Raw genomic sequence first — 52,698 nt, 5'->3', positions numbered from 1 at the left:
TGTGTGAGAGGCCCCCAGCCAGACCACTGGGTTGATAGGCCGGATGTGGAAGCGAGGACTAACGACTCGTGAAGCTGACCGGTACTAATAGGCCGATAACTTACACCACACACCAATGCGTGAACGGATTTCAAAAGACGTTCACACCAAAGCACTGGTAAAAAGAAACAAGACTGCTTGCGTCCACTATGTGGTTCCCAAACAACAAACCCACGTTTGTTGCACAGGAACCGAACAACTGAATAACAACACCACAATGTTGTAACCACAGATTTCCCACACACACCCCAGGGGTGTGTGACGGGTAGAAGGGTTACGGCGGTCATAGCGTGGGGGAAACGCCCGGTCCCATTCCGAACCCGGAAGCTAAGACCCACAGCGCCGATGGTACTGCACCCGGGAGGGTGTGGGAGAGTAGGTCACCGCCGGAACATCATTAGGTCGAGAGCCTCCAGACACAGTCTGGAGGCTCTCCCACTTTAACCACGCACCCACAAACACCACCCCACCCAGGACCCCCTCGCACATCCCGCAGGCTTCCGGCGGATCCTCTCTCACCACCCGCAACAAGCCCACCCGCCGTCGTAAGTGACAGAGCAACCACCCAAAACCCGCAACAACTGCGAGAGCGTCCGTGAAAAACCCGCAACAACTGCGAGAGCGTCCTGGGGGAGAACGCATGAGACGCCGGGGAGCGTCCGCTGTGGGCGCAATTCCCCGAAAAATCCCCTAATATCTGGTGATTTTAGTCAAAAAGTCGCGGAAACACGCGGAATTTGCGGTCCTCGTCGGCCCAAGCTGGTAAGTTTTCGAACAGTGGCTTGTACGCATGCCGCGTGCAGGCTCCAGAAATCATGACCGTCCAGGAGGACATCAATGGCTAAGAACCGTAGTGAACTTGTTTCAGAGGTAGCAGGCAAGGCCGGCACCAGCCAGGCAGCCGTCAACTCCGTCCTCGACGCACTGTTCGAGGTCTTCGAGACCTCTGTCGCCGCCGGCGAGAAGATCACCATCCCGGGCTGGCTCGCAGTCGAGCGCACCGACCGTGCAGCACGCACCGGCCGCAACCCGCAGACGGGCGAGACCATCCAGATCGCAGCCGGCCACAGCGTCAAGCTGACCGCTGGTTCCAAGCTGAAGGCTGCAGTCGCCAAGAAGAAGTAATCTTCTTCAACAGCAGCAGTGGAGCGGCAACCTGAGGGTTGCCGCTCCACTGCTTTAAGCCGATTCGCCGCCTCGGCACGCGTAGCGGACAATGGATAGGTGCCTTCCGCAGCAAAATCCCGTTCCACCGCACCCCAGCCAGCACCCGACAAGGGAGCGTCTGGACGGCTGGCCGGTGCCATGGGGATTTCCCGGCCGTGGCAGCTCGCCGGTCTCGCGGCGCTGCTCCTGGGGCTGACCGCGGCACTCCTCTTTTCAGGGGCGGCTGCGGCGCGTGAAGTCTCCGACCCCGGTGCGCTGGTCCGCTGGGGGCTCCCCATCAGCAAAGCCATCCACAACGTCGCCCTGGCGACGGTGGTGGGCGGCCTGATCTTCGCCGTCGGCATCCTGCCCCGGAGCGCCACCCGGCGTTCCAAAGACGACGACGGCCCGGAACACCCTGCCTTCTCCCGCGCTTTGGCCGTGGCAGCTGCAGCCGGCGCGGCGTGGACCCTGTCAGCCATCGCCGTCCTGGTGCTTACCTACTCAGACGTCGCCGGGCAGGGCATCTCCGGGGACGCAGAGTTCACCCAGGCGCTCGTCTACTTCATGACGGACATCGAGACCGGGCGGGCCTGGCTAGCCGTCACCATCATCGCGGCCGTTGTCACCACCGCCCTCTTCGGGGTGCGGTCGCTTGGGGGGCTCGCGCTCACCCTGGTCCTGGCGCTTGCCGGACTGGTGCCCGCCGCGCTGATCGGCCACTCCTCCAGCTCCTCCGACCACGAAGGCGCCATCAACTCCCTGGGCCTCCACCTCGTAGGCGTCAGTGCCTGGGTGGGCGGGATCATCCTGCTGGCCCTCCTTTCGGGGATCCTGACCGCCTCCAAGCCCGGCACGGCAGCAGACATCACCGAAGCCACCCTGCGAAGGTTCTCCGCACTCGCGGGCTTCGCGTTCGTCCTGGTCTTTGCCTCCGGCGTCATCAACGCCAGCATCCGCATCACCAACTGGGCTGACCTCGTCGGCTCCGCCTACGGCCAGCTGATCCTGGTGAAGACCGCCGCCACCCTGGTCCTGGGCGGCATCGGCTTTATGCACCGGCAATGGGTGATCCCGCAGCTGGGCCGCAAGGGCTCAGCGTTCTCCTCCCGCCGGGTCCTGTGGCAGCTGGTGGTGGTGGAGCTCCTCATCATGGGTGCCACGTCCGGCGTGGCCGTCGCGCTGAGCCGTTCCGCCCCGCCGCAGCCCACCACGTTCGCGCCGGACGCATCTCCGGCCTTCATCCTCTCCGGTTACGAGCTGCCGCCGGAGCTGACTCCCGAGCGCTGGCTGACGGAGTGGCGGCTGGACTGGCTGTGGATCGCTGTCGCCGTCTTTGGGCTGGTCTCATACTTCCTCGGCGTCACCAAGGTGCTGCGCCGGGGAGATAAGTGGCAGTGGTTCCGCACCGTGAACTGGGTCATCGGCTTGCTGGTGCTGACCTTCATCACGTCCGGGCCGCCGTCGGTCTACGGCCGTGTCCTGTTCTCCGCGCACATGGTGGACCACATGGCCCTGACCATGGTGGCGCCCATCTTCCTGGTGCTCGGCGCCCCCGTGACCCTGGCGCTCCGTGCCCTGCCGGCCCGCGGTGACGGATCCCGCGGCCTGCGTGAGTGGCTGCTGGTGTTTGTGCACTCCAAGTTCTCGCAGCTGGTGACCCACCCCATTTTCGCGGCCGGCAACTTCGCCGGTTCGATCGTGCTGTTCTACTACTCGGATGCGTTCGGGTTTGCGATGCGCGAGCACGTGGGGCACGAGCTGATGAACCTGCACTTCGCCCTGACGGGTTACATCTTTGTGTTGAGCATGATCGGCACGGACCCGCTGCCCCGCCGCGCGCCGTACCCCATGCGGCTGGTGCTCCTCCTGGCCACCATGGGCTTCCACGCGTTCTTCGGCGTGGCCATCATGGGCGGCACCAACCTCCTGGCCGCCGACTACTTCGGCAACCTCGGCCGGGCCTGGGGGCCGTCGGCACTGCTGGACCAGCAGATGGGCGGCGCGGTGGCCTGGGGCATCGGCGAAGTGCCCACGCTCCTGGTGGCGATCGGCGTCGCCGTGATGTGGTCCCGCTCCGATGCGCGCGAGTCCAAGCGCACGGACCGCGCGGCGGACAGGAATAACGACGCCGATCTGACCGCTTACAACGATATGTTTGCCAAATTGGCCGAACGCGACGCCAAGCTGGCTGAACGCAACAAGCTGGAAGGACGCTGATGAGCGAAACAGTACGCACCCAACTCCGGGTCCGCGCCTCCGAACTGGTGGGCCGCAACTGGTTGAATACCGGCGGCAAATCGCTGGACCTGGAAGCGCTGCGCGGCAAGATCGTGCTTCTGGACTTCTGGACGTTCTGCTGCATCAACTGCCTCCACGTCCTGGACGAGCTGCGCCCGCTGGAGGAACAGTACTCCGACGTCCTGGTCACCGTGGGCGTCCACTCGCCCAAGTTCGAGCACGAAGCCGACCCCGTGGCCCTGGCCGCCGCCGTGGAACGCTACGAGATCCACCACCCGGTCCTGGACGATCCCGAGCTTGAGACCTGGAAGGCGTACACCGCGCGCGCCTGGCCCACGCTGGTGGTCATCGACCCCGAGGGCTACATCGTGGCGCACCTGTCCGGTGAAGGGCACGCCGACGGCCTGGCCGTGCTCATCCCCGAACTGATCGCCGAGCACGAGGCCAAGGGCACCCTGCACCGCGGCTCCGGCCCCTACGTTGCTCCGGAGGCCACGTCGGGCACGCTGCGGTTCCCCGGCAAGGCGCTGTTCCTTCCTGCCGGACGCGGGTCGGCTCCCAGCGGCGGAGCGGATGCAGGAGCGTCCGACGGCGGCACTTCACCGGGTGCCGCGGCCCGCGGTTCCTGGCTGGTCACCGACACCGGCCACCACCGCCTGGTGGAGCTGGGTACCGACTTCGAAACCGTCCTGGCGACCTTCGGCACGGGCACCAAGGGCCATGTTGATGGCCCCGCCGGCGCCTCCGCCGATCACATACAGGCAACCGCACAGTTCAACGAGCCGCAGGGCCTGGTGCTGCTCCCGGAAGATGTGGCAGCCAAGGTGGGTTACGACGTCGTCATTGCCGACTCCGTCAACCACCGCCTCCGCGGGCTGTCGCTGCGCGACGGAAATTCCACCACCCTCGTCGGCAATGGCGTCCAGCGGCTGCTGGAAACGGGGCCTGCCCGCGTTGACGAGGACGCCGCCGGCTTCACGGGCCTCCTGAGCGAGCACCCGCTTGAGGTCTCCCTGAGCTCCCCGTGGGACGTGGTCTGGTCCCGCAAGCTCAACGCCGTGGTGATCGCCATGGCCGGCACGCACCAGATCTTCAGCTTCGACCCGCTGACCGGTGCTGTTTCCATCGCAGCCGGCAACGGCCTCGAAGGGCTGCTGGACGGCAACGCACACGAGGCCTGGTTCGCCCAGCCCTCCGGCCTCGCCGAAGACGCGGACGGCAACATCTGGGTGGCTGACTCCGAGACGTCCGCCCTCCGGAAGCTGGTGATTGACGACGGCGGCACGGTCACCGTGGAGTCGGCCGTCGGCAAGGGGCTGTTCGACTTCGGCTTCCGTGACGGCGCCGCGTCCGAGGCACGCCTGCAGCACCCGCTGGGCGTCACGGTCCTGCCAGACGGCTCGGTGGCTATCGCCGACACCTACAACGGTGCCGTCCGCCGCTACGACCCTGCCACGAAGACCGTGTCCACGCTGGCGCGGGGACTCTCTGAACCCTCCGACGTCATTGTGGACCACACCCAGGCCGCGGGCTCTGAGCCGCTGCTGGTGGTGGTGGAGGCCAACAAGCACCAGCTGGTCTACGTGCCGATCCCCAAGGAAGCCCAGCAGGTGGACGAGGGCGCGGTGCAGACCCACCGGCCCAAGAGCCCGGTTGCGCCCGGCCTCCTGGAGCTCAAGGTCCGCTTCACCGCACCCACCGGCCAGAAGCTCGACGACCGCTGGGGAGACCCCACCCAGCTGAAGATCTCCTCCACCCCGCCCGAGCTGCTCGTGGCCGGCGGCGGGACATCCGTGGGGCTGCTCCGGACGCTGGAGCTCTCGGCTGACATTCCCGAGGGCATCCTGCACATTACGGCGCGCGCTGCGGCCTGCGACGGACCCGAGACCGAGGACGGCGAAATCCCCGACCACGCCGCCTGCCACCTGTACCAGCAGGACTGGGGCATTCCCGTGCTGCTGCAGGCCGACGGCGACACCGAGCTGGTCCTGGACCTCCGCGGCATGGACTGAGCGCCGCCGTCGTGCTTTAGCGCTTTAGACAAAAGGCTGCCTCCCGGGACTTTGCGTCACGGGAGGCAGCCTTTTGAGTTCCCGGCCGCCGCCGGGCGCGGATTTCCGGGGTCCACGCCGCGGTCCGGCACCGAAACCGTGCCTGGCGTGACGCCGAGTAGGGCCGGTGCGGCAGGCGCAGGCGCAGCCTAGTAGCTCAGGAGCGGGGTGACTTTTATGGTGTCGCCGGCAACGTCCAGGCGGGTGGTGAAGCTGAAGTCCACCTCTTCATTGAGCGGGAAGTTCGTGCCCGTGAAGGAGTTCTGCTGGACCGCTTCCACCCGGGCTTTGCCGTCAAGCGGCGCCACCACCCAGCGGCCGCCGAAGGGCTCGATGGAGATTTCCGGGTATTCGGTGATGCTCCACTTGATGGTGCCGTCGTACACGGTGTTGTTGCTTGCGTAGTAGAACGGGCAGTCCGGCTGGAGTTTCTGCTGTTTCTGGGCCTCGGCGGCACAGGTGTCCAGGAACTCCTTGACCTTCGCCCCCACGTCTTTCCGGAGATCCTGGGTGGCCTGGGTCAGCAGGTTCAGCGGCGCGACAGGGATGCTGCTGGTGGTGACCGTGGCACGCGTGGAGGGCGCGGCAAAGTACTCGCCGTTCAGGGACGCCTCGTACTCGCCGGGGTAGAAGACGGCGAAGGAGTTGCGGCCGTTGGGCATGTTGACCGGCACACCGTTCACGGTCGCCTCGCTGGCGTTCACCACGGTGATGTCCACGGTGGGCAGCCGAGAGGGCACAAAGGCCCAGGTATTGAAGAAAAGCCACTCGGTGCCGGTCTTCTCCAGGATGAATTCGGAGCGCAGCCGGCTGCCGTCGATGGTGTATTCCATCGGCACCATGACCTGGTTGCGGGGACGTTCTTCGGCGTCGCCGATCTTGACGTTGGCAAACCGCGAGGCTGCTGTCTGCAGGGCTGTTCCGTCCAGCATGGCGGCGTTGGCCTGCGGCACTGAGGCGCGCAGCAGGCCCAGTGCCTTGCCGCCGTCGCCGCTGTGCAGGGCGTCCAGATACTCGCGTACAGGCTGCTGCGGACTGGCCACCGTGTTGTTCACGAGGTTCACCGCCACGATGGCCCCGGCCACGGCGAGCATGAGGCCCAACAGCCACCCGGCCGCGATCCTCACCAACGCTTGACTCATCTGCACGTCCCCCACGTTACCTGCAAGCCCGCAGATTCCCGGTGCCGGGGCCCCCCGGCGTGACGCGGAGTTGCCGCTTTTCCAGCGCCCGACGGCGGCACCCGGGCCCCTGGAACATCGTCAGTTTGTGCCTAGCGGCGGCGCCGGGACGACGTGCCGAACACGCCTCGGAGGAGTTCCCTGCCGAGCTGGGTGCCCATGGAGCGGACCATGCTTTTCAGTCCGCCGCCGAGTGCCCCGCCGAGGGCTCCGGCGAGGTCGCCCACCATGTCGCCGCCCGCCGGGGCGGACCGTTCCGGGGCACGCGGGGCGCGCCGTGCATCGACGCTCTCCGGAGCAGGAAACGGGGCCGGTGCCGGACGGCTGCTGGGCCGGCCCAGGATTTCCTCCTCGATCCTGCGCGCCTCGGCGTCGAGATCGGCCTGGCTGGAAGTCCCGGCCGAGGTGGAGCCGCCGGGAACAGGCGGTTCGCCCGGAGCGGCCTGCCCGGTGGGCGCCGCAGCCTTCCCGGTGAGCTTTTCGTAGGCGGAGACGTTGTCCACGGCGGTTCCGTATTTGGCCAGCAACGCCGAGCCGGCCACCGTGCTTTTGACCAGCTCATCCGAGCTGGGACCCATCACGGACTCGGGCGCGCGGAGCCGGGTGTGCGCCACGGGAGTGGGGGCACCCTTCTCGTTCATAACCGTAATGACAGCTTCGCCGATCCCCGCGGAGGTCAGGGTTTCCTCGAGGTCGTAGTCGCTGACCGGGAACGTGGAGACTGTGGCCTTGAGTGCCTTTGCGTCCTCCGGGGTGAAGGCACGCAAGGCATGCTGGACGCGGTTGGCCAGCTGGCCGAGGACGTCCGACGGAACATCCTTGGGCGTCTGGGTGACGAAGAAGATGCCCACGCCCTTGGACCGGATGAGCCGGACCGTGGTGGTGATGGCGTCCAGGAATGCCTTGGACGCGCCGTTGAACAGCAGGTGGGCCTCGTCCAGGAAGAACACCAGTTTGGGCTTGTCCAGGTCGCCGGCCTCGGGCAGGTCCTCGAAGAGGTCGGCCAGCAGCCACATCAGGAACGTGGAGAACAGCATGGGCTTGGTCTGCAGGGTGGGCAGTTCCAGGCAGGTGATCACGCCGCGGCCGTCCGGCGCCGTGCGGAGCAGTTCGGCGGTGTCGAATTCGGGCTCGCCGAAGAACCGTTCGAGCCCTTGCGCTTCCAGGTTCACGAGCTCCCGCAGGATGACGCCGGCGGTGGCCTTGGACAGGCCGCCCAGTTCGGCGAGTTCGTCCTTGCCCTCGGCCGAGGTCAGGAACTGGATGACCGAGCGGAGGTCCTTCAGGTCGATGAGTTCCAGGTTGTTCTTGTCCGCGAAGTGGAAGACCAGCTGCAGGCTGGACTCCTGGGTGTCGTTGAGCTCCATCACCCTGGACAGCAGGATAGGGCCAAACGAGGTGATGGTGGCGCGGACGGGTACGCCATTGCCGTCGCCGCCCAGGGCCAGGAACTCCACCGGGAACGTCTTGCCGGACCACGCCTGGCCGATGCTCTCGGTGCGCGCCGTGAGCTTCTCGCTGCCGGCAGCAGCCGTGGCCAGGCCGGAGAGGTCGCCCTTGATGTCGGCAAGGAACACGGGAACGCCTGCGGTGGACAGCTGCTCTGCCATCATGTGCAGGGTCACGGTCTTGCCCGTGCCGGTGGCGCCGGCCACCAGGCCGTGCCGGTTCATCATGGCCAGCGGCAGCCGGACCTGGGCTTCCTTGTGGAGTTCGCCGTCAATGATGGCGGCACCGAGCTCGATGGTGGCACCTTCCAGGGTGTAGCCCTTCTGGATGGTGGCGAGTTTCTCTGCGGTGGTTTTGATGGCCATGCCGCTAGCTTAGCGGCGGACCCGGGAGATTCTTGGTGAATGCCAGCGACTTTATGGTCTCCGGATCGGCCTCCACGTCGAACTGCGGCTCATACCCGGTGGTGAGGTACAGGTGCTTGGCTTCTGGCTGCCGCGGACCGGTGGTGAGGTAGATCCGCCGGTAGCCGCGGAGGGCGGCAAGCCGCTCCAGCTCGGTGAGGACCACGCGGGCCAGCCCCCGGCGGCGGTGTGCCGAGTGCGTCCAGATGCGCTTGAACTCCGCGGTGTCCGCGTCGTACCGGCGGAAAGCGCCGCCGGCCACGGATTCGCCGTTTTCCTGGATCATCAGCAGCGCCCCGCCCGGGCCCTCGAATTCCGCCGCCGGGTACCGGTTGAGTTCCTCGGCGGCGGCACCGCGGCCAAAGAGGTCGCCGTACCGGGAGTCGTATTCCGCCGCCAGCTCGTCCAGGAGCGGGCGCACCCGCGGATCGTGCATGGGCAGGTTCAGCACGGTCAGCGCCGCGCGGTTGAGGGGCGTTTTGGTTTCCACTTCAGGCCTTTCCGACGGCGGCTGGCTGGGCGGTTGCGGCGGCTCCGGATGGGCGGGTGGCAGCATGGGCGGGCTGGGATGCGACGGCGGCGTCAGCAGAAGGGGCGGCCGGATGCAGCCCGGCGGCGACGGTGAGGATGTGCCTGGCCAGTGCGTCGTTCTCGCGGAACGGTGCGGCGTTGGTGCCCGGCCGGGCGAAGGCTCCGGCTCCCCAGCCCGAGGTGCCCGGGCCGATGCCGAAGATCCGGTCCTGGGCCCGGCCCTGGGCGTCCACCAGCTGGTGCTTCCCGGACACCAGGAGCTTGCCGGTGGAGTGGATGCCGTCAGCGGTGAGGAGCTGCTGCTCGGTTCCGAGCCCCGCGGTGTGCACCGACTGGAGTGCCGGGTTCAGCGACCGGGCCACTGACGTTGCCGGCAGCCGGGCCTCGATGAAGGCCTTGGCCCGGACAGCCACGCCCGACTGCGCCGACGTTGCCACGAACTCGCCGGTGGAATCGTCCGTGTCCACGGAGACCTCCGGGCCCAGGAAGTCCAGGAGCCCGGCACGGTGGAGGGCCAGCATCTCCCGCAGCCGCCGCGGGGGCGGTCCGGAGTCCACGAAGCTGAAGAATCCGTGCCACCAGCCGTGCACGGTCTGCTGCGAGCGGGCATTGAGCCGTTCCGCCGGAACAAGCCGGCCCAGGTCCATGTACACCTTCAGGAGCGCCACGAACAGGGCCATCGTTTCGGGGTGGTCGGGCCCGTCGCGCAGGACGAGGTCATCTTCGATGTACTCCGCCACCGCGTCCTGCACCGCGGCATGGCCTGCGAAGGACTGGCCGGCGAAGGGCCGGTCCAGGCGCTCCAGGTCCAGGTGCAGGCGGGTGTCCGGGACGAAGGCGGCCACCAGGTCCTCGCGGGCCGCGCTGTACCAGTCGAGCGCCGCGAACCGTCCGGAAAATTCGTCCCAGCCGGTGCTGACCCGCTCCGGGCTGCCGGTGAAGAGTTCACGGTAGTAGCCGTAGCCGGCTTCCTTGGCGATCAGCGGCCAGAGGTGGCTGCGGAAGTCGAGTTCGGCGTTCAGGTCCAGGAGGCTGTCCACGGCGTCGCGGGTGAAGAACCGGAGCTCACCCGGGGCCTCGCCGCGCAGGGCAGAGGACACTTTGGAGTGGTAGGGCACACCGCGCCGCGACCCGGCCAGCAGCCTCGGTTCCCGGCCCGACGCAACGTACTGCAGGCCGCCGTCGTGAGTTTCCTCAAAACGGCCGCCGCGCCCTTCCGTGAGGAGGACCAGCAGGTCAACGAACGCCAGCCCCATGCCGGCGACGATCACGTCCTGGCCGGGGGCGAGGGGTGAATAGTCGACGTCGGTGGTGTAGCTGGGTGCCGCGTGGAAGCCGCCGTGCCGGGCGGCGAAGCCGGACCAGGCCTCCGAGGCGGCGTCCGGCCGCGAGTCCGTGTGGCCCAGCGCGGTGACCACGACGTCGGCCCGCACCTCGCCGCCGTTGGCCAGCCGCACGAGGTGCGTGCCGGCGTCGGACGCGGTATGGGAGGAACCGGCGGCGCGCCCGACGGCGACGGCGGTGGTGCGGTGGACGGTGACATTCCCGCCGAGTGCCGTCACGGCCCGGCGGAAGAACCACTCGAGGTACTGGCTTTGCAGCTGCCGGGTGGGGAAGGTGCCGCCGGTGAGGGTGCGCAGCTGCTCCCGGATGGCGAGCGGGAAGTCCGGAACGTCCGTGATGGATCCGTCGAGGACGCCGGCGGCCCACCCGGCGAGACCGGGCCCGTCCGCGGCAGGTCCTTTGCAGGCCACCGAGGAGTCGGTGAACATGGTCACGTCCGCCGCTGCCGAGTTGAGCATCAGGCCCGGGTGCTGGTCGTAGCGCCAGATCCTGCCGGAGCCCGGCTCGTACGGCTCCACCACATGGATATCCAGGGGGCCGGAGAAAAGAGCGCACCGGTTTGCTGCCAGCCGCTCCAGGACGCCCGCAGCCCGCGGACCGCCGCCGATAAAGGCGACGGAAGTGGCGTTGGCTGGCATGGGGGCTCCTGACGGGACGCTGATACGGCGGGTGGCTGTTGAGGCTGGACGGGTGGTTGAGTGCCCATGCTAGGCAGCCTTGACGGCGCCGGTCGACGGGCCGGTAATGCCCGTTAACTCCGCGTCACAAGGCGTCAAGGGGCGCAAAAAACCGACTCATGACGCCGTGCGAACTCCAGTGAAGTTATGCAACTTGGCGCCTTGCTGCCCCTTTCCCGGCCCGCCTAGATTTGCAGCCAGCGGCCCTGAGTGTTCCGGTCCTGCGACGAAAGTCCGACGCATAACAACCAGTGAAGAAGCGAGGTGGCGCATGAGTTCAGCAGTAACCAAAGTGACCCAGCCGGCAGAGTCAGAAGCAGCACGGCAGGCCCCCGAACCGGCGTCCACCGAACCGGCGACCACCGGGCCGGCGACCACCGGAAACGGCCAGGGTACGGATGGCCCGTCCGGCGCCACCCCGGGACCACGCGGTCCCGCCACCGACTACTCCGGCTACCCGCTGGTGGCCGCGAAGCATCCGTGGCGCTGGGTGGGAACGGCGGCTGTAGCGCTCGGCGTGGCCGCGGTGGCCTGGTCCCTGGCCACCAACCCGCGCTGGGAATGGGGCGTGGTGGCGCAGTGGTTCACCGCCCAGTCCGTCATCAACGGGCTCCTGGAGACGCTGAAGCTGACCGCCATTTCCGGGCTGCTGGGGTTTGTGCTGGGCTTCATCCTGGCGCTGATGCGGCTGTCCGCGTCGCCGCTGCTGGTTTCGGTGTCCTGGACGTTCTCCTGGATCTTCCGCTCCACCCCGTTGCTGGTCCAGATGCTGCTTTGGTACAACCTGGGTTACCTCTACGAGAAAGTCAGCCTGGGCATCCCGTTCACCGACGTCCGCTTCTTCGAGGTGCAGACCACCACACTGATCAGCCAGTTCGCGGCAGCAGTGCTTGGCCTGACCCTGAACCAGGCCGCCTACTCCGCCGAGATCATCCGCGGCGGGATCCTCTCGGTGGACCAGGGCCAGCTCGAGGCGGCTGCGGCGCTGGGCATCCCGGCCTGGCGGCGGTCCACCCGGATTGTCCTGCCCCAGGCCATGCGGGCCATCCTGCCCACCGCGTTCAACGAGATCATCGGCCTGGTGAAGGGCACCTCGATCGTCTACGTCCTGGCCTACTCCGAGCTGTTCTACACCGTGCAGGTCATCTACAACCGCACGCAGCAGGTACTTCCGCTGCTCCTGGTGGCCACCCTTTGGTACGTGGTGATCACCTCGGTCCTCAGCGTGTTCCAGTACTACATCGAAAGGCACTACTCCAAGGGCGCCGTGCGGACATTGCCGCTGACGCCGCTGCAGAAGGCCCGGAAATTCTTCGCCACCCACGCCGTGGCACCCAACCGCGCAAGGAGCCACCGATGAGCACTGCCACTGCTGCCCAGCCGTCCACGGAAACGTCCACCGCTGCCGCTGCCGCCGTTTCGGGGCCAACCCGAGGCCTGGTGGAAATCACCAAGGTCCGGAAATCCTTCGGAGCCACGGAAGTCCTGAAGGGCATCACCCTCACGGTTGAACCGGGCGGCGTGGCCGTCATCGTGGGACCGTCTGGCTCCGGCAAATCGACCCTGCTGCGCACCATCAACCACCTGGAAAAGGTCGACGGCGGCCACATCGCCATCGACGGGACGCTGGTGGGCTACGAGGTCCGGGGCAAGCGGCTGCATGAGCTGCGCGAAAAAGAGATCCTGAAGCAGCGCACCGGGATCGGCATGGTCTTCCAGAACTTCAACCTGTTCCCGCACCTGACCGCCCTGGAAAACGTGGTCGAAGCGCCGGTGGTCGCGCAGGGCCGCTCCAAGGAGGAAGCCCGGCGCCGCGGCCTGGAACTGCTGGACCGCGTCGGCCTGAAGGACCGTGCCGGCGCCTACCCCCGGCAGCTGTCCGGCGGCCAGCAGCAGCGTGTGGCGATCGCCCGCGCGCTGGCCCTGGACCCCAAGATCCTGCTGTTCGACGAGCCCACGTCCGCCCTTGACCCGGAACTGGTTAACGAGGTGCTGGACGTCATCCGCGAACTGGCAAAGTCCGGCACCACGCTGATCATCGTGACCCACGAAATGGGGTTCGCCCGCGACGTGGCGGACACCGTGGTCTTTATGGACGAGGGCCAGATCGTGGAACAGGGCAGCCCCCAGGAAATTTTCACCAACCCGCAGGAACCCCGCACCCGGAGCTTCTTCTCCAAGGTGCTCGAACCGGCTTTCAATATCTAAGGAACCCCCCGAATGGCATTTTTCACAGCCCGCAAGCCCGGCGCAGGCCGCGTCCGCTCCCTGGCCGCCCTGCCCGCCGTCGTCCTGCTGGGAACAGCGGCGCTGTCCGCCTGCTCGGACCCGGGCGCATCCGCTTCCGGAGCATCCGGCGAAGCCCAGACGACGGCGGCACGCAACGGCGTGGTCTACAACACCTCCCCGGACCAGCAGCGCATCCGCGCCGAAAAGGATGACGCGCTCGCGGCCAAGGTTCCGGAGCTGATCGGCAAGGACGGCAAGCTGACCATTGCCACCACGGCTGGCTCCATCCCGCTGACCTTCCACGCCACCGATGACAAAACGCCGATCGGTGTGGAGCTGGACATCGCCCAGCTGGTCGCCGACAAGCTGGGCCTCGAGCTCGACGTCCAGGTGACGTCCTGGGAGAACTGGCCGCTGAAGACCCAGTCCGGCGACTTTGAAGCGGTCTTCTCCAACGTGGGTGTCAACAAGGACCGCGTGAAGCTGTTCGACTTCGCCAGCTACCGGGCGGCGTACATGGGCTTCGAAGCCAAGAAGTCCGCCAACTATGACATCAAGGGTGCGGATGACATCTCCGGCCTGAAGGTGTCCGTGGGGTCCGGAACCAACCAGGAAAAGATCCTGCTGGCTTGGAACAAGGAGCTTGAAGGCAAGGGCAAGGCCCCGGCCGTCCTGCAGTACTACTCTTCCGACGCGGACACCATCCTGGCGCTTTCCTCCGGCCGGACCGACCTGAACATCGCCCCCTACCCGTCCACGGTGTACCGCGAAAACACCCGCGATGACCTGAAGGTCGTGGGCAAGGTCAACGCCGGCTGGCCGTCCGAAACCCTGGTGGCAGCCACAACGCTGCGGGGCAACGGCCTGGCACCCGCGATCACGGACGCGCTGAACTCCGCCATCAAGGACGGCTCCTACGGCGAGGTGCTGGAACGCTGGGGCCTGTCCGAGGAAGCCCTGCCGGAGTCCAAGACCATCACCGAGGAGAGCTTCGCCGCAGCCCAGGCCGGAGCAACCCCCACCGGAGCAGCAAAGTGAAGTTCCAGGTCCTGGACATCATCCCGCACCTGAAGAATCCGCTGACCGGGGAGATCGTCTCCACGGCCGACCGGCTGAACCAGGTGGTGGAAACGGCCCGCCGGGCCGAAGAACTCGGCTTCGACAGCTTCTCGGTGGGGGAGCGGCATGCCGGGGAGTTCATCTCTTCCTCGCCCACCACGGTGCTCGCGGCGATCGCCGCCGTGACGGACCGGATCCGCCTGCAGACCGGTGTCACCGTGCTGTCCGTGCTGGATCCCGTCCGGGTGGCCGAGGACTACGCCACCATCGACCAGCTGAGCCGCGGCCGGCTGGAGCTGGTGATCGGCAAGGGCAACGAAGTGCTGCAGTACCCGCTCTTTGGCCTGGACCTCGCTGACCAGTGGGACCTGCTGGCCGAGAAGTACGGGCTGCTGCGACGGCTCTGGCGGGAAGAAAACGTGACCTGGTCCGGCCGCTTCCGGGCCGCGCTGACCGAGCCCACCACCACAACGCCCCGGCCGTTCGATGGCCCGCTCCGGATTTGGCACGGGTCTGCCACAACCCTGACGTCAGCCGCGCTGGCAGCCCAGTGGGGCGACCCGCTGTTCACCGCCAACGCCATTCAGCCGCGGGAAAACTACCACGTGCTGATCCGGCACTACCGGGAAGAATACGAACGCCACGGCCATGATCCGAAGCAGCAGTACGTTGGTTCGGGCAGCGGCGCCGGCGGCGTGTTCATAGCCGACACCACCCAGGAAGCCATCCGCCAGTTCGGGCCGGTCTACGAGGCGCTGACGGCAAACCGCAACGTGCCGGGCAACAACTCTCCGTTCCGCGACATCCAGCACGCCGTCGCCGAAGGTCCGGCCCTGGTGGGCAGCGCGGAACAGGTGATCGACAAGATCCTCAGCTACCACTCGCTGTACGGCCACGACCTGCAGTCCATCTCCCTGCCCACCACGCTGCCGTTCGGACAGCAGCTCGACATCCTGGAACGGTTCGCCCTCGAAGTGATTCCCGCCGTCCGGGCAGCAGCGCCCACCACCCTCTGGGAGGACGCCGATCCGTACGGCAACCGGCCCGGATTTACCCGCACCGGCGCCACCGACAACACGAGCAGGAGTGAAAATGCCTACGCACACTGACACCGCCCTTGAAGCCTTTGACGCTGACTGGCAGGACTGGCACGCCGCCCATGAGCGCCACCGCGCGCATCCGCATGGCTTCCTGGCGGTGACCCACTTGCACTGGCTGGGCAGCGAAGCCACCCGGCTGGAAGGCGCCCCGGGCACCTGGAGCGCGGATGCCGACGTCGTCCGCGTGGTCCTGGAGCCGGGCGAAAGCCTGGAGCGGGACGGCAAGGAACTGAACGGCGCGTCGGGGGCCACCCTGGGGCTCGGGCCCATCGAGGAGCGCGGCGGCATCAACCTGGCCTCCGGAGACACGGTCATCGAGGTGGCCAAGCGCGGCGGAGAGTACATTGTCCGGCCGCGGAACCCGGAGAACGGGCTCCTGCGCGAGTACCAGGGCACGCCTGCCTATACACCCAATGCGGCGTATGCCGTCCGCGGAACCTATGTGCCGTTCGAGGAGCCGCGGCCCACCACGGTGGGCGCCGCCGTCGAAGGAATCCAGCATGTCTACGAGGCACCGGGCGAGATCCGCTTCAAGCTGGCCGGCCAGGAGCTGGCGCTGACCGCGTTCAACGGCCACGCCCCGGGGTCACTGTCCGTGCTGTTCACCGACCAGACCTCCGGCGCAACCACCTATGCGGCCAACCGCTCGCTGTCCGTGGTGCCGGCCGCAGACGGGTCCGTGGAGCTGGACTTCAACCGCGCCGTGAACCTGCCCTGCGCCTACACCGACCTCGCCACCTGCCCGCTGCCGCCCGCCGAAAACCGGCTGCCGGTGGCGATCGAGGCCGGCGAGAAGATTCCCTACGAACGTCAGGACCAGCTGTGAGCACAACAGAGCACACCACCGAAGAGGGCCGCGCCGGATTCCTGGCAATTGAGCTTGACGGAGCCGGGTGGGACGGCGGGGACTTCGCGAGCCTCGCCGAAGCCGTCCTCGCCGCCGAATCCGCAGGTTTCCACGCTGCCACCTTCGCTGACGCGCCCGTTCCGGGCCGGACCAACGCCCTGCAGCGCGCAGCCTACGCCGGGCCGGTCACCCGGAGCATCGCCCTGGTTCCCGAGGTGGACACGGTGCACACCGAGCCGTTCCACGTCTCCACCCAGCTCGCGAGCCTTGACTACGTCTCCGGCGGCCGTGCCGGGTGGATCGCCACCGCAGCGGAATCATCGGAGGCGGCAGCCGCCGTCGGACGCAGCAGCGTCACCGGCGCCGCGCTGGCACAGGAAGCCGCCGCGTCGATTGAGGTGTCCCGCCGGCTCTGGGACTCCTGGGAGGACGACGCCGTCATCCGCGACGTCGCCACCGGCCGGTACATCGACGTGGACAAGCTGCACTACGCCGACTTTGAAACACCGGCGGATTTTGCCGGGGCCGGCTACTCGGTCAAGGGCCCGTCCATCATTCCCCGGCCTCTGCAGGGACAGCTTCCGGTGCTTGCCGCCGCGTCGCTGGTGGGCGAGGGACAGGTTCCTGCGGACGGTGTTGACGCCGTGTTGGTCACCGCGCCGACGCCCGAACTGCTTGCCGCCGAAATCAGGGATGTCCGACGCCGGCTGGGAGCGTCCGTGGCGGTCATCGCCGAGCTCGAGGTGGTCCTGGACTCCCGCGGGCAGGCCGCCGTTGAGCGTTTGGCCGGTTCCGGTTCGGCTGCCGACGGCGGCCGCGCGCGGTACGCCGGGACGGCCGCCGGCCTGGCGGACCTGCTGGAGTCCCTCCTGGTGGAGGCCGACGGCGTCCGCCTGCACCCGGCGTCGCTCGCCCTGGAACTGGACGAACTTTCACGGCTGGTCCTGCCGGAACTGCGGCGCCGCGGCGCACTGCGTGCCCCGGTCCTTGACGGCACGTTCCGCGACCTGCTGGGACTGACGCGTCCGGCCAGCCGCTATGCAGACTCGTCCGCGGCCATTGCCGCCGGAAACTAAGGGGAAGACCATGACACAGCACAATCGTGCTAAATCCGACGTTTTTGTGCCGACGGGCAAGCTGCAGTTCGGCGTCTTTTTCCAGGGCGTCAACTCCGGAACCATCTGGAAGGCAGCCGAATCCGGTTCGCAGACCGACTTCGAATCGTTCCGCCGGATTGCACAGACGGCCGAGCGCGGGCTGTTTGCGGCGTTCTTCCTGGGTGAAGGCCTCCGCCTGCGGGAACACCTCGGCAGGCCGCACGCCCTGGACGTGGTGGGCCGGCCGGACGCGCAGACCATGCTGGCGGCGCTGGCTTCCGTGACCACCAACATCGGCCTGGTGGCCACCCAGAACACCACGTACAACGACCCCGCCGACCTGGCACACCGGCTCGCGTCACTGGACCTGATCTCAGGTGGCCGCGCGGCGTGGAACATCGTCACCACGGACAATGCCTGGACCGGGGCCAACTTCCGCCGCGGCGGGTACCTGGACCATGCAGACCGTTACAGGCACGCCGAAGCATTCGTGGAGACGGCCAAGCGCATCTGGGATTCCTGGGAAACCGCGGAGGGTCCCGCGCGCCGGGTGCTCCATGAAGGGCAGCACTACACGGTGGACGTGACCCCGCGGCTGCCTCGGAGTGCGCAGTACCGGCCCGTGCTCTTCCAGGCCGGCGACTCCCCGGAAGGCCGCGACTTCGCTGCCCGCCAGGCGGATGTCATCTTCTCGGCCCACCCGAAGTTCGATGCCGCCGTCGAGTTCCGCAAGGACCTCGTGGCTCGCTCGCTTGCGGCCGGGCGTGGAGCAAACGCGGTGCAGATCATGCCGGCCAGCGAATTCATCCTGGCACCCACGGCTGAGGAGGCGGCGGCGAAGAAGGAGTGGGTGCGCGGCCTGCAGATCGGTCCGCAGCAGGCCGTGGCGTACCTGGAGCAGTTCTGGGGCCGCGAACTGTCCGAATACGATCCGGACGGGCCGCTTCCGGAGATTGATCCCGTGGTGGAGGAAACCTCCGAGACCCGCGGCAGCGGCTTCCACGGTGCCAAAGCCCGGCAGCTGGCGGACCAGTGGCGGGCGGAGGCCAAGGACAAGGGCCTCTCCATCCGCCAGTTCGTCACCTCCCGCACAGCCCGCGTGGACGCCACCTTCACAGGTTCGTACTCAGCTGTGGCGGACCAGCTGGCAGAGTTCGCACGGGTTGGCGCGGTGGACGGCTTCAACATCTCGCCGTGGCTGGTCCCTTCCGGCCTGGATGACATCGTGAACCACCTGGTGCCGGAACTGCAGGAGCGCGGCGTCTACCCGACGGAGTACCGGGGGAGCACCCTGCGGGAAAACCTGGGCCTGGAAACTCCCGTTCGCACTGCTGACGAAACTGCCGAAGCCGTCCGCGCATCATGAGTGTGGACCGCCCCGGCGGGTGGCTGCGGCGCTGGTTCCTTACCTCCCGCCGCAGCTTCCTTGGGGTGTTCGACGGCGGCGGCGCGGGGGACGCTGCCGCCGTCCCTTCCCGGGGGAGTGTGCAGCTGCAGCTGACGGTGTGGGAGCATCGGCTGTAAGAGTTGCTGTGTGGATCCCAGCGGGTCGCCCTTGAGCCCCGCCATATGCGCACCCTAGGAGACTGTGGACCTCCTTGTTTATGGGTGTTTTGGGATCGGTTTTGGTGTCGGATCGCCGCATCCGCATGACTCTCGGAGAACCAGTTCGCCCTGGAAGACGGTGTGCAGTGCTCTCTGGGGTGTGTAGTCGATGATGGTGTCGATAGCCGACCGTGCCATCTCCTGGATGGGCTGCTGGAGGGTGGTCAGACGTGGCACGGTGAAAGCTGTCTCCAAGGTGCCGTCGTAGGATATGACTTTGACGTCCTCGGGGACACGGAGTCCCAAATCGGCAACACCTCGGATAAGGCCAATCCCTATTTGGTCGGAGGCTGCGAAGATGGCGTCCGGGCGGGAGGGGCCTGTGAGAAGGCGTTTCGCTGCTTGCCGGCCGTCTTCTCTCGTCCAGCCCAAGGCCGAGACTTGCCCCATCGGGAGGCCGGCTGCGGTAAGCGCCTCGGCCCAGCCGATTTTTCGTGGGTCTGCCGGGTCTGTGGGTCCTGAGCTGGGCCCCATTGCCAGTGCGATCGAGACGCAGCGGTGCACCTCGGCGAGGTGTTGGACTATGGTCTTTGCGCTTTCAGTAGCATTCAGGCCGATGGTTGGCAGCCCGTCGGCCGGCTGGAACGCGTCGATCAGGAGTGTCGGGATTTCTCCGTATTCCGGAGGCCGCGGCTGGTTGCCGTGGAAAACGCTCGCGATGATGATCCCGTCGACATTTCGTGAGCCCATCTCTCTGAGCAGCCGGAGCTCCACTTCAGGGTCATCATGTGTGTTGGCGGTGATGAGCACATGGCCGCGTTCGGAGGCTGCGATCTCGATTTGAAGTGCGAATTCAGCGTAGTAAGGGTTGCTGACGTCAGGGATGAGCAGTGCGAGCACTTCGGTGCGGCCGGTGCGGAGCGCCCGGGCATTCTTGTTGGGGCGGTATCCGAGCTCGTCGATGGCGGCCAGGACACGACGGGTGTACTCGGGTGAAACGCGTTTGGCGCCCGTTACCACGTGGCTGACGATGGCAGTACTGACCTTGGCGCGTTCCGCAACGTCATTGCGGGTAGGTTGCTTCCGGGCAGGGGATTCGTCAGGCAAGTGGTTCCTCTCCTTTGCGGTGAGGGGGCCCGGATACCTCGGCCCCCCATCCGTTATTTGAACAGCGCGTTCACTTGGGCGTTGGCCGCCGTGAGCGATGACGGGTCCGCTTAGCCTTCCAGCACGGCATCGACGGCAGGCGGCATAATGGTCGCGATTTCGCAGCGTTGTCCGAAATCGGGTACAGGACTCTTGTCTTCGACGTGCTGAGTGAATGATTTCACGTCGATGTCGCGCCCGGCAAAAGTTGCCTGGGCATTCCTCGTGCCACTGGCTATCGCCGGGAACACCACTCCTTGCTGCCCCACCACATCCTGGCATGCCGGGGAGGTAAGGTACTCGACCCACTTGGCCGCCGCGTTCTTGTTTTTTGAACCTGACCAGATCGAGTCGGCGAGGCCGTTGAAGATCGAGGCCCTCGAGCCATCCGGCCCCGTCGGGATAGGTGCCAGGCCAACATTGACGTTCACAGTGACTCCTTTGTCAGTATTCGGGCCCGGGCCATTTCGGCTCCAAGCTATTGATACGAAGATTGTTACACGTGTAACATTTGTGATGCAAGGTTTGATTTATTGTCAGTACAAATTGATCGGTGAGGTCTTTGGTTTTTGAAATCCGGCCACCTCCAGACACAGTAAGGAATCCCATGACAGAGTTGTCAGTACCCACCCCGACAAGCGTTCGCGTCCAAACTTCCAGTGGCGGGCCATTTGCTCAAGCCGCACGCTCCGGCATCGAAGTGAACCTGACAGCGGATGGGATGGGGCTTCGTGTCGAAGTGGCATCTACCGGCACCGTTGCCCGCGTCGCGATGCGGTGGCGTCATGCGACTTCAGCTACTGCGCTTGTCCTGGGCGATGCATGGGAGCGCACCTATGGCGACCTTGAATGGTGCTCCGTGCGGCCCGAGCGCGTTCTGCCGTGGACGGCCCTTGTCCACGACCCTCAGTCCGGAGGCACCAAGGGGTACGGGGTCGAGGTCCGGGGCGGCGCTTTCGCCTTCTGGCAGGTTGATTCCCAGGGTGTGACCTTGACGCTGGACGTTCGCAGCGGTGGCGCGGCCGTGCGACCCGGAGACCGGGCGATCCATGCGGCCACTGTCCGGTGGGTTGAGGGTGCGTCCGGACCATTCGCCGTCCAGTGCGAACTCATGCGCACGCTTTGCTCGGACCCGCTTGTCCCGTCCGGGCCGCTCGTTGGGGCCAACAACTGGTACTACGCTTACGGCCGGGATTTTGGTCTGGACGCCGTAGTCCGTGACGCGAGAATGATTTCCGACCTTGCCGGGGACCACCACGTGCGGCCCTTTGGTGTTATCGATGACGGCTGGAGCCCCGAGGGCACCGCCGACGGACTGGCCGCCTCGCCTGGGCCGTGGACCCGAGGCAGGCAGGTTGAGTTTCCGGACATGCCAGCAGCAGCCGCCGCGATCCGGGAACAAGGGGCACGACCCGGCATTTGGTACCGCCCCCTCCTCACGCGCGACCCCGCAGTACGAGGCGCGCGAGGGCCGCGTGACGGAGCGATCGCGCTGGATCCCACATCACCTCAGGTGCTCGATCTTGTCGCGAGCGACATCAGCCGCCTGAGCGAGTGGGGCTATGAGCTGATCAAGCATGACTTCTCCACGTACGACCTTCTCGGGCAGTGGGGCCCGGACATGGGCGCAAACCCCACGGCCGGTCCAGCCCTTTACGACCCGAGCCGAACAAGCGCCGAAGCGCTTGTCGGCTTCTATGAGACCGTCCGAAACGCTGCAGGCCATTCCCTGATCCTCGGATGCGACGTCGTCGGCCACCTTGCCGCCGGCCTTGTCCACGCGCAGCGCATCGGTGACGACACCTCGGGCATTGATTGGAACCGGACACGACGTGTAGGAGTCAACACCTTAGCCTTCCGGCTCGCCCAGCACGGATCCTTCTTTACTGCTGATGCCGACTGCGTCGCAAGCACACCCACGACAGACTGGGCATTGAACCGGCAGTTCCTTGACCTGATCGCACGCAGCGGCACGGCACTCTTTGTCTCCGTTGATCCAGCTACGCGAACTTCCGCGGTGGACGAAGACCTCGCCGCGGGCATTCGCTTGGCACTCGATGGCGGAACACCTGGCGGCATCGAACCCCTCGACTGGTTGAACTCCGCGACGCCCTCCCGCTGGAGGGCCGCCGACGAAGTCATCCAGTATCAGTGGCTGGAGGAAAACGGAGCCGACGCATTCGAACCCATGCACGGTGCCAGCCCGGACCCTAGCCTCGACGTTCCGGTGGACGCTCTCCGGAAGGCCTGATCATTTAAGTGTGCCCCTGCCAACACGGCAGGGGCACACTTACACCGACCCACCTGGTGCCGTGGGGCGCGTCGACCCTTCCTGGGAACTGCCGGCTCTCATCCGCCAGGTTCCATCTGCTCTAAGGCACTTTGGCGCCCTCCACTGCGGGTTCAGTCGACGCTAACTCCGCGGCGGGGCCCGACGACGGATGTGCCGCGACGGCCGCGGCGTGCTCGGCCAGCACGCCCGTCTGGTGCCGGATCTTCAGGCGGTACAGCAGGGCCCCGCCCACCGTAACGGCGGCAACGAACAGCACCCCGCCCCACTGCAGGTACCACTCGAACGGCGGCACCGAGTTGTAGATCTCCGGGCGCGGCCAGATCAGGTTCACCGTCATGGCGCCGCCCCACAGGACCGCGAGGATGTTCACCGGAAGCCCCCACTTGCCCATGCTGAAACCGGCGTCGGAATCATCGCCCGGCCACCTCCCCAGGAGCCGGTTGCGCAGCATGGGTGCTGTGACCAGGAGGTAGGACAGGTAAATCAGCACGATGCTGATGCTGGACAGAATCGTGAAGATCGCCGGCTGCATAACGTTGATGAGCAGTGGCATGATGGCCAGGACGCCGATGACGATGGCCGCAACAGTAGGGGTTCGCCGGACCGGATCCACTTTGCTCAGCTGCCGGCTGAACGGCAGGTTGTTGTCCCGGGCCATGGCGAACATCATCCGGATGGCGGCCGCGTGGACCGACAGGGTGCAGACCACCACGGCCACCACGATGCACGAGAGGAAGGCCTTGCCGAAGGGTCCGCCCAGGACGGAAAGCACGATGTACTGCAGGCCGCCGTCGGCCGAGCCCACTTTGGGATCGGTGAGGTCCGGCGCGGCAAGGATGCCAAAAAGCAGGATCAGGCCACCGAGCAGGAACGAGGCCGTGACCGCCCGGAGGATGGCCTTGGGTGCCGTGCGTTTGGGGTCCTTGGTTTCCTCCCCGAGGGAGCTGGCCGTGTCAAAGCCATACATGACATAGCCCGAGGCCATGGCACCGATCAGGAAGACGCCAAAGAAGCCCAGGTCATGGCCTTCCCCGTAACCGGCGGTGTCGAAGAAGACCTCAGGCCCGCGCACCACGTGCCAGCCCAGGGCGAGGATCAGCAGGACGGCTGCGACCAGTTCCACGAAAACGCCGACGCTGTTGATCCTGGTCATGAGCTTTACGCCGAACGCGTTGATGAGGGCGGAGATGGTAATCATGATGGTGGCCAGCACAACGCCGTTCATGGCGAAGTCGTACGGGCCGGTGCCGTCACCGACGAACTGGAAGCCGGACCAGAGCTGCGGCAATGTGAGCTGCAGCGCCAGTGCCACGGCCCCCAGCGCCATGATGGAGGACAGCAGCAGCAGCCAGCCCGCCAGCCATGCCGAGGTTCCGGTCGCCAGCCGTTTAGCCCAGTTGTAGACCGATCCCGCAACGGGGTAGCGGCCGGCCAGCTCGGCGAAACACAGAGCCACCATCAGCTGGCCGACGAAGACAATGGGCCAGGACCAGGCATATGCCGGGCCGGCCATGGAAAAACCAAAATAGAACAGTTGGAAAACGCCGGTGAGGATGGAGATGTAGCTGACGCCGGCGGCAAAGCTGGCAAACTTGCCGATGCTCCGGTCCAGGGTCTGGGTATAGCCGAATTCGTCCATGCCGCTTGAATCAATACTCTTGCTGGGTTCCATCAGTTGGACTCCTCAATCAAAAAAGCACGATAGTGATGACCGGCCGCCCTGGGGTGCGGCGGAATTACGAGTGTGGGGGGCCGTCGCTGTTGGGGAAATACGGCCCCCTTAAGACCTGCCGCTCAGGCGAGGGATGTGGTGAGCTCCTTCTCTTCCAAGGCGTCTGCAACGGCGTGATCCGCGCGGATGAGATCGGCGCAGCGCTCGCCGATCATCATGACGGTGATGTTGGGGTTTACGGTGACGTGTTCAGGCATGACGGAGGCGTCCGCGACGCGCAGCCCGGTGACGCCCTTGACCCGCAGCTCGGGATCCAGCGGCGACATCCCGTCGTCGGCCGCGCCCATGCGGACGGTGCCGACCGGGTGGTACACGGTGTTGTGCGTCTTGCGGATGTAATCCCGCAGTTCCTCGTCCGTCTGGGCTTCGACGCCCGGCGAAAGCTCCCGCCCGGTCCATTCGGCCATGGCCGGCTGGGCGGCGATTTCGCGGGCTTTGCGGATGCCGGCCACCATGACCCGCATGTCGTGGCCGTCCGGGTCCGTGAAGTAGCGCGGGTCCACCATCGGCTTGTCGCGGAAGTCGCGGCTGCGCAGCCGCACGGTGCCGCGGGAGCGGGCGTGCGTGACGTTCGGGGTGAGGCTGAAGCCGTTCTCCGTGGTGGGGTAGCCGTGCCGCAGGGTGTTCATGTCGAACGGGACGGAGCCGTAGTGCATCATCAGGTCCGGGCGGTCCAGGCCCTCCTCGGTGGGGGTGAAGATGCCGATTTCCCACCACTGCGTTGACGTCTGGACCATCGGCTGCCTGGCCTCGAACTGCACCACGCCCTCGGGGTGGTCCTGCAGGTGCTCGCCCACGCCGGGGGAGTCAACCAGGACCTCGATCCCGTGCTGGGCGAGGTGCGCTGCCGGGCCGATGCCGGAGAGCATCAGCAGCTTGGGTGAGTCGATGGCGCCGGTGGACAGGATGGCCTCGCGGTGCGCGGAGAGCCGGTGGGTCCGGCCGAACGCCGAGTCCACCACGTCCACGCCCGTGCAGCGCTTGTCCGCGTCGAACACCAGCTGGCGGGCGCGGAGGCCGGTCAGCAGCGTGAAGTTTCCGCGCTCCATGATGGGGTGGATGTAGGAGACCGAGCTGGAGGACCGGGTGCCGTCCGCGCGGCGGTTGATCTGGAAGAAGTTGGCGCCGTTGACCACCGTGGTTCCGGTGTTGAACTTTGCCCGCGGGATGCCGGTCTGTTCGCAGGCGTCCAGGAGCGCGACGCCGGCAGGATCCACCGGGGGCACGTTCATCAGGTGCACGGGGCCTGAGTCGCCGTGGTGCGGTGCGTCCGGGCCGGCGTCCTCGTTGGTTTCCAGCCGCTGGTAGAGCGGCCAGGCGGTTTCAGCGTTCCAGCCCGTGGCGCCGTACTTGGATTCCCACTCGTCCAGGTCCTCGCGCGGGGCCCAGAAGGCGATGCACGAGTTGTGGCTGGAGCAGCCGCCCATGACCTTCGCGCGGGCGTGGCGCATAAAGGAGTTGCCGTTCTCCTGCGGTTCCACCGGGTAGTCCCAGTCGTAGCCGGATTCCAGCAGCTCCATCCAGCGGTCCAGCTGCAGGATCTCTGGCAGGCCGCGGTCATCCGGGCCGGCCTCCACGAGGGCCACGGACACCTCCGGATCCTCGCTCAGCCGGGCAGCGACGGCGGCCCCCGCGGATCCGCCGCCGACGATGATGTAGTCGAATCCGCGCTCGCTGAGGTCCTCGATGTTGTCGACGTGCATCTAGTTCTCCTTGCCGTGGTCAGCGAACCAGCCGGTCACCTGCGGGCTGGTGTTCTGGTAGATGTGCTTGGCTTCCTGGTATTCGGCCAGGCCGGTCGGGCCAAGCTCGCGGCCGACGCCGGACTGGCCGAAGCCGCCCCACTCGGCCTGGGGCAGGTAGGGGTGGTAGTCGTTGATCCAGACGGTGCCGTGCCGCAGCCGGGATGCCACGCGCTGCGCCTTGCCGGCGTCCTGGGTCCAGACTGCGCCGGCAAGTCCGTAGATGGTGTCGTTGGCAGTTTCCACGGCCTCGTCCTCGGTGCGGAAGGTCTCGACCGTCACCACCGGGCCGAAGGCCTCATCCACCACCACGGACATTCCCCTTTGGACGCGGTCCAGGATGGTCGGCTGGTAGTAGAAGCCGCCGTCGAACTTTTCCCCAACGGGCGCCGCGCCGCCGCACCGCAGCCGCGCGCCCTCCTGGATGCCGCGCTGGACGTAGGCGTCGACTTTCTCGCGGTGGGCCGCGGAAATCAGCGGCCCTGTTTCGGCGGCCTCGTCGAACGGGCCGCCCAGACGGATTTCCTGCGCACGGCGGACCAACTCGTCGACGAAGCGTTCGGCGATGGATTCCTCCACCACCAGCCGGGCTCCGGCGGAGCAGACCTGTCCGGAGTGGACGAACGCGCCGTTCAGGGCGTTGTCGACGGCGGCATCGAAGTCCGCGTCGGCAAAAACGACGTTGGGGTTCTTGCCGCCGAGCTCCAGCGCCACCTTTTTCACGGTGCCGGCGGCGGCCGCGGCGATGCGCTTGCCGGTTTCCAGTCCGCCGGTGAAGGAGACCAGGTCGACGTCGGGGTGTTCGGAGAGCGGTGCCCCCGCCTCTGCACCGGCTCCGGTCACCAGGTTGGCGACGCCGTCCGGCAGGCCGAGGTCCTGCAGCAGCTGCATGGCCAGGATGGCGGTGGACGGGGTGAGCTCGGAGGGCTTAAGGACGAAGGTGCAGCCGGCGGCCAGCGCGGGTGCGATCTTCCAGGCGGCCTGGAGCAGGGGGTAGTTCCACGGCGTGATCAGGCCGCAGACGCCCACGGGCTCGTAGACGATTTTGCTCACGACGGCGGGGTCCCCGGCGTCGACCATGCGGCCGGCCTGCTGCCCGGCCAGTCGTCCGAAATATTCGAAGCAGGCGGCGATGTCGTCCATGTCGATGCGGCTTTCGGCGATCCGCTTCCCGGTGTCCAGTGATTCAGCGCGGGCGAATTTTTCCCGGCGTTGGCGCAGTTCGGCGGCGACCTTGAGCAGGAATGTGCCGCGCTCCGGGGCCGGGACATTCGACCAGATTCCGGAATCGAAGGCTGCCCGGGCTGCGGCGATGGCCCGCTCGGCATCTTCCCTGCCGGCCTCTGACACTGTGGCGGCCAGCTCGCCGTCGGCGGGGTTGTGGATGTGGCGCACCGCGCCGGAGGCGGCCGGCTCCCACGAGCCGTTGATGAAGAGGGTGGATGCTGTCACGTCATGCGACGTTGTGGCGTAAGTCATACGGAGGACAGTAACGGAAGTTGAACGAGTGTTCAATACTTTTTTGAACACTCGTTCAAGTGTGACGTGCGCTACTGCACCGCCGTACGGCGTGTTCTTTAGAGTTCCCTGAGTGCTGCGTCCCCGCTGGTACTCCTGCGGCTCGGGGCGAAGGCGATCTCCTCCGTGCGGGCGATGCTGCGCTGGATGGAGGCGTTGTCCACGCCCAGAAGCGACGTCAGCCACATGCCGTTCTGTATAACGACGATGTCCGCTGCCCGCTCCCGGCATTCCTCCCAGGAGAGTTCGGGTTTGGCGTTGGATACGAGTGCGGCAACGCCGTCGAGGTACCGGTCGAAGGCCGCAGCGTTGATCTCGGCATAGCCTTCGTCGGCCTGGGCGAGAGCCCACAGGTGCAGGCGCAGGGACAGGTACCGGGTGGTCAGCAGCTCGGCGCCGGCAACCCGCCGCAGGGCCTTGCGGAGCTGTTCGTCCGGCGTCAACGATGGGTCCGGGGCCACCAGTTGGAGGTCCTGCTCGTCCACCTGGTGCAGGGCCGCCCGGATGAGGCTCGTTTTATCGTCGTAGTAGTAGTTCACCAGGCCCAGTGCGACGCCGGCTTCGCGCGCCACGGCACGCATGCTCACGCCTGAGATGCCGTGGCGAGACAGCAGATCGAGCGCCGCCTCGAGAATGCGCGACTGCCTGTCGATCTGTTCGCCGGAGTTCACGGTCTTTGTCCCCATCTGGCCAGACTATTGCCAAACCCGCCAAGAACGCACTTTCCGGGTGGACAGGGCCCCTTACTTATTGGGCAGTCCCGGCGGGTTCAGTTCGGACTTCTTGATGGCCTCCGATGACAGGCCCCAGCGGTCCAGGATCTCGGCGTAGGCGCCATTCTCGATCAGCTGGTTGAGGGCAGCCTGGGCGGCGACCGCCAGGCCGTTGCCCTTCTGCGTGGTGAAGGCAATTTCGGCGGTCAGCGGCCAGCCGCCGTTGAGCGTGCCCACTTCCTTGGTTTTGCCGTCCTTCGCTGCCTTGTAGGCCGAGCCGGCGTTCGGGGCGAATGTCAGGTCCGCCCGGCCGGACTGGAGGGCCAGCGTGGAGGCGGAGTCGTCGTCGTAATACTGGAACTCAACCGGGGCGAGGCCCTTGGCCTTGTTTTCTTCGTCCCAGCGCACCAGGATCGCTTCCTGGTTGGTGCCCGAGCCGACGATGATGCGCTTGCCGGCAACATCCTTGGCTTCCTTGATCTCGCCGATGCTGGAATCGGTCTTGGCGTAGAAGCCCAGGAGGTCGTTGCGGTAGCTTGCGAAGTCGAACTTCTCCTTGCGCGCCTCGGTGACGGTCACGTTGGAAAGGACTGCCTCGTACTTGCCTGATTCGACGCCCAGCGGCCAGTCGGCCCAGGCCACGGGAAGCACCTCGACGGTCAGCCCGAGGGTCTCACCGACCGCAAAGGCGATGTCCACCTCGCTGCCGATGAGCGTCTTGTTGTCGGTGGCGAAGAGGCTCAGCGGGGCCGTGCCGCCGGTGCTCACCACGGTGAGCTTGCCGTCCGCCTTGATGGCGTCCGGGACCAGCGCCGCGGCCTCGGCATCCACCGTCACCTTGACGCGGTTCTGCTCAGGGGCCAGGTTGAACGTCTTGCCCGCTGCGGTCACGGTGGATCCCGACGACGGTGCTGACGCCGCCGTTGCGCCCGGGTCCGAGCATGCCGCCAGCGCCAGCAGTGTGGTGATTACGACTGCTGCCCCGGCAGCCTGCCTTGCCCTGAATTTCGCCATGATTACCCCTCGGGAATTGCTGAATTTGCGGAACGGAACGGTGTTCTTGGCTGCAACTATCCGGCAGCCCCGGACCGGGAATCAAAGCTGCCGAAACCCGGAGATACAGGGCGTAACGGCGGTTAACCGGACGACCGCGGCGGTCATATTTGGCGGTTTACGGAGTACTCAGCGTGGGTTTTGGCGGCCCCGCCCGGGCAAACCAAGTAGCGCACTGTTCGGGCTCCGGGAAAACGAGTACCCGGGCCGGAAAGACGGGTGGGGATTACGCGTGTGCCAGCAGAACGTGGTCCATACGGTGGGACTACGGTGCGTCCGGGACTGGCCGCACGGCGATGAGGGAGGGCATTCCATGAAGTATTCAGCGGTAATCCACGACACGGGACCTGGGAAGAAATTGCTTCGGCATGCAGGGTCTAAGGCGGCAGCTGCGATAGCCGCGGGTAGCCTCCTGCTCGCGAGTGCGGGGGTGGTTTACGCGGACGATATTTACAACTCGCTCGACGGAAACATCGACGCAACGGCCGAGGTCATGCCCCTGAATGTAGGCGGCAGTAGCGGTAATACGGTGCTGGCAGTAGATCCGACCGGTGGGGATATCAAGCCCGGCTGCAACCTGACGGGATCGACCCTCCTCACCCTGAATATCGCATCCAGCAACACGGCGGTGGCGACGGTTTCTCCCAGCATCGTCACGTTCAACTCGTGCGGTGCCACGCAGGCTTTGACCATCACCCCGGTCGGTCCGGGTTCTGCCAGTGTGAGCGCAAGCCCACGCAGCAACACTACCGGCGGCACTTTCAACTTGGCGCCGGCCACGTTCACGGTGAATGTCGCGGCCCCCGCGCCGTCCAACACCGCCCCGGTCCTGAACATCACCGGCACGGCCACCGGCGCCTCGTACAACAAGGGGTTAGTTCCGACAACAGTCTGCAACGTAACCGACGCCGAAGACGGACTTAGGTCTCCGGCTGCCACCCTTAGCGCCATCACCGGCCCCGCCGCTGCCGACGGCATCGGATCCCAGACCGCCAGCTGCACCTACACCGACGGCGGCGGCCTGACGGCCTCAAGCTCGGTGACCTACAGCATCGTTGATGCCTCCGCCCCCGTGGTCAGCTACATGCTCAGCCCCGCGACGCCGGACGGACTTGAAGGCTGGTACCGGAGCTCTGTCCAGCTGACCTGGACCGTGACCGAGCCCGATTCGCCCAGCACGCTGTCCAAGGCCGGCTGCGTGGACGGAACCATCGCAGTTGACCAGCTGCCCGCTGACTACTCATGCTCTGCCAGCAGCAGTGGTGGCAGCGCCGGCCCGGTGACCGTGTCCATCAAGAAGGATGGAACCGCCCCCAGCGTCGGCTACGCCGGTGCAACCGGCACCCTGGGCCATGACGGCTGGTACCTTTCGGATGTCCTGGCGCAGTTCACCGCCACGGATGCAACGTCCGGCCCGGCGTCGGCCGATGGTTACGGCTACTCCAGCGGTGAGGGCGACGCCGTCGTCGTTGGGAGCCCCGAATTTACGGACGTCGCCGGCAACACCACCGCCGCGGGTACCGCAAGCCACTCGTTCAAGATCGACAAGACGGCACCTGAGGTTTCCTACACCTCGGCGTCGCCCGCACCCAACGCCAATGGGTGGTACAAGACCGACGTTGAGGCCACGTTCACGGCAACGGACGCGCTGTCCGGGCCATTGGAGGCAGCCAAGAAGGTGACGTCCTCCGGCGAGGGCGAGGCCGTCGAAGTGTCGAGCCCCGCCTTCGAAGACGTCGCCGGCAATGTCAGGTCTGCCGGCGCTGCCTCGGCCAGCTTCAAGGTCGACAAGACCGCTCCGGAAGTTGGTTTCAGCTCCATCCTGGGTGAGAGCTACTTCGGTTCCACCCCCGCCGCGCCGGGCTGCACAGCCTCTGACTCCCTGTCCGGCCTTGCCGCCGACTGCACTGTCAGCGGCTACTCCACGGCAGTCGGTTCCCGCACCCTGACGGCCACAGCCACCGACAAAGCGGGCAACACGACCAGCGTCACGCAGCCCTATACGGTGAAGGCCTGGACCCTCAAGGGCTTCTACCAGCCGGTGGACATGAACGGCGTGCTGAACACCGTCAAGGGCGGCAGCACAGTGCCGGCAAAGTTCGAAGTGTTTGCCGGCGCCACCGAGATCACTGATCCCAGCCAAATGTCGTTCACGATGGCCAAGATCTCGTGCTCGCCGGTGGTCCCGACCGACGAAATCGAGACAACCGCAACCGGCAGCACGTCGCTCCGCTACGACGCCACTGGCGGCCAGTTCATCTACAACTGGAAGACGCCTACCGGTGCCGGTACCTGCTACCGCCTCACCATGACAGCGAACGACGGCAGCTCCATCAGCGCCAACTTCAAGCTGAAGTAGGCGCAGGAGCTAGACAAGCCGCAGGGGTCCGGCCGCGAGGCCGGGCCCCTGCTGCGCGCCCACCGCCCCGCTGCCCGTTCCCGGCCTGCCGGATCAACGGTGTGGGCCACCCCACCGCCGCCCGCAGAAATAACCCGGGCGCCGCCGTCGTTGTCCACAGTGTGCCCGCCGCGACCCGGCCGGCCCACCCTACACAACGCATTGAAAGGCCGGCACCGACGTGACTCTTCCGCTCTCCATTCTTGACCTGGCAACCATTGGCAGAGGCCAGACGGCGGCGGAGAGTTTCGCGGGCAGCGTGGCCATGGCGCAGCGGGCCGAGGAATTGGGATACCGCCGGATCTGGTACGCCGAGCACCACAACATGTCCTCCATCGCTTCCTCTGCCACGAGCGTACTGATCGCCCACGTGGCCGCGCATACGAACACGATCAGGCTGGGCGCCGGCGGCATCATGCTGCCCAACCACTCGCCACTGACCATCGCCGAGCAGTTCGGCACCCTGGAGACGCTGCACCCCGGCCGGATCGACCTCGGCCTGGGCCGCGCCCCCGGCAGCGACCAGAACACCATGCGCGCCCTGCGCCGGGACCCGATGTCCGCCGACAGCTTCCCGCAGGACGTCCTGGAACTTCAGGGCTACCTCACCGGCCCCACCCGGATCCAGGGCGTGGAGGCCACTCCGGGCAAGGGGACCAACGTTCCGCTCTACATTCTCGGGTCCTCGCTGTTCGGCGCCCGCCTGGCTGCCCAGTTGGGCCTGCCTTATGCGTTCGCGTCGCACTTCGCGCCGAACGCCCTGCAGGATGCCGTGGCCGTGTACCGCCGCGAATTCAAGCCGTCCGCGCAGCTGGACGCACCCCACGTGATCGCCGGCGTCAACGTCATTGCCGCGGACACCACCGCCGAGGCGCAGGCAACGTTCCAGGCCACCAAGCGTGCCCGGGTGTCCCTCTTCTTCGGCGGCGGCCGCGAGTTCACCGACGACGAGGCCGACATGATCCTGGATTCCCCGCAGGGCCAGCACGTGTCGCAGATGATGACCTACTCCGCCGTCGGCACCCCGGATGCGGTGATCGAATACCTGGACGAGTTCGGCAGGCACGCTGACGCCGACGAACTCATCGTCGCGCACCAGAGCACCGGGACCGAAGCAAGGATCCGCTCCGTGGAGCTGCTGGCCCAGGCCGCCGGGCTCGCCCGGGTCTAAGCGGCCTTAGGTCGGCCGCCGGCGTCACGCCCGGCACGCTTTTGGGCAAGCACGACGGCGGGCTCCCCGGAAACGCGCGGCCGGTGCCGCCGTCGTGGTCCAAAAGGATGCCCGGCGTGACGCGGAAAGTAAGCAAACTGACGATAAAAACCTTGACAATTAACAACTGAACCGGTTTAGTAGATATCACTGAACCGGTTCAGGTGATGCAAATCACCGGACCCCGAACATCAAAGGGCCCACACAACATGGCAGTTACCATCAGCGACGTCGCCCAGGCGGCCGGCGTCAGCAAAGGTGCCGTGTCGTATGCCCTGAACGGCCAGCCCGGCGTCAGCGATGCCACCCGCGACCGTATCCTCCAGGTCGCCAAGGAACTGGGCTGGAAGCCGAGCCTGCGCGCCAAGGGCCTGTCCTCAGCGAAGGCCTACGCGCTGGGGCTGGTGGTGGCCCGGGACCCTAAGCTCCTCGGCACGGATCCGTTCTTCCCGGCGTTTATTGCCGGCATCGAAACCACGCTGGCCGAGCACGATTACACCCTCGTCCTCAGCGTCGCGACGGCCCCCGGAGCGGAGGAGCGGGCCTACCGCAAGCTGGCCGACGGCGGCCGCGTGGACGGCGTCATCCTCACCGACGTGCGGCACAACGATTCCCGGATCGGGCTGCTGCGCGAACTCAAACTCCCTGCCGTCACCCTCAACCGGCCCGACGCGGAGTCCCCGTTCCCGGCAGTCTCCATGGACGACACCGACGGCATCACCGCAGCCGTGGATCACCTGGTGGCGCTGGGCCACGTCCGCATCGGCCACGTCGGCGGGGCCCAGGAGTACATCCACGGCCGCAGCAGGCGCGAGGCCTGGGCGGCCGCCATGGCCAAGGCCGGCCTGGCAACGGACCTCTTCGCCGAGGCTGACTTCACGGCCCCCGGAGGAGTGGCTGCAACGGCGGAGCTGCTCCGCCGGGCCGATCGCCCCACGGCGATTGTCTACGCGAACGACCTGATGGCCACCTCCGGCCAGTCCTACGCCCAGACCCAGGGGTTGTCCGTCCCCGGAGACCTCTCCGTGACCGGCTATGACAACGCCGAGTTCACCCAATACCTGAATCCTCCACTCACTACTATTTCCACCGACCCCATGCTCTGGGGCCGCGCGGCTGCACAGGCCCTCCTGAACCAGCTCAACGGCACCCACTCCGGTGAAGACACCCAGTTGCAGGCCCCCGTGCTGCTGGTCCGTGCTTCCACCGGCCCTGCCCCGGTCCCCGCCGCCGGCAGGTCCAGCCCGCCCCGCCCGTCCGGCCAACCACGGGCATCCTCCCCCGCCACCTCTTAACCCACGCACCAGGACGCGCGCTCAGCCGCGCCCACTTTCAGACAGCCCACGCCTGTCAAAAACTGTTCCCGCAAACACAAAAACCCAGAAAAAATCCCCACAAGGATCCAAGGAGTCGCAATGAAGCGCTTTACAAAAGCCACGCGTGTATTGTCAGTGGCCGCCCTCACCGTGATGGGAGCCGGCCTGGCAGCCTGCGGTGGCGGCGGCGGAGAAAGCGGGGGCGGCGACTCCGTGACCTCCGCCAAGGGCCCCATCAAGATCTGGTACTCCAACAACGAGTTCGAGGTGAAATGGGGCAAGGCGATGGTTGAATCGTGGAACTCCGCCCACCCGGACGAAAAGATCGAGGCGCAGGAGATCCCTGCCGGCAAGAGCTCCGAGGAGGTCATCGGCGCCGCCATCACCGCCGGCAACGCACCCTGCCTGGTCTTCAACACCGCGCCGGTGGCCGTGCCGGGCTTCCAGAAGCAGGGCGGACTCGTGGCCCTGGACGAATTCCCCGACGGCGCGCAGTACATCAAGGACCGCACCGGGGACCTGGCAGACCAATACAAGTCCTCCGACGGCAAGATGTACCAGCTGCCGTGGAAGTCCAACCCCGTAGTCCTCTTCTACAACAAGGACATGTTCACCAAAGCTGGCCTTGATCCGGAGAAGCCCAAACTGGGCACGCACAAGGAACTGCTGGAGACCGCCAGGGCCCTGGTGTCCGCTGGAGTTGCCCCCAACGCCATGTGGCCCTCACCGGCCAGTGACTTCTTCCAGGCCTGGTTCGACTTCTACTCCTTCTATGCCGCCAACTCCGATGGCACGCCGCTCGTGAAGGACGGCAAAGCCACCTTCGACAGCGAGCAGGGCAAGCAGGTGGCCACCATGTTCGAGACCCTTTACAAGGAGAACCTCGCGTCCAAGGAGGTCTACCAGGGCGACTCGTTCCTCGAGGGCAAGGCAGCCATGTCCCTCGCCGGCCCCTGGGCCATCGCCGCTTACAAGGACAAGATCAACTGGGGCACGGTGCCGGTTCCGGCCGCCGAAGCCAACCCTGAGACCTCAACATTCTCCGACGCCAAGAACGTGGCCATGTACTCCGCCTGCGAGAACCAGGGCACGGCGTGGGAGGTCATGAAGTTTGCCACCAGCAAGGAGCAGGACGGCAAGCTGCTGACCGACACCGGCCAGATGCCGATGCGCAAGGATCTCCCCACGGCCTATGCGGACTACTTCGCCAAGAACCCGGCCTACACCCAGTTCGCCGAGCAGGCGGCACGGACCGTTGAGGTCCCGAACGTGGCCAACTCGGTGGAGGTCTGGCAGACCTTCCGCACCGCCTATGCGAAGTCAGTGATTTTCGGCAACGAAAGCATAGACACCGCGTTCAAGGGCGCTGCGGACAAGATCAACCAACTGGCAGCCCAGAAGTAGCGGTGACCCCCAATGTCACTCCGCTCTTCTAGTGGGAGCCCCGTCACGGGGAAACCGGTTGGCGGGACGGCGGACCAGCGGCTGGTGCCCAGGAAGCGTAAAGGTTTCCTGGGTCCCCAGCCGCTGGGCCTGCTGTTCAGCGCCCCCTACGTCATCTACGTACTGGCTGTCCTGGCGTTTCCGCTCGGGTACGCCGTCTACATTTCCTTCCACGACTTCTTCTTCACCGCCCCTCGGGTCAAAGTGGACCGGCCGTTTGTGGGGTTCGACAACTACATCACCGTCCTCTCCGACCCCGCCGTCCAGCGGTCCTTCCTGAACATCGGTGTCTTCCTCATCATCAACGTCCCGCTCACCGTGGGCCTGTCCCTTCTGCTGGCCAACGCCTTGAACCGGGTCACCCGGCTCAAGACGTTCTTCCGGCTCAGCTATTACGTTCCCTACGTGACGGCGAGCGTCGCCGTCGTTGGGGTGTGGCTGTTCCTCTTCCAGCAAAACGGGCTGGTCAACACCCTGCTCGGACCGCTGGCTCCCGGACCGTCGTGGCTGGTCAATTCGTGGCTGGCCATGCCCACCGTGGCGCTGTACGTGACCTGGAAGCAGTTGGGGTTCTTCATCCTGCTCTACCTGGCGGCCCTGCAGAACATCCCCGATGAACTGTACGAATCCGCGTCCGTGGACGGCGGCAACAAGTGGGTCCAGTTCTGGAACATCACCGTTCCCGGCGTCCGGCCGGCGAGTGTCCTTGTGACACTTCTGGCCACGATTACCGGAGCGAACCTCTTCACCGAGCCGTACCTGCTGACCGGCGGCGGCGGCCCGGACGGGGCATCGGCCTCTCCGGTGTTCATCATGTACCAGCGGGGGCTCCTGCAGGGGAACCCCGATGTTGCGGCCGCGCTCGGCGTGGTGCTGGTGATCGGCGTGCTGCTGATCGCCCTGATCCAGAAACGCCTTGTGGGCGGGAAGGAGGACTGACATGTCCGTCACCAACGCACAAAACGCCAAAAACGACGACGACGCCGGCCAGCAACCGGAGCTGCCGGAACCTGTCCTGCGTCCCGACTCCGGCGTCGAAAAGCGCCGCAACCTGGGAGTGGGCAGCTTCATCCTGCTGGCCCTGGGCGCCTTCGTTTTCCTCTTCCCCTTCTACTACATGCTCATCGGTTCGCTGCAGACTGCTCCGGACACGTCGATTTTCGGCGCGTTTCCCAATCCGGCCAACATCACCGGCGCGAACTATGTGCAGATCAACGAGTCCATCAACCTGTTCCGCGGCCTGCTCAATTCGGGCATCTTCACCGGGGGTGTCATCCTCTTCACCGTAATTTTCGGGCTGCTGGTGGGCTATGCCCTGGCACAGATGCAGTTCCGGGGGCGCGGCGTGGTGTTCGGCATGATGCTTCTGGTCCAGATGATCCCGTTCCAGCTGCTGCTTATCCCGCTTTATGTCATGATCGTCCGCGATTACGGCCTGGCGGACAGCTACCTGGGTATGATCCTGCCGTTCGCCATCAACTCCACTGCCGTGTTTGTGTTCCGCCAGTACTTCCTCCAGTTGCCCTCAACCCTGTTTGAGGCGGCCCGGATCGACGGCGCCTCGGAGTTGCGGATCCTGTGGCAGATCGCCATCCCGTTGGTCAGGCCCGCGATTGTCACAGCCGTGCTGCTGACCTTCATCGGCCCGTGGAACGAATTCCTGTGGCCGTTCCTGGTCACCAAGGAGCAGTCCATCCAGCCGCTCGCAGTTTCCCTGGCCAACTTCATCTCCAACATCGCCGGCCAGGCCGGCAACCCGTTTGGCGCCATCCTTGCCGGTGCCTGCGTCCTGGCGGCACCCGCCGTCGCACTCTTCATCTTTTTCCAGCGACAGTTCATCTCGACCAATATCGGTTCCAGCGTAAAGGGCTAATCTATGACTTCCCCCCAGACTCCAGCACTGCCCACTGTCCCCTACACCCTCACCCGCGCGGGCGTCGTCATGACCCCCGAGCCCGGCAACGACTTCGAGGCCGAGGGCGTCCTCAACCCCGCCAGCGGCCGCGGCCCGGACGGCGAGCTGTACCTGCTGCCGCGGCTCGTGGCCACGGGCAACGTCTCCCGCGTGGGGCTCGCCAAGGTGATCATCAACGACGACGGCGTCCCCACCGGTGTGGAACGCGAAGGCGTGGTCCTGGCCCCGGACGAGGGCTGGGAACGCGGCCTGAACAACGCCGGCACCGAGGATCCGCGCACCACCTGGGTGCCCGCCCTTGGCAAGCACCTGATGACGTACGTGGCGTACGGGCCCCTGGGTCCCCGCCTCGCCTTCGCGCACTCCGAGGACCTCCGGAACTGGGAACGCCTTGGCCCGTGCTTCTTTGAGTACCAGGCCGATCTCTCCATGGACCTGAACCTGTTCCCGAACAAGGATGCGGTGTTCTTCCCGGAACCGGTGAACGACCCCGACGGCGTGCCCTCCTACGCCATGCTGCACCGCCCCATGTGGGACCTTGGCTGGATCCGCCCCGGCGAAGGCGAGCACCTGCCCGCGGGAGTCACGGACAACCGGCCCGGCATCTGGATCTCCTACGTGGCCGTGGCCGACGTCGAGCGCGACCTCCGCAACCTGGTCCACATGGGCAAGCACCGCCTCGTCGCCCTCAGCGAGTTCCCTTTCGAGGAACTGAAAATCGGCGGCGGCCCGCCCCCCATCCGCGTGGACGAAGGCTGGCTCCTGATCCACCACGGCGTGGCCGGAAAGATGGCCGCGTCCGCGTTCGAGCAGCAGCAGAACGTCAACTACACCGCGGCGGCGATGATCCTGGACGCCAACGATCCGTGCAAGGTCATCGCCCGCAGCGACAAGCCTTTGTTGGCACCGGAAACCGAGGACGAAATCTCCGGCATCGTGCCGAACGTGGTGTTCCCCACCGCGATCGAAAAAATCGGCGACCAGCTGTTTGTCTTCTACGGCATGGCGGACTCCAAAATCGGCGTCGCCAAACTGGACCGGGTCTGAGCCCGGTGACGCATTCACCGAAAGCAACGCGGCCGGTGGTGGCAGCGGTGGCCGTTTCCATGCTGGCTGTCTCGCTGCAGGCCGGTGCCGCCACAGCGGCACCCGCCGCGCCGCCGTCGTCCGTCCCTGCACTCACCGCACCGCAGGCACCTGGTTTGGCACCTGTGCTGGCCGGCGGCGGCAGCCTGACCAACCTGGACCACCTGGACTTCCTGCTGGACACCGTTCCGCTGGCTCCGGTGCCCGGGCACACCACCTACCAGCTGGAGCAGGACCCCGCGGCCGAGGCGCCGTGGACCTACGCCGACAGGAACGACGACGGCAGCTATGACCGGGTTGGCGGCGGAAACCTTGACCCGGCCACCGGCGATTGGACCCAAGGCGCCTACAACGCGGATGACATTGCCCGCACCGCCGTGGTGTACCTCCGGCACTGGAAGCAGACAGGGGACCCGGCGAGCAAGGAGCACGCCTTCCAGAACCTTCGTGCGCTCACCTACCTCCAGACGGTGGACGGCCCCAATGCCGGCAACGTGGTCCTCTGGCAGCAGACGGACGGCAGCCTGAACCCCAGCGCCATCCCGGTGGAACTGCCGGATCCCTCCGATTCCGCGGAATCCTATTGGCTGGCCCGCACCGTGTGGGCCCTGGGTGAGGGCTTCGCAGGGTTCGCCGAGTCCGATCCTGAGTTTGCCGCCTTCCTGCAGGACAGGCTGCACCTTTCCCTGGCTGCCCTGAACCGGCAGTCCCTGGCCAAGTACGGCACGTTCGATGTTGCCGACGGGGTCCAGGTTCCGGCCTGGCTCATCGCCGGCGGCGCGGATGCCTCCGCCGAGGCCGTGCTGGGCCTGGCCGCGTATGTGGAGACGGTTCCGTCCGACGCCGTGGCCACCACCGCGCTGTCGCAGCTAAGCGAGGGCGTGGCCGCGATGTCTTCCGACTCGGCCACGCAATGGCCGTTTGGTGCGATCATGCCGTGGAACAAGTCCCAGAGCCTCTGGCATGCGTGGGGCGGCATGGCCCCGGCCGCCGTCGCCACCGCGTCCACCGTCCTGGACCGGCCGGACCTGCTAACGGCAGCAGTTAAGGACACCGCCCAGTTCACCCCGCAGCTGCTCGCAGCGGGCGGACCGGACAACGCCTGGAGCCCCGCTCCCGGTGAGGCGCAGATTGCCTATGGCGTGGACTCCCGCGTCCAGAGCCTGGTGGCGACGGCGGAAGCCGCTCACGCCCCGGGACTTCTCGATGTTGCTGCCATTGCTGCCGGCTGGTTCTTCGGCGCCAACCCCAACGGCGCGCCCGCCTACAACCCGGCCACCGGCACCGCCATCGACGGGATCGAAACGGACGGCCGGATCAACCCCAACTCCGGCGCCGAATCCACCATCCACGCGCTGCTCACCATGCTGGCCCTCGACTCCAACCCGGAACTCCGGGCCAAGGCCTTGGGCATCAGCGTGACCGAAGGGACCAACGGACTCAGCGTCGTGGAAGCCGAAGCAGGCACCCTCACGGGCAACGGCACCGTGGTGCGGCCGCCGTCGTCCTGGACCGGGGAAGCGAACATCTCCGGCGGCGCCTACGTGGACCTGGGCGCTGGCGGCAGCCTTTCCATCCCGCTGCCCGCAGCGGACCAGCCCAGCAACATCTTCCCCATCGTGAACCAGGGGATCGCGCCGTCCGGCACCACCACCTGGACCTCGGCCAAGGGCCCGCTGGGAACCACAGCCAACGGCGGGGCGGGAGCGCAGGGCATCACCGACGCGCCCGGCATCCTCTTCCCGTTCACGCTGCAGCGCGCCCTCGCCGCCGGACTGACCTCGGTCACCGCCCGCACCGACGGGCAGGCGGCATTGGACGCACTGCTGGTCCAGCCGCTGATTTCCACGGTGTCCGTCTCCGGCTCCGGCGGCGACACCACGCTGTACGTCAGCGCGGCCAAGGCCATCACGGTCCAGGAGCTGACTGTGCCGGAAGGCTTTGTGCGGGTCCAGCGCCAGTACGATTCCACCGGCCAGCCGGTCAAGGGCTCCAGGGACACCGCCGGCACCACGTCCGGACGCGTCACGATAGCCCCGGGCGGCTTCACATTGGTGACGCTGACGGCCGGCTGACCGCCGGACGGACCGGCTGGCCGGCGTCACGCCGGGCACGGTTTTTGGCAAGCACGACGGCGGGTTCCCCGGAATCACGCGGGAGGAACCGCCGTCGTGGTCCAAAAAGGTGCGCCGCGTGACGGCTGGACCGTCAGCCGCAGCCGCGACTTTTACACAGCTGCAATCAGGGGGACTTTCGGGGGAAACCACACGGGCGGAGAATGACAATTGCCCCCTCCGGAACTCCGCATGGAGTTCCGGGGAGGGGCACCACCCGGAAGTCCGCCAGGTAATCCAGCGGCTGCCTTTCCGGGCCGGGCTCTGCTCTAAAGGGGTTACACATGCCTACTCCGTTGAACCAGAGCGTGGCGGATTCTGCGCTGCTGACCAGGTCGCTTCCGCTGGGCCTGCTCCGGACGTTTGTGCAGTCGGATGGCGCGGACGAAGGCTTCACCCCCAACCTGCTGGCGGAACTCAAGGTCCTGGCCCGTGTGCCCGGGCTGCTGGTGGCCTGCAACTACGGCGGCACTCTCTGCGACGCAGAGGGCATCTCCACCGAAACCCTGCCGCTGGGCAGCGCCGCGATCGCGCTCCGGGCCCTGGCCGCCCTGCCCAACACACACGCTGCCGTGATCTCAGGGCGTTCGCTGCGCGACCTCGCCGCGGTGTCCCGGCTGCCGGCGGAAGTGCACCTGATCGGATCGCACGGTGCGGAGTCGGACATGGGCTTCGCGCACGTCCAGACCCTGGCCACCGAAGCCACCCTCCAGAAGGTCAGCACCGCCCTGTCCGAGGCGGTGGGATTCCAGAAAGGCATCTGGATCGAACGCAAGCCCGTGGCGGTCTCCGTGCATACCCGGCCCGCATCGCCGGACGTTGTACAGGCCGTAATCGAAACGGCGCGGGAGATCGCCAAGGCACACGGGCTGTTCTTCATCGTCGACGGGTCGGTTCTCGACCTTTCCATCGTGGAACCGTCCAAGGCGGACGCCCTGGAAAACCTCAGGTCCCGGCTCAGCGCCAGTGCGGCGTTGTATGCGGGCGACGCCTACAGCGACGAACTGGCCATCGCCACCCTTCGCGGCCCGGACATGGGGCTGCGCGTGGGCCCGGGGGAGACCCGGGCGGCCCACCGGCTCCGCGACCCGGAATCGTTTGCCCGTGTCCTGGCCATTCTCTTCGAGCTGCGCCGGGCCTGGCTCTTCGGCGAGGACGCCGTAGGCCTGGAGCGGCATTCGATGATCGGCAACGGATCCTCCACTGCCCTGGTCACCCCCGATGCCAAAATCTGCTGGATGAGCCACCCGCTGCCGGACTCGGGATCCCTGTTCGCGCACATCCTGGGCGGGGACGCCGCAGGGCATTTTTCCGTGGAACCCGTCAAAACCTCGCAGGTCCTGGGCCAGCGCTATGTGGACAGCACCATGATCGTGGAGACCCGGTGGGCGGATGTGACCGTCACGGACTACCTGGAGCCGGCACCGGAGGGCATCACCAGCATGGTCCGGGTGCTGTCCGGCACCGGCGGCGCCAAGATCGTCTTCGCGCCGCGGCCGGACTATGCCAATGCGCCGTTCAGCATGGAGGCCCGCGGCGACGAGCTGCACGTGGTGGGCACGTCCGATCCCATCTTCCTCTATGCCCCCGGCGTCAGCTTCAGCATCACCTCCGACGGCCGGCACGCCACCGCCACCGCGTCGGTGAACCTGCAGGACGGGCCGGTGGTCCTGAACCTGCGCTGCGGCGACACTGAACCTGCGGCCGAGGACCCGGGCGATGAGAATGACCGGCGGGGCAGGGTGGCCCTCCACTCCCGCCGCTGGGTTCAGGAACTGGAACTTCCCTCAGTGAAGCCGTCACTGGTCCGCCGTTCAGCGCTGGTGCTCCGGGCGCTGGTGCATGAACCCACCGGGGCAGTGCTGGCCGCGCCCACCACCTCCCTGCCCGAAGGAATCGGCGGAACAAGGAACTGGGACTACCGGTACTGCTGGCTGCGGGACGGCTCCATGACCGTGAACGCCCTGGTGGACCTGGGCTCCACGTCGGAGGCGGCCGGGTTCCTGAGCTGGCTCGGCCGGATCCTTGAGCACGCGCCCGGCCCGGAATGGCTGCACCCGCTGTACTCCGTCACCGGCGCCCCGCTGTCCACGGAGGCCGTCATCGACAGCCTGCCGGGGTACGCAGGTTCCCGGCCCGTCCGGATCGGAAACGCCGCGGACCACCAGGTCCAGCTGGACGTCTTCGGCCCGATCGCCGAACTCATCCACGCCCTGAGTGAACGGGACGGGGAGCTTGCGGACGAGCACTGGGAGCTGATGGTGCAGATGGCCTCGGCGGTGCTGGCCCGCTGGCACGAGCCCGACCATGGCATCTGGGAAGCCCGCCGGCCGCCGCGCCACCACGTCTACACCAAGGTGATGTGCTGGGTGACGCTGGACCGGGCCCTCCGCACGGCCGCCCGGCACGGCAGGGCGCCGGAACCCGCCTGGGAACCCACGGCACACGCCATCCGGGAGGAGGTGCTGCGTGAAGGATGGGACGACTCCGCGCAGTCCTACACCGTGGCCTATGACAGCCCGGACCTCGACGCCGCCGTCCTGCACATCGGCCTCTCCGGCATGCTGGACGTCCGCGACCAGCGCTTCCTGGACACCGTCACGGCAGTGGAACGCGAGCTCCGGGTGGGGCCCACCGTCTTCCGGTACAGGTACGACGACGGCCTGCCGGGTCTGGAGGGCGGCTTCCACATCTGCACCACCTGGCTCATTGAGGCATACGTGGCGGTGGGCAGGATCGAGGAGGCCTGGGACCTGTTCGACCAGCTGGTGAACCTCTTCGGGCCCACCGGACTGCTGCCCGAAGAGTACGATCCCGGCACCGAGACGCACCTGGGCAACCACCCGCAGGCCTACTCCCACCTGGGCTTCATCCGCTGCGCCCGGCTGCTGGACCAGCACCAGCCCGGGGCCCGCGTGCCTTAACGCGCTGATGGGGAGCGGGGTGAGGGCTTCAGCGGGCTGCTAGCGGGCGGCGGAGAAGATCTGCGGCGCCGGCCGCGTGCCAGTGGCCAGGTCCGCGAGGATACGGCCCACCACGGGCGTGAACTTGAAGCCGTGCCCGGAAAACCCGGCGCCGATGACCACGGGGCCGACCCGATCAAGGACGAAGTCCTCGTCCGGTGTGGTGGTGTACGTGCAGCTGATGGCCTCGAGCGAATCGGCGTCCACCCCCGGCAGCCAGGCCCGCGCGTAGTCCTGCAGGGCTGCGAGCTGGACGGGTTCGGGCAGGAAGGACCGATTGTCCGGGTCCACCTCCGGACCGACGCCGTGCCAGCCGGCCTTGATGCCTTCCCCCGGCGTCTGCATGCCGTAGACCGGCGAGTACCAGTTCCCGTAGGCCGGGCTGGTTCCCGGCGTGTGGTTGAATCCCGGCCACATCGCGCCGTCGTCGGCGACGCGGAAGTGGGCCGGCTGTTCCTGGGTGACCCTGAGCCGGGGAATCCGGAGCTTTCCGGGTCCGGCCGCACCGGCCAGCAGTTTCTCCGTCCAGCCGCCCGCCGTCACCACTGCCTGGGCGGCGGTGACCACCTCGTAGCCGCCTGACGCGCCGGGTCCGTCGGCCTCCAGGGTGAGCCGGACGCCGTCGTCCATGATTTCCAGCTCCACCACTTTGGTGTGGTGCCTGATCTCGGCGCCCCGGGCTGTGGCGAGCCGCTGGAAGGCGGGGAGCGCCGCCTCGGGGTTCAGCTGGCCGCCGTCGGGCATGTGCAGGACCTGCTGGTCGAACCGAATGCCGCGCCAGCGTTGGGCGGCCTCGTCCGGGCTGAGGGACTCCGCCCGGATGCCTGCCTCGGTGAGCGCGGCCTGCACCTGGGGGAGGCGCGGATCGGGGCCGTGGTTGACGATGCCGGTGCGGGTGAGGAGCTGTTCGCCGCTGTCCTGCTCCAGCTCGTCCCAGAGCGCCAGTCCTTCGGCCAGCATGGCCACATATTCCGGCCGGTGGTAGCCCGGGTTCAGGTTGCGGGTGGTGCCGTGGGACGCCCCGATGCGGTGTCCTGGCCCGAACTGCTCCAGCAGCGTGACCTGCCGGCCGCGGCGTGCCAGGGCCCAGGCGGCGGCCGAGCCCATGGCTCCGCCGCCGATCACCACGGTGTCCAGGGTTGTTCCCATCTGTTCCTCCTCAGGTTCGGGTCAGGCGAGCAGCAGCGCCACGCCGATCATGGCGGGCACGGCCACCACCGTGGTCAGCAGCACGGTGTCCTTGGCGACGGTCAGGCCGGTCTTGTACCGGCTGGCGGCCACAAAGACATTCTGTGCGGTGGGGAGCGCGGACGTCACCACGACGGCGAAGAGCGCATGTCCTTCCATCCCCAGCGCAAAGCGTGCGAAAACGTAGGCGAGGGCCGGCTGGATGACCAGCTTGAAGGCGCTCGCCAGGAGCGTGTCCACCCGGCGTCCCGCCGACGCCTGCAGCGGCCGGCTGCCGTTCAGGCTCATACCGAAGGCGATCAGCATGGCAGGGATTGCGGCGCCGCCGATCAGGTGGATCGGCTCCATGACCAGTGCGGGAACCTGAAATCCCGTCCCGGCCACCAGCAGGCCCAGCCCGGAGCCCACAATCATCGGATTCCGCAGGATCATCAGCACAAAGCGCAGCGGTGTAGTGCGGTGGGAGCTCGTGCTTGAATCCAGGATCATCAGGAACAGCGGCGTGAAGAAGGCCAGCTGGAAGATCAGCAGCGGAGCGACATAGCTGGCGTCGCCGAGGACGTAGACGGCGATCGGGATGCCCAGGTTGGCGGAGTTCGCCAGCGACGCGGCCATGGACGACATCAGCGCTTCCGGCAGCGCACGCTTGAGCAGGAACTTGGCGATGGCAAAAAAGATCGCGGCGGTGGCGATCGCTGCCACGGCCGTTACCAGCAGCGGCTCCGCGAAGACTTCCTGCAGCCGTGCCTTGCTGAGGGTTTCGAAGAGCAGCGCGGGGCTGGCCACAAAGAATGTCAGGCCGCTGAGGACCTGGCGCGCGTTCTCGCCCAGGATCTTCCGCCGGCCCACAAACCAGCCCACCAGGATGATGCACCAGACAACAAAAAAGCCTGCGAGCACGCCTAACAAGGATGGTCTCCTAAGGCGCAGCGCCAGTCAGGGCCAGAACTCACGCTCCTGGTTAGAGGACGGCGTTGTTAAGGGCGAAAGGGGGGCGCATCAGTCCCGGGGTGTGGCCCTCCGCAGGATCGTTTCCGATCTGGACGATTTTGTTGTCCTGATCCACGTGGACAACCTTCGGCGCGTAGGCGTTGGCCTCATCCGTGGTCATCTGGGCGTAGGTGATCAGGATGACGATGTCGTTCTCGTGCATTAGGTGCGCCGCTGCCCCGTTGATGCCGATGACCCCTGAACCGCGCTCGCCGGCGATGGTATAGGTCTCCAGGCGGGCGCCGTTGGTGACGTCCACAATGGCAACAAGCTCGCCGGGCAGGATGTCGGCAGCGTCCAGCAGGTCCAGGTCGACGGTGACCGAACCAACGTAGTGCAGGTCAGCGTGCGTGACGGTGGCCCGGTGGATTTTGGACTTGAACATTGTGCGATTCATAACCAGATCAGTCTAGCGTCGGGGTCCGGATCCCGCAGTGACGCAGGAAACACAGGCGCACGGGGCGTCATGGAGGCGCCGCGCGTGGCGGGAATACGCGCTGAAGCCCTTAGCCGCCGTCGGGATTCCGCACCGATTCCGCGGTGATGGCGAGCGTCTCGCGGGCGGCGAGGATGGCCGGCCGCTTCGCGCTGGAGCGGCGCACGGAGGTGAAGATGGTCCGGTGCGGGTTGCCCGGCAGGTCCAGCAGTTGGGCCGTGGTGCTGCGGCCGGTCCAGACGAGGTCCGGCATGAGGGCCACCGCGTTACCTGACTCGATGAGCCGGATCTGGGCCTGCAGGTCGGCCGTCTCAAAGCGGACGTCCGGCTCGAAGCCGGCACTCCGGCAGGCCTGTTCTGCCCAGTGCCGGGAGGCGGCACCGCGCGGCTCCATCACCCACGCGAGCCCGGCAGTGTCCTCGATGGAGGTGATGCGGGGCCGGTCCGGGGATGCCGGCGGGACCGCGAGCCGGATCGCGTCGGTGGTGAGCTTGATGCGGTCCAGCTCCGGGTAGCGCGGGGCGGCGTGTCCCGGATACTGCTCGGCAATCACCAGGTCGAAGTCCCGGGCCCACGTCTCGTGCAGGGCGGTTTCGGGCTCGCGCTGGATCATTTCGATCCGGACCTCGGGGTACGCCGTGGTCATTCTTGTCAGGGTCTCGGGCATCAGCGCCAGGGCCGCCGACTGGAAGACGGCAATGCGGACGGTGCCGGTGACGGTGGTCAGCGAGGCGGCCAGGTCCGCCTCAGCCTGCTCCAGTGTTTCGAGCAGCTGGGCGGTGTGGGCCACGAGGACTTCTGCCTGCGGCGTCAGCTGTACCCGGCGCCCGGTCTTCCGGAGGAGCTCGACCCCGGCCTCCTTTTCCAGCAGGGCCAGCTGCTGGGAGACCGACGACGGGCTGTACTGAAGCGCCTCGGCCACCTCGGCCAGCGTGCCCCGGATCTTCAGTTCGCGGAGCAGCCTGAGGCGGCGCACATCGAGCATAGCCACATTCCTTGATGAATCTAATGAATATTGGTAAGAAGTATTCACTTTATCTAATGCAACCGCGCTTGCATACTGTTGGGGATAAGTAATCCCCGTCACAGGCCAACGCAGGGCGCCGCAGATGGGCCCCACCCAAGCAGGGAGTTCCGATGAGCACTAGAGATCTGTCCCAGTCGATCATGAGGCGCAAGCCCATCGACGACATAGAGGAAGAAAACAAGCACAGCGGGCTCTTCAAATCCCTCGGACTCTGGCAGTTGACCGCCATCGGCGTCGGCGGCATTATCGGCGTCGGCATTTTCTCCCTCGCGGGCCTGGTGGCTGCGGGCAGTGAGGGCACTCCGGGCGTAGGGCCCGCGGTGCTGTTCTCGTTCCTTATCGCAGGCCTGGCCTCCGCCGCGGCAGCCCTGTCCTACGCCGAGTTCGCCGGCATGATTCCCCGCGCCGGCTCGGCCTACACCTACGGCTACGTGGCTCTGGGTGAAGTGATTGGCTGGTTCATCGGCTGGGACCTGCTCCTGGAATACATCGCCATTGTGGCCGTGGTGGCCATCGGTATTTCGGGCTACTTCGATGCGTTCCTGTCCGGCATCGGTATCCACATGCCCATCTGGATGACCTCCACGCCCGACGAAGGCAAGGGCGGCATCGTGAACATCCCCGCGATCATGGTCTGCCTCCTTGTGACGTGGATCCTTTCCCGTGGCACCAAGGCTTTCGGCCGGTTTGAACTTGTGGCCGTTGCCATCAAGGTCATCCTGATCCTCTTCATCATCGGCCTGGGCATCTTCTACATCGACACCAACAACTACAACCCGTTTATGCCCAGCGGCTTCGGCCCGGTCCTGGCGGGCTCCGCCACCGTATTCTTCGCTGTGTTCGGCTACGACGCCATGAGTACCGCGGCCGAGGAGGCCAAGGACGGCAAGAAGCACATGCCCAAGGCCATCATCCTGTCCCTGATCATTGCCATGCTGCTGTACGTGGCGGCCACGTTGGTGCTCACCGGGATGCAGAACTACAAGGACATCGACCCGAAGGCCGGATTCGCCTCTGCATTCACCGGCGTGGGACTGCCCGTCATCGCCACCATTATCTCGGTGTTCGCCGTCCTCTCCATCCTGACCGTGATGCTGACCTTCCTCCTGGGCGTCACCCGCGTCTGGTTCTCGATGAGCCGCGACGGCCTGCTCCCCGGCTGGTTCGCCAAGACCGACCGCCACGGCACGCCGCAGCGCGTGACCTGGATCGCCGGCGTCGCCTCAGCCCTGCTGGCCGGGGTGTTCCCCATCAAGGAAGTCGCGGACCTCACCAACATCGGCATCCTGGCCGCGTTCGTCGTCGTCTGTTTCTCGGTGATCGTCTTCCGCTACAAAAAGCCGGATGCGCCGCGCACCTTCCGCCTGCCGCTGATGCCGTTCATACCCGCCTTCGGCGTGCTTGCCTCGGCTTTCCTGATGTTCCAGCTGCACTGGGAGACCTGGGTTCGCTTCGGCGTCTGGCTGGTCATCGGCCTGGCCATCTACTTCTTCTACGGCAAGAAGCACTCGCTGATGAACCCGAACAGCCCGCGCCATGAGGAAGCCGTGGAGATGCACCGCCCGGTCGGCTGACCTTCCCGATACAGCCTCCGTTGCCCTATCACCTATGGTCCCCAAACGCGCGTTTTGGGAGCCAAAGGTGATAGGGCAACGCGTATTTAACGGCGAAATAAAACGTTGGGTTTTCTAACCTGTATTGCTTAGGAAACATCGCTTTATCTTATGTGATCGCAGGCTCATACTGATGAATAAGACCTCCTCAGAACCCACGGAAAGAACGAGTTGCAGCCATGACCAACATTGCTATGGAGCCCGGTGTGAACGCCGGATCCACGCCCCGCACAGCTGACGTTGACGTGCCCCAGGCGCGTGCCCTCGCGGCGGAAACCATCGGGCTGGTGCGCCGCTGGCTGACGGAGGCTTCGAAGGTTCCCGTGGACGCTTCGGCCGAGCAGCTCGCCGGGGTCCTGAAGGATCCGAACGGCCTGGACTTCACCGTCGGCTTCGTGGACGGCGTCGTCCGCCCGGAGGACCTGAACGTCGCCGCCCGCAACCTCGCGGCCCTCGCGCCGAAGGTCCCGGCCTTCCTGCCCTGGTACATGCGCAGCGCTGTCCAGCTCGGCGGTGCCATGGCCCCGGTCCTGCCGCAGGTGGTCATCCCGATCGCCCGCAAGGTGCTCCGCGAGATGGTGGGCCACCTGATCGTCGACGCCACCGAAGCCAAGCTGGGCCCGGCCATCGCCAAGATCCGCAAGGACGGCGTCAAGCTCAACGTCAACCTCCTCGGCGAGGCAGTCCTCGGAGAGCACGAGGCCTCCCGCCGGCTCGAAGGAACCCACACCCTCCTGGCCCGCCCGGACGTGGACTACGTGTCCATCAAGGTCTCCTCCACCGTGGCCCCGCACTCGCCATGGGCCTTCGACGAGGCGGTGGAGCACGTCGTCGAGAAGCTCACCCCGCTCTTCACCCGCGCCGCATCCTTCGCCACCAAGGGAAGCAAGGCCAAGTTCATCAACCTGGACATGGAGGAATACAAGGACCTGGACATGACCATCGCGGTCTTCACCAGGATCCTGGATAAGCCGGAGTTCAAGAACCTCGAAGCCGGCATCGTGCTCCAGGCCTACCTCCCGGACGCCCTCTCGGCCATGATCCGCCTCCAGGACTGGGCCGCAGAGCGCCGCGCCAACGGCGGCGCCGCCATCAAGGTCCGCGTGGTCAAGGGCGCCAACCTGCCCATGGAACAGGTCGAATCCTCGCTGCACGACTGGCCGCTCGCCACCTGGGGCACCAAGCAGGATTCGGATACCAACTACAAGCGCGTCATCAACTACTCGCTGCACCCGGACCGGATCGGGAACGTCCGGATCGGCGTGGCCGGCCACAACCTCTTCGACATCGCCTTCGCCTGGCTCCTGGCCAAGCAGCGCGGCGTGGAAGCAGGCATCGAATTCGAGATGCTGCTGGGCATGGCACAGGGCCAGGCCGAAGCCGTCAAGAAGGACGTCGGCTCGCTCCTGCTCTACACCCCGGTGGTGCACCCGGCCGAGTTCGACGTCGCCATCGCCTACCTGATCCGCCGCCTCGAAGAAGGCGCAAGCCAGGACAACTTCATGTCCGCCGTGTTTGAGCTCAGCGAGAACGAGGTCCTCTTCGAACGCGAGAAGCAGCGCTTCCTCGCCTCCCTGGACAGGCTCGACGACGCCGTCCCCCCGGCCAGCCGGCAGCAGAACCGCAGCCTCCCGCCGCAGCCCCTGCCGCACGATTCGTTCAAGGACACCCCGGATACCGACCCGTCGCTGCCTGCCAACCGCGTCTGGGGCCGCGCCATCCTGGGCCGGGTCGCCACCTCCACGCTGGGCAGCGCCGCCGTCGAGGCCGCCACCATCACTGACGCGGACACCCTCAACACGGTCATCGCCACCGCCGTCGAAAAGGGCAAAGCCTGGGGTGCACTCTCCGGCGACGAGCGGGCCGAAATCCTGCACCGCGCCGGCGACGTCCTGGAGGCCCGCCGCGCCGACCTTCTGGAGGTCATGGCCAGCGAAACCGGCAAGACGATCGACCAGGGAGACCCCGAGGTCAGCGAAGCCGTGGACTTTGCCCACTACTACGCCGAATCCGCCCGGAAGCTGGAAAAGGTCGACGGCGCCACGTTCGTGCCTGCCAAGCTCACCGTGGTGACCCCGCCATGGAACTTCCCGGTCGCCATCCCGGCCGGGTCCACCCTCGCGGCACTCGCCGCCGGCTCCGCCGTCGTCATCAAGCCCGCCAAGCAGGCACGCCGCAGCGGCGCCGTGATGATCGAGGCCCTCTGGGAAGCAGGCGTCCCGAAGGACGTGCTGACCATGGTGCAGCTCGGCGAGCGTGAGCTCGGCCAGCAGCTGATCTCCCACCCCGCCGTGGACCGCGTCATCCTGACCGGCGGCTACGAAACCGCCGAGCTGTTCCGTTCCTTCCGCAAGGATCTGCCCCTGCTGGCAGAGACCAGCGGCAAGAACGCCATCATCGTCACCCCCAGCGCGGACCTGGACCTGGCCGCGAAGGACGTGGCGTACTCTGCCTTCGGCCACGCCGGGCAGAAGTGCTCCGCGGCGTCGCTGGTGATCCTGGTCGGCTCCGTAGCGAAATCCAAGCGCTTCCACAACCAGCTGGTCGACGCCGTCACTTCCCTGAAGGTGGGCTACCCGCAGGACCCCACCAGCCAGATGGGCCCCATCATCGAGCCCGCCAACGGCAAGCTCCTCAATGCCCTCACCACGCTCGGCGAAGGCGAAAGCTGGGCCGTTGAACCGCGCAAGCTGGACGGGACCGGCCGGCTCTGGAGCCCGGGCGTGCGCCACGGCGTCCGCCGCGGATCCTACTTCCACCTCACCGAATTCTTCGGACCGGTCCTCGGCGTCATGACGGCGGAAACCCTGGAGGAGGCCATCGCCATCCAGAACCAGATCGAGTACGGCCTCACCGCAGGCCTGCACTCGCTCAACCCGGACGAGCTCGGCACCTGGCTGGACTCCATCCAGGCCGGCAACCTGTACGTCAACCGCGGCATCACCGGCGCCATCGTGCAGCGCCAGCCGTTCGGCGGCTGGAAGAAATCCGCTGTGGGCGCAGGCACCAAGGCCGGCGGACCCAACTACCTGGCCGGCCTCGGCGACTGGGTCAACGCCGAAGCGTCCGCCACGACCGCCGTCACCAACGCGGCCGTCCGCCGCATCCTCGACGCGACCGCAGGGGCATTGCAGCCGGCTGAGCTTGAGCCCCTGCAGCGCTCGCTGGCCTCCGACGCCCAGGCCTGGGCCGACGAGTTCGGCACGGCCAAGGACGTCTCCGGCCTGAGCGCTGAGCGGAACATCTTCCGCTACCGCGCGCTGCCGGTCACCGTACGGCTTTCCGAAGGTGCCCCGCTCGCCCACCTGGCGCGGACCGTGGCCGCCGGTGTCCTGGCCGGTTCCGCACTGACAGTGTCCACCGCCGTCGAACTTCCCGCCCAGCTGCGCTCCGTGCTCACCGGTCTGGACGTCACCGTCACGGTGGAGTCCGACGCCGGCTGGCTGGCTTCGGCGGCACGCCTCGCCGCTGCGGGCAAGCTCTCCGGTGCGCGGATCCGCCTGATCGGCGGCGACGCCACCGCCCTGGCGGAGGCCACCGACGGCCGCCCGGACCTGGCGATCTACGCCCACCCGGTCACCGAGGCCGGACGCGTGGAGCTGCTGCCGTTCCTGCACGAGCAGGCCATCAGCATCACCGCCCACCGCTTCGGCACCCCGAACCACCTCTCGGATGCACTGATCTAGGCGCCCGAACCCGGCAACGGGCGAAAGGCCCGGCAGCCACCTTCAGGGTGGCGGGTTCTAGCGGTCGTTGCAACACCCAGAATTTTTGGGAGTTGCAACGACCGTGTCGTTTTTAACGAAAGAAGCTGTCGGCCGGAGGAAATATACGCCGGAGCAGAAGGCGCAGTTCTTTTCCG

At 66.6% G+C, this 52,698-nt stretch carries 38 protein-coding genes and 2 rRNA genes; 25 read left to right on the top strand and 15 right to left on the bottom strand.

The window, feature by feature from the left end; translation table 11 throughout:
• The 5 genes from EYS21_RS22020 to EYS21_RS22000 all read left to right on the top strand — a co-directional run.
• Positions 1–109 (top strand): 23S ribosomal RNA (locus EYS21_RS22020); the annotation flags it as partial.
• Positions 110–314: 205 nt separating this feature from the next.
• A 5S ribosomal RNA gene (rrf, locus tag EYS21_RS22015) occupies positions 315–431 on the top strand.
• Positions 432–876: 445 nt separating this feature from the next.
• Positions 877–1,164: an HU family DNA-binding protein gene (locus EYS21_RS22010; protein ID WP_056341443.1), complete on the top strand. Its 288-nt coding sequence runs from the start codon at positions 877–879 to the stop codon at positions 1,162–1,164.
• A gap of 99 nt (positions 1,165–1,263) precedes the next feature.
• Positions 1,264–3,405: a cytochrome c oxidase assembly protein gene (locus EYS21_RS22005; protein WP_131135374.1), complete on the top strand. Its 2,142-nt coding sequence runs from the start codon at positions 1,264–1,266 to the stop codon at positions 3,403–3,405.
• Positions 3,405–5,438: an NHL domain-containing thioredoxin family protein gene (locus EYS21_RS22000; protein ID WP_131135373.1), complete on the top strand. Its 2,034-nt coding sequence runs from the start codon at positions 3,405–3,407 to the stop codon at positions 5,436–5,438. Before EYS21_RS22005 ends, EYS21_RS22000 begins: the two co-directional genes overlap by 1 nt.
• A gap of 188 nt (positions 5,439–5,626) precedes the next feature.
• Here the strand turns inward: EYS21_RS22000 and EYS21_RS21995 are convergent, their stop codons facing one another.
• The 4 genes from EYS21_RS21995 to EYS21_RS21980 form a co-directional block, all read right to left on the bottom strand.
• Complete coding sequence (locus tag EYS21_RS21995) at positions 5,627–6,619, bottom strand: hypothetical protein (protein ID WP_207307858.1); 993 nt, start codon at positions 6,617–6,619, stop codon at positions 5,627–5,629.
• 131 nt (positions 6,620–6,750) lie between these two features.
• A complete protein-coding gene (locus EYS21_RS21990) occupies positions 6,751–8,472 on the bottom strand; it encodes a helicase HerA-like domain-containing protein (protein ID WP_131135372.1) in 1,722 nt (573 codons plus the stop codon).
• Positions 8,473–8,476: 4 nt separating this feature from the next.
• The gene (locus tag EYS21_RS21985) at positions 8,477–8,947 is read right to left on the bottom strand and encodes a GNAT family N-acetyltransferase (RefSeq protein WP_242633564.1); all 471 of its coding nucleotides are present in this window, start codon (positions 8,945–8,947) and stop codon (positions 8,477–8,479) included.
• A 55-nt stretch (positions 8,948–9,002) separates the two neighbouring features.
• Complete coding sequence (locus EYS21_RS21980) at positions 9,003–11,024, bottom strand: FAD/NAD(P)-binding protein (protein ID WP_131135370.1); 2,022 nt, start codon at positions 11,022–11,024, stop codon at positions 9,003–9,005.
• Positions 11,025–11,334: 310 nt separating this feature from the next.
• Between EYS21_RS21980 and EYS21_RS21975 the strand changes: the two genes are divergently transcribed.
• Genes EYS21_RS21975 through EYS21_RS23505 form a run of 8 tightly spaced genes read left to right on the top strand, consistent with a single transcriptional unit; the run spans position 11,335 to position 18,919 of the window.
• Entirely contained in the window at positions 11,335–12,423 is a 1,089-nt protein-coding gene (locus EYS21_RS21975) for an amino acid ABC transporter permease (RefSeq protein WP_131135369.1), read from the top strand.
• On the top strand, positions 12,420–13,271 hold the full coding sequence (locus EYS21_RS21970) for an amino acid ABC transporter ATP-binding protein (protein WP_278184761.1): 852 nt from the start codon (positions 12,420–12,422) through the stop codon (positions 13,269–13,271). The genes EYS21_RS21975 and EYS21_RS21970 overlap by 4 nt, the downstream gene beginning before the upstream one ends.
• 12 nt (positions 13,272–13,283) lie before the next feature.
• Positions 13,284–14,330 (top strand): transporter substrate-binding domain-containing protein, encoded by a 1,047-nt coding sequence (locus tag EYS21_RS21965; RefSeq protein WP_131135368.1) that lies wholly within the window; start codon positions 13,284–13,286, stop codon positions 14,328–14,330.
• The gene (locus EYS21_RS21960) at positions 14,327–15,460 is read left to right on the top strand and encodes an LLM class flavin-dependent oxidoreductase (protein WP_131135367.1); all 1,134 of its coding nucleotides are present in this window, start codon (positions 14,327–14,329) and stop codon (positions 15,458–15,460) included. Before EYS21_RS21965 ends, EYS21_RS21960 begins: the two co-directional genes overlap by 4 nt.
• On the top strand, positions 15,444–16,277 hold the full coding sequence (locus EYS21_RS21955; protein WP_131135366.1) for a DUF1684 domain-containing protein: 834 nt from the start codon (positions 15,444–15,446) through the stop codon (positions 16,275–16,277). The genes EYS21_RS21960 and EYS21_RS21955 overlap by 17 nt, the downstream gene beginning before the upstream one ends.
• Positions 16,274–17,374, top strand: coding sequence for an LLM class flavin-dependent oxidoreductase (locus EYS21_RS21950; protein WP_131135365.1), 1,101 nt, complete (start codon positions 16,274–16,276; stop codon positions 17,372–17,374). Before EYS21_RS21955 ends, EYS21_RS21950 begins: the two co-directional genes overlap by 4 nt.
• A gap of 10 nt (positions 17,375–17,384) precedes the next feature.
• Complete coding sequence (locus EYS21_RS21945; protein ID WP_131135364.1) at positions 17,385–18,761, top strand: NtaA/DmoA family FMN-dependent monooxygenase; 1,377 nt, start codon at positions 17,385–17,387, stop codon at positions 18,759–18,761.
• The gene (locus tag EYS21_RS23505; protein WP_165478382.1) at positions 18,758–18,919 is read left to right on the top strand and encodes a hypothetical protein; all 162 of its coding nucleotides are present in this window, start codon (positions 18,758–18,760) and stop codon (positions 18,917–18,919) included. The genes EYS21_RS21945 and EYS21_RS23505 overlap by 4 nt, the downstream gene beginning before the upstream one ends.
• Before the next feature lie 78 nt (positions 18,920–18,997).
• Here the strand turns inward: EYS21_RS23505 and EYS21_RS21940 are convergent, their stop codons facing one another.
• Both EYS21_RS21940 and EYS21_RS21935 read right to left on the bottom strand, forming a co-directional pair.
• Positions 18,998–20,047: a LacI family DNA-binding transcriptional regulator gene (locus EYS21_RS21940; protein ID WP_165478381.1), complete on the bottom strand. Its 1,050-nt coding sequence runs from the start codon at positions 20,045–20,047 to the stop codon at positions 18,998–19,000.
• A 110-nt stretch (positions 20,048–20,157) separates the two neighbouring features.
• Positions 20,158–20,568, bottom strand: a complete 411-nt coding sequence (locus tag EYS21_RS21935; protein ID WP_242633563.1) for an extracellular solute-binding protein — start codon at positions 20,566–20,568, stop codon at positions 20,158–20,160.
• A 125-nt stretch (positions 20,569–20,693) separates the two neighbouring features.
• Here EYS21_RS21935 and EYS21_RS21930 point away from each other — a divergent pair, with 125 nt between their 5' ends.
• Positions 20,694–22,337, top strand: a complete 1,644-nt coding sequence (locus EYS21_RS21930; protein ID WP_207307857.1) for a hypothetical protein — start codon at positions 20,694–20,696, stop codon at positions 22,335–22,337.
• 121 nt (positions 22,338–22,458) lie between these two features.
• Here EYS21_RS21930 and EYS21_RS21925 read toward each other — a convergent pair whose 3' ends face one another.
• The 5 genes from EYS21_RS21925 to EYS21_RS21905 form a co-directional block, all read right to left on the bottom strand.
• Positions 22,459–24,051 carry an amino acid permease gene (locus EYS21_RS21925; RefSeq protein WP_242633561.1) on the bottom strand — a complete coding sequence of 531 codons (1,593 nt, stop codon included), beginning with the start codon at positions 24,049–24,051 and terminating at the stop codon, positions 22,459–22,461.
• A 122-nt stretch (positions 24,052–24,173) separates the two neighbouring features.
• Positions 24,174–25,814, bottom strand: a complete 1,641-nt coding sequence (locus EYS21_RS21920) for a GMC oxidoreductase (protein ID WP_131135362.1) — start codon at positions 25,812–25,814, stop codon at positions 24,174–24,176.
• Positions 25,815–27,332 (bottom strand): aldehyde dehydrogenase family protein, encoded by a 1,518-nt coding sequence (locus EYS21_RS21915; protein ID WP_131135361.1) that lies wholly within the window; start codon positions 27,330–27,332, stop codon positions 25,815–25,817.
• Positions 27,333–27,430: 98 nt separating this feature from the next.
• Positions 27,431–28,057, bottom strand: a complete 627-nt coding sequence (locus EYS21_RS21910; protein WP_131135360.1) for a TetR/AcrR family transcriptional regulator — start codon at positions 28,055–28,057, stop codon at positions 27,431–27,433.
• A 57-nt stretch (positions 28,058–28,114) separates the two neighbouring features.
• Positions 28,115–29,098, bottom strand: coding sequence for an ABC transporter substrate-binding protein (locus EYS21_RS21905; protein WP_131135359.1), 984 nt, complete (start codon positions 29,096–29,098; stop codon positions 28,115–28,117).
• Between the two features lie 469 nt (positions 29,099–29,567).
• Here EYS21_RS21905 and EYS21_RS21900 point away from each other — a divergent pair, with 469 nt between their 5' ends.
• From EYS21_RS21900 to EYS21_RS21860, 9 genes are all read left to right on the top strand, one after another.
• Entirely contained in the window at positions 29,568–31,496 is a 1,929-nt protein-coding gene (locus EYS21_RS21900) for a PxKF domain-containing protein (RefSeq protein ID WP_131135358.1), read from the top strand.
• Between the two features lie 220 nt (positions 31,497–31,716).
• Complete coding sequence (locus EYS21_RS21895; RefSeq protein ID WP_131135357.1) at positions 31,717–32,706, top strand: LLM class flavin-dependent oxidoreductase; 990 nt, start codon at positions 31,717–31,719, stop codon at positions 32,704–32,706.
• Positions 32,707–32,954: 248 nt separating this feature from the next.
• Entirely contained in the window at positions 32,955–34,040 is a 1,086-nt protein-coding gene (locus tag EYS21_RS21890) for a LacI family DNA-binding transcriptional regulator (protein WP_131135356.1), read from the top strand.
• A gap of 120 nt (positions 34,041–34,160) precedes the next feature.
• Positions 34,161–35,465 carry an extracellular solute-binding protein gene (locus EYS21_RS21885; protein WP_131135355.1) on the top strand — a complete coding sequence of 435 codons (1,305 nt, stop codon included), beginning with the start codon at positions 34,161–34,163 and terminating at the stop codon, positions 35,463–35,465.
• Positions 35,466–35,477: 12 nt separating this feature from the next.
• Positions 35,478–36,443, top strand: a complete 966-nt coding sequence (locus EYS21_RS21880) for a sugar ABC transporter permease (protein WP_131135354.1) — start codon at positions 35,478–35,480, stop codon at positions 36,441–36,443.
• A gap of 178 nt (positions 36,444–36,621) precedes the next feature.
• Complete coding sequence (locus EYS21_RS21875; protein ID WP_242633562.1) at positions 36,622–37,377, top strand: carbohydrate ABC transporter permease; 756 nt, start codon at positions 36,622–36,624, stop codon at positions 37,375–37,377.
• 3 nt (positions 37,378–37,380) lie between these two features.
• Positions 37,381–38,466: a glycosidase gene (locus EYS21_RS21870; RefSeq protein WP_131135352.1), complete on the top strand. Its 1,086-nt coding sequence runs from the start codon at positions 37,381–37,383 to the stop codon at positions 38,464–38,466.
• 5 nt (positions 38,467–38,471) lie between these two features.
• Positions 38,472–40,580, top strand: coding sequence for a hypothetical protein (locus tag EYS21_RS21865; RefSeq protein WP_242633560.1), 2,109 nt, complete (start codon positions 38,472–38,474; stop codon positions 40,578–40,580).
• A gap of 323 nt (positions 40,581–40,903) precedes the next feature.
• Positions 40,904–43,543: a trehalase-like domain-containing protein gene (locus tag EYS21_RS21860; protein WP_131135351.1), complete on the top strand. Its 2,640-nt coding sequence runs from the start codon at positions 40,904–40,906 to the stop codon at positions 43,541–43,543.
• A gap of 39 nt (positions 43,544–43,582) precedes the next feature.
• Here EYS21_RS21860 and EYS21_RS21855 read toward each other — a convergent pair whose 3' ends face one another.
• The 4 genes from EYS21_RS21855 to EYS21_RS21840 all read right to left on the bottom strand — a co-directional run bounded on the left by EYS21_RS21855 (position 43,583) and on the right by EYS21_RS21840 (position 47,181).
• Positions 43,583–44,731: an FAD-dependent oxidoreductase gene (locus EYS21_RS21855; protein WP_131135350.1), complete on the bottom strand. Its 1,149-nt coding sequence runs from the start codon at positions 44,729–44,731 to the stop codon at positions 43,583–43,585.
• Positions 44,732–44,752: 21 nt separating this feature from the next.
• Entirely contained in the window at positions 44,753–45,679 is a 927-nt protein-coding gene (locus EYS21_RS21850) for an AEC family transporter (RefSeq protein WP_131135349.1), read from the bottom strand.
• 52 nt (positions 45,680–45,731) lie between these two features.
• Positions 45,732–46,157 (bottom strand): aspartate 1-decarboxylase, encoded by a 426-nt coding sequence (gene panD, locus EYS21_RS21845; RefSeq protein WP_207307856.1) that lies wholly within the window; start codon positions 46,155–46,157, stop codon positions 45,732–45,734.
• Between the two features lie 109 nt (positions 46,158–46,266).
• Positions 46,267–47,181, bottom strand: a complete 915-nt coding sequence (locus tag EYS21_RS21840) for a LysR substrate-binding domain-containing protein (protein WP_131135348.1) — start codon at positions 47,179–47,181, stop codon at positions 46,267–46,269.
• A 152-nt stretch (positions 47,182–47,333) separates the two neighbouring features.
• On the opposite strand from EYS21_RS21840, the gene EYS21_RS21835 reads away from it, so the two are divergent.
• Positions 47,334–48,797 carry an amino acid permease gene (locus EYS21_RS21835; protein ID WP_131135347.1) on the top strand — a complete coding sequence of 488 codons (1,464 nt, stop codon included), beginning with the start codon at positions 47,334–47,336 and terminating at the stop codon, positions 48,795–48,797.
• A gap of 218 nt (positions 48,798–49,015) precedes the next feature.
• Positions 49,016–52,522, top strand: a complete 3,507-nt coding sequence (locus EYS21_RS21830; protein WP_207307855.1) for a bifunctional proline dehydrogenase/L-glutamate gamma-semialdehyde dehydrogenase — start codon at positions 49,016–49,018, stop codon at positions 52,520–52,522.
• Positions 52,523–52,698 lie beyond the last annotated feature (176 nt).

It is taken from the genome of Arthrobacter sp. S39, assembly GCF_004320525.1.
In the GTDB taxonomy this organism is placed as follows: Bacteria; Actinomycetota; Actinomycetes; order Actinomycetales; family Micrococcaceae; genus Arthrobacter.
Note: the sequence above shows the minus strand (reverse complement) of the source record. Positions and strands in the feature narration are given on the sequence as shown.

Excerpts from the sequence above, each read along its gene's own strand:
- EYS21_RS21925 (WP_242633561.1), bottom strand. The coding sequence starts at position 24,051 with ATGGAACCCAGCAAGAGTATTGATTCAAGCGGCATGGACGAATTCGGC.
- EYS21_RS23505 (WP_165478382.1), top strand. The coding sequence starts at position 18,758 with ATGAGTGTGGACCGCCCCGGCGGGTGGCTGCGGCGCTGGTTCCTTACC.
- EYS21_RS21910 (WP_131135360.1), bottom strand. The coding sequence starts at position 28,057 with ATGGGGACAAAGACCGTGAACTCCGGCGAACAGATCGACAGGCAGTCG.
- EYS21_RS21875 (WP_242633562.1), top strand. The coding sequence starts at position 36,622 with ATGCTCATCGGTTCGCTGCAGACTGCTCCGGACACGTCGATTTTCGGC.
- EYS21_RS21980 (WP_131135370.1), bottom strand. The coding sequence starts at position 11,024 with ATGCCAGCCAACGCCACTTCCGTCGCCTTTATCGGCGGCGGTCCGCGG.
- EYS21_RS21885 (WP_131135355.1), top strand. The coding sequence starts at position 34,161 with ATGAAGCGCTTTACAAAAGCCACGCGTGTATTGTCAGTGGCCGCCCTC.
- EYS21_RS21860 (WP_131135351.1), top strand. The coding sequence starts at position 40,904 with ATGCCTACTCCGTTGAACCAGAGCGTGGCGGATTCTGCGCTGCTGACC.
- EYS21_RS21995 (WP_207307858.1), bottom strand. The coding sequence starts at position 6,619 with ATGAGTCAAGCGTTGGTGAGGATCGCGGCCGGGTGGCTGTTGGGCCTC.
- EYS21_RS21985 (WP_242633564.1), bottom strand. The coding sequence starts at position 8,947 with ATGCACGATCCGCGGGTGCGCCCGCTCCTGGACGAGCTGGCGGCGGAA.
- EYS21_RS21870 (WP_131135352.1), top strand. The coding sequence starts at position 37,381 with ATGACTTCCCCCCAGACTCCAGCACTGCCCACTGTCCCCTACACCCTC.
- EYS21_RS21970 (WP_278184761.1), top strand. The coding sequence starts at position 12,420 with ATGAGCACTGCCACTGCTGCCCAGCCGTCCACGGAAACGTCCACCGCT.
- EYS21_RS21965 (WP_131135368.1), top strand. The coding sequence starts at position 13,284 with ATGGCATTTTTCACAGCCCGCAAGCCCGGCGCAGGCCGCGTCCGCTCC.
- EYS21_RS21915 (WP_131135361.1), bottom strand. The coding sequence starts at position 27,332 with ATGACTTACGCCACAACGTCGCATGACGTGACAGCATCCACCCTCTTC.
- EYS21_RS21905 (WP_131135359.1), bottom strand. The coding sequence starts at position 29,098 with ATGGCGAAATTCAGGGCAAGGCAGGCTGCCGGGGCAGCAGTCGTAATC.
- EYS21_RS22000 (WP_131135373.1), top strand. The coding sequence starts at position 3,405 with ATGAGCGAAACAGTACGCACCCAACTCCGGGTCCGCGCCTCCGAACTG.
- EYS21_RS21880 (WP_131135354.1), top strand. The coding sequence starts at position 35,478 with ATGTCACTCCGCTCTTCTAGTGGGAGCCCCGTCACGGGGAAACCGGTT.
- EYS21_RS21975 (WP_131135369.1), top strand. The coding sequence starts at position 11,335 with ATGAGTTCAGCAGTAACCAAAGTGACCCAGCCGGCAGAGTCAGAAGCA.
- EYS21_RS21830 (WP_207307855.1), top strand. The coding sequence starts at position 49,016 with ATGACCAACATTGCTATGGAGCCCGGTGTGAACGCCGGATCCACGCCC.
- EYS21_RS21855 (WP_131135350.1), bottom strand. The coding sequence starts at position 44,731 with ATGGGAACAACCCTGGACACCGTGGTGATCGGCGGCGGAGCCATGGGC.
- panD (WP_207307856.1), bottom strand. The coding sequence starts at position 46,157 with ATGAATCGCACAATGTTCAAGTCCAAAATCCACCGGGCCACCGTCACG.
- EYS21_RS21945 (WP_131135364.1), top strand. The coding sequence starts at position 17,385 with ATGACACAGCACAATCGTGCTAAATCCGACGTTTTTGTGCCGACGGGC.
- EYS21_RS21930 (WP_207307857.1), top strand. The coding sequence starts at position 20,694 with ATGACAGAGTTGTCAGTACCCACCCCGACAAGCGTTCGCGTCCAAACT.
- EYS21_RS21840 (WP_131135348.1), bottom strand. The coding sequence starts at position 47,181 with ATGCTCGATGTGCGCCGCCTCAGGCTGCTCCGCGAACTGAAGATCCGG.
- EYS21_RS22010 (WP_056341443.1), top strand. The coding sequence starts at position 877 with ATGGCTAAGAACCGTAGTGAACTTGTTTCAGAGGTAGCAGGCAAGGCC.
- EYS21_RS21835 (WP_131135347.1), top strand. The coding sequence starts at position 47,334 with ATGAGCACTAGAGATCTGTCCCAGTCGATCATGAGGCGCAAGCCCATC.
- EYS21_RS21890 (WP_131135356.1), top strand. The coding sequence starts at position 32,955 with ATGGCAGTTACCATCAGCGACGTCGCCCAGGCGGCCGGCGTCAGCAAA.
- EYS21_RS21955 (WP_131135366.1), top strand. The coding sequence starts at position 15,444 with ATGCCTACGCACACTGACACCGCCCTTGAAGCCTTTGACGCTGACTGG.
- EYS21_RS21920 (WP_131135362.1), bottom strand. The coding sequence starts at position 25,814 with ATGCACGTCGACAACATCGAGGACCTCAGCGAGCGCGGATTCGACTAC.
- EYS21_RS21990 (WP_131135372.1), bottom strand. The coding sequence starts at position 8,472 with ATGGCCATCAAAACCACCGCAGAGAAACTCGCCACCATCCAGAAGGGC.